Source organism: Halomonas jincaotanensis, assembly GCF_018448785.1.
GTDB lineage: Bacteria > Pseudomonadota > Gammaproteobacteria > Pseudomonadales > Halomonadaceae > Halomonas > Halomonas jincaotanensis.
Genome location: NZ_JAHCLU010000022.1, coordinates 1 through 55,830 on the forward strand (window position 1 = coordinate 1; position 55,830 = coordinate 55,830).

At 61.0% G+C, this 55,830-nt stretch carries 52 protein-coding genes and 6 tRNA genes; 37 read left to right on the top strand and 21 right to left on the bottom strand.

Features of this window, described 5'->3' with window-relative positions; translation table 11 throughout:
- The first annotated feature begins 230 nt into the window (after window positions 1-230).
- Both trmA and KG088_RS16475 read left to right on the top strand, forming a co-directional pair.
- Window positions 231-1,337, top strand: a complete 1,107-nt coding sequence (gene trmA, locus KG088_RS16470) for a tRNA (uridine(54)-C5)-methyltransferase TrmA (protein ID WP_213827247.1) — start codon at window positions 231-233, stop codon at window positions 1,335-1,337.
- Between the two features lie 196 nt (window positions 1,338-1,533).
- Window positions 1,534-6,378 carry an NAD-glutamate dehydrogenase gene (locus tag KG088_RS16475; RefSeq protein WP_213827249.1) on the top strand — a complete coding sequence of 1,615 codons (4,845 nt, stop codon included), beginning with the start codon at window positions 1,534-1,536 and terminating at the stop codon, window positions 6,376-6,378.
- A 99-nt stretch (window positions 6,379-6,477) separates the two neighbouring features.
- On the opposite strand, the gene mgtE is transcribed toward KG088_RS16475, so the two are convergent.
- Complete coding sequence (mgtE, locus tag KG088_RS16480) at window positions 6,478-7,830, bottom strand: magnesium transporter (RefSeq protein WP_213827251.1); 1,353 nt, start codon at window positions 7,828-7,830, stop codon at window positions 6,478-6,480.
- A gap of 258 nt (window positions 7,831-8,088) precedes the next feature.
- Between mgtE and KG088_RS16485 the strand changes: the two genes are divergently transcribed.
- Entirely contained in the window at window positions 8,089-9,144 is a 1,056-nt protein-coding gene (locus tag KG088_RS16485; RefSeq protein ID WP_213827253.1) for a quinone-dependent dihydroorotate dehydrogenase, read from the top strand.
- A 75-nt stretch (window positions 9,145-9,219) separates the two neighbouring features.
- Here the strand turns inward: KG088_RS16485 and rmf are convergent, their stop codons facing one another.
- Window positions 9,220-9,426, bottom strand: coding sequence for a ribosome modulation factor (rmf, locus tag KG088_RS16490; RefSeq protein WP_213827255.1), 207 nt, complete (start codon window positions 9,424-9,426; stop codon window positions 9,220-9,222).
- 282 nt (window positions 9,427-9,708) lie between these two features.
- Here rmf and rlmKL point away from each other — a divergent pair, with 282 nt between their 5' ends.
- Both rlmKL and KG088_RS16500 read left to right on the top strand, forming a co-directional pair.
- Window positions 9,709-11,928 (top strand): bifunctional 23S rRNA (guanine(2069)-N(7))-methyltransferase RlmK/23S rRNA (guanine(2445)-N(2))-methyltransferase RlmL, encoded by a 2,220-nt coding sequence (gene rlmKL / locus KG088_RS16495; protein ID WP_213827257.1) that lies wholly within the window; start codon window positions 9,709-9,711, stop codon window positions 11,926-11,928.
- On the top strand, window positions 11,925-12,269 hold the full coding sequence (locus tag KG088_RS16500) for a glutaredoxin family protein (protein WP_213827259.1): 345 nt from the start codon (window positions 11,925-11,927) through the stop codon (window positions 12,267-12,269). Before rlmKL ends, KG088_RS16500 begins: the two co-directional genes overlap by 4 nt.
- 16 nt (window positions 12,270-12,285) lie before the next feature.
- Here KG088_RS16500 and KG088_RS16505 read toward each other — a convergent pair whose 3' ends face one another.
- The gene (locus KG088_RS16505) at window positions 12,286-12,567 is read right to left on the bottom strand and encodes a hypothetical protein (protein ID WP_213827261.1); all 282 of its coding nucleotides are present in this window, start codon (window positions 12,565-12,567) and stop codon (window positions 12,286-12,288) included.
- 134 nt (window positions 12,568-12,701) lie between these two features.
- On the opposite strand from KG088_RS16505, the gene pdxB reads away from it, so the two are divergent.
- The gene (pdxB, locus tag KG088_RS16510; RefSeq protein WP_213827263.1) at window positions 12,702-13,883 is read left to right on the top strand and encodes a 4-phosphoerythronate dehydrogenase PdxB; all 1,182 of its coding nucleotides are present in this window, start codon (window positions 12,702-12,704) and stop codon (window positions 13,881-13,883) included.
- A 63-nt stretch (window positions 13,884-13,946) separates the two neighbouring features.
- Here the strand turns inward: pdxB and htpX are convergent, their stop codons facing one another.
- The 4 genes from htpX to msrB all read right to left on the bottom strand — a co-directional run bounded on the left by htpX (window position 13,947) and on the right by msrB (window position 17,709).
- A complete protein-coding gene (gene htpX / locus KG088_RS16515) occupies window positions 13,947-14,846 on the bottom strand; it encodes a protease HtpX (protein WP_213827265.1) in 900 nt (299 codons plus the stop codon).
- Window positions 14,847-14,967: 121 nt separating this feature from the next.
- Window positions 14,968-16,197 carry a pyridoxal phosphate-dependent aminotransferase gene (locus tag KG088_RS16520; protein WP_213827267.1) on the bottom strand — a complete coding sequence of 410 codons (1,230 nt, stop codon included), beginning with the start codon at window positions 16,195-16,197 and terminating at the stop codon, window positions 14,968-14,970.
- A 60-nt stretch (window positions 16,198-16,257) separates the two neighbouring features.
- Window positions 16,258-17,220 carry a ribosome biogenesis GTPase YlqF gene (ylqF, locus tag KG088_RS16525; RefSeq protein ID WP_213827269.1) on the bottom strand — a complete coding sequence of 321 codons (963 nt, stop codon included), beginning with the start codon at window positions 17,218-17,220 and terminating at the stop codon, window positions 16,258-16,260.
- Between the two features lie 87 nt (window positions 17,221-17,307).
- The gene (gene msrB, locus KG088_RS16530) at window positions 17,308-17,709 is read right to left on the bottom strand and encodes a peptide-methionine (R)-S-oxide reductase MsrB (protein WP_213827271.1); all 402 of its coding nucleotides are present in this window, start codon (window positions 17,707-17,709) and stop codon (window positions 17,308-17,310) included.
- A gap of 187 nt (window positions 17,710-17,896) precedes the next feature.
- On the opposite strand from msrB, the gene KG088_RS16535 reads away from it, so the two are divergent.
- From KG088_RS16535 to KG088_RS16580, 10 genes are all read left to right on the top strand, one after another.
- Window positions 17,897-17,972, top strand: a tRNA-Glu gene (locus KG088_RS16535).
- A 34-nt stretch (window positions 17,973-18,006) separates the two neighbouring features.
- Window positions 18,007-18,081, top strand: a tRNA-Gly gene (locus KG088_RS16540).
- 19 nt (window positions 18,082-18,100) lie between these two features.
- A tRNA-Glu gene (locus KG088_RS16545) sits at window positions 18,101-18,176 on the top strand.
- 29 nt (window positions 18,177-18,205) lie between these two features.
- Window positions 18,206-18,280, top strand: a tRNA-Gly gene (locus tag KG088_RS16550).
- A 19-nt stretch (window positions 18,281-18,299) separates the two neighbouring features.
- A tRNA-Glu gene (locus KG088_RS16555) sits at window positions 18,300-18,375 on the top strand.
- Between the two features lie 235 nt (window positions 18,376-18,610).
- Window positions 18,611-19,573, top strand: coding sequence for an ABC transporter ATP-binding protein (locus KG088_RS16560; protein WP_213827273.1), 963 nt, complete (start codon window positions 18,611-18,613; stop codon window positions 19,571-19,573).
- Window positions 19,570-20,343, top strand: coding sequence for an ABC transporter permease (locus KG088_RS16565; RefSeq protein ID WP_213827275.1), 774 nt, complete (start codon window positions 19,570-19,572; stop codon window positions 20,341-20,343). The genes KG088_RS16560 and KG088_RS16565 overlap by 4 nt, the downstream gene beginning before the upstream one ends.
- A 5-nt stretch (window positions 20,344-20,348) precedes the next feature.
- On the top strand, window positions 20,349-21,179 hold the full coding sequence (gene queF / locus KG088_RS16570; protein WP_213827277.1) for an NADPH-dependent 7-cyano-7-deazaguanine reductase QueF: 831 nt from the start codon (window positions 20,349-20,351) through the stop codon (window positions 21,177-21,179).
- Between the two features lie 77 nt (window positions 21,180-21,256).
- On the top strand, window positions 21,257-21,817 hold the full coding sequence (locus KG088_RS16575) for a nitroreductase family protein (protein ID WP_213827279.1): 561 nt from the start codon (window positions 21,257-21,259) through the stop codon (window positions 21,815-21,817).
- Between the two features lie 152 nt (window positions 21,818-21,969).
- Window positions 21,970-22,185, top strand: coding sequence for a hypothetical protein (locus KG088_RS16580; protein ID WP_213827281.1), 216 nt, complete (start codon window positions 21,970-21,972; stop codon window positions 22,183-22,185).
- A gap of 80 nt (window positions 22,186-22,265) precedes the next feature.
- Here KG088_RS16580 and KG088_RS16585 read toward each other — a convergent pair whose 3' ends face one another.
- On the bottom strand, window positions 22,266-22,724 hold the full coding sequence (locus KG088_RS16585; RefSeq protein WP_213827283.1) for an MgtC/SapB family protein: 459 nt from the start codon (window positions 22,722-22,724) through the stop codon (window positions 22,266-22,268).
- A gap of 60 nt (window positions 22,725-22,784) precedes the next feature.
- A complete protein-coding gene (locus KG088_RS16590) occupies window positions 22,785-23,309 on the bottom strand; it encodes a YqaA family protein (RefSeq protein ID WP_250148323.1) in 525 nt (174 codons plus the stop codon).
- Between the two features lie 395 nt (window positions 23,310-23,704).
- On the opposite strand from KG088_RS16590, the gene KG088_RS16595 reads away from it, so the two are divergent.
- The gene (locus KG088_RS16595) at window positions 23,705-24,478 is read left to right on the top strand and encodes a glutaredoxin family protein (RefSeq protein WP_213827285.1); all 774 of its coding nucleotides are present in this window, start codon (window positions 23,705-23,707) and stop codon (window positions 24,476-24,478) included.
- Between the two features lie 67 nt (window positions 24,479-24,545).
- Entirely contained in the window at window positions 24,546-25,004 is a 459-nt protein-coding gene (locus KG088_RS16600; protein ID WP_213827287.1) for an ATPase, read from the top strand.
- Window positions 25,005-25,113: 109 nt separating this feature from the next.
- Here the strand turns inward: KG088_RS16600 and KG088_RS16605 are convergent, their stop codons facing one another.
- Both KG088_RS16605 and KG088_RS16610 read right to left on the bottom strand, forming a co-directional pair.
- Entirely contained in the window at window positions 25,114-25,899 is a 786-nt protein-coding gene (locus tag KG088_RS16605) for a M48 family metallopeptidase (RefSeq protein WP_213827289.1), read from the bottom strand.
- A gap of 72 nt (window positions 25,900-25,971) precedes the next feature.
- Window positions 25,972-26,196 carry an amphi-Trp domain-containing protein gene (locus tag KG088_RS16610; RefSeq protein WP_213827291.1) on the bottom strand — a complete coding sequence of 75 codons (225 nt, stop codon included), beginning with the start codon at window positions 26,194-26,196 and terminating at the stop codon, window positions 25,972-25,974.
- Between the two features lie 437 nt (window positions 26,197-26,633).
- Between KG088_RS16610 and KG088_RS16615 the strand changes: the two genes are divergently transcribed.
- The gene (locus KG088_RS16615) at window positions 26,634-26,810 is read left to right on the top strand and encodes a hypothetical protein (protein WP_213827293.1); all 177 of its coding nucleotides are present in this window, start codon (window positions 26,634-26,636) and stop codon (window positions 26,808-26,810) included.
- 17 nt (window positions 26,811-26,827) lie between these two features.
- Here the strand turns inward: KG088_RS16615 and KG088_RS16620 are convergent, their stop codons facing one another.
- Window positions 26,828-28,588, bottom strand: coding sequence for a DCC1-like thiol-disulfide oxidoreductase family protein (locus tag KG088_RS16620; RefSeq protein ID WP_213827295.1), 1,761 nt, complete (start codon window positions 28,586-28,588; stop codon window positions 26,828-26,830).
- A gap of 321 nt (window positions 28,589-28,909) precedes the next feature.
- Window positions 28,910-28,997, bottom strand: a tRNA-Ser gene (locus KG088_RS16625).
- A 309-nt stretch (window positions 28,998-29,306) separates the two neighbouring features.
- Between KG088_RS16625 and KG088_RS16630 the strand changes: the two genes are divergently transcribed.
- The 3 genes from KG088_RS16630 to KG088_RS16640 all read left to right on the top strand — a co-directional run bounded on the left by KG088_RS16630 (window position 29,307) and on the right by KG088_RS16640 (window position 32,177).
- The gene (locus KG088_RS16630; RefSeq protein WP_213827296.1) at window positions 29,307-30,425 is read left to right on the top strand and encodes an alkene reductase; all 1,119 of its coding nucleotides are present in this window, start codon (window positions 29,307-29,309) and stop codon (window positions 30,423-30,425) included.
- A 209-nt stretch (window positions 30,426-30,634) separates the two neighbouring features.
- Complete coding sequence (locus KG088_RS16635) at window positions 30,635-31,303, top strand: GntR family transcriptional regulator (protein WP_213827298.1); 669 nt, start codon at window positions 30,635-30,637, stop codon at window positions 31,301-31,303.
- A gap of 445 nt (window positions 31,304-31,748) precedes the next feature.
- Entirely contained in the window at window positions 31,749-32,177 is a 429-nt protein-coding gene (locus tag KG088_RS16640) for a DUF3617 domain-containing protein (RefSeq protein WP_213827300.1), read from the top strand.
- Window positions 32,178-32,315: 138 nt separating this feature from the next.
- On the opposite strand, the gene KG088_RS16645 is transcribed toward KG088_RS16640, so the two are convergent.
- Both KG088_RS16645 and KG088_RS16650 read right to left on the bottom strand, forming a co-directional pair.
- Window positions 32,316-35,429, bottom strand: a complete 3,114-nt coding sequence (locus KG088_RS16645; RefSeq protein ID WP_213827302.1) for an efflux RND transporter permease subunit — start codon at window positions 35,427-35,429, stop codon at window positions 32,316-32,318.
- Window positions 35,429-36,577, bottom strand: coding sequence for an efflux RND transporter periplasmic adaptor subunit (locus KG088_RS16650; RefSeq protein ID WP_213827304.1), 1,149 nt, complete (start codon window positions 36,575-36,577; stop codon window positions 35,429-35,431). Before KG088_RS16650 ends, KG088_RS16645 begins: the two co-directional genes overlap by 1 nt.
- Window positions 36,578-37,088: 511 nt before the next feature.
- Between KG088_RS16650 and KG088_RS16655 the strand changes: the two genes are divergently transcribed.
- The 13 genes from KG088_RS16655 (at window position 37,089) to KG088_RS16715 (ending at window position 49,626) form a co-directional block, all read left to right on the top strand.
- Window positions 37,089-37,292 carry a Flp family type IVb pilin gene (locus tag KG088_RS16655; RefSeq protein WP_213827306.1) on the top strand — a complete coding sequence of 68 codons (204 nt, stop codon included), beginning with the start codon at window positions 37,089-37,091 and terminating at the stop codon, window positions 37,290-37,292.
- A gap of 87 nt (window positions 37,293-37,379) precedes the next feature.
- Window positions 37,380-37,940: an A24 family peptidase gene (locus KG088_RS16660; protein ID WP_213827308.1), complete on the top strand. Its 561-nt coding sequence runs from the start codon at window positions 37,380-37,382 to the stop codon at window positions 37,938-37,940.
- Window positions 37,937-39,283, top strand: a complete 1,347-nt coding sequence (locus KG088_RS16665; RefSeq protein WP_213827310.1) for a P-loop NTPase family protein — start codon at window positions 37,937-37,939, stop codon at window positions 39,281-39,283. Before KG088_RS16660 ends, KG088_RS16665 begins: the two co-directional genes overlap by 4 nt.
- Window positions 39,280-40,101 (top strand): Flp pilus assembly protein CpaB, encoded by an 822-nt coding sequence (cpaB, locus tag KG088_RS16670; RefSeq protein WP_213827312.1) that lies wholly within the window; start codon window positions 39,280-39,282, stop codon window positions 40,099-40,101. The genes KG088_RS16665 and cpaB overlap by 4 nt, the downstream gene beginning before the upstream one ends.
- A 122-nt stretch (window positions 40,102-40,223) precedes the next feature.
- A complete protein-coding gene (locus tag KG088_RS16675; RefSeq protein ID WP_250148324.1) occupies window positions 40,224-41,747 on the top strand; it encodes a type II and III secretion system protein family protein in 1,524 nt (507 codons plus the stop codon).
- A gap of 25 nt (window positions 41,748-41,772) precedes the next feature.
- Window positions 41,773-42,090: a hypothetical protein gene (locus KG088_RS16680; RefSeq protein WP_213827314.1), complete on the top strand. Its 318-nt coding sequence runs from the start codon at window positions 41,773-41,775 to the stop codon at window positions 42,088-42,090.
- A gap of 100 nt (window positions 42,091-42,190) precedes the next feature.
- Window positions 42,191-43,384: an AAA family ATPase gene (locus tag KG088_RS16685; protein ID WP_213827316.1), complete on the top strand. Its 1,194-nt coding sequence runs from the start codon at window positions 42,191-42,193 to the stop codon at window positions 43,382-43,384.
- Window positions 43,385-43,489: 105 nt separating this feature from the next.
- Window positions 43,490-44,869 (top strand): CpaF family protein, encoded by a 1,380-nt coding sequence (locus KG088_RS16690; protein WP_250148325.1) that lies wholly within the window; start codon window positions 43,490-43,492, stop codon window positions 44,867-44,869.
- Complete coding sequence (locus tag KG088_RS16695) at window positions 44,860-45,855, top strand: type II secretion system F family protein (RefSeq protein ID WP_213827318.1); 996 nt, start codon at window positions 44,860-44,862, stop codon at window positions 45,853-45,855. Before KG088_RS16690 ends, KG088_RS16695 begins: the two co-directional genes overlap by 10 nt.
- Before the next feature lie 12 nt (window positions 45,856-45,867).
- Window positions 45,868-46,863, top strand: coding sequence for a type II secretion system F family protein (locus tag KG088_RS16700; protein WP_250148326.1), 996 nt, complete (start codon window positions 45,868-45,870; stop codon window positions 46,861-46,863).
- A gap of 48 nt (window positions 46,864-46,911) precedes the next feature.
- The gene (locus tag KG088_RS16705) at window positions 46,912-47,856 is read left to right on the top strand and encodes a tetratricopeptide repeat protein (protein WP_213827320.1); all 945 of its coding nucleotides are present in this window, start codon (window positions 46,912-46,914) and stop codon (window positions 47,854-47,856) included.
- A 25-nt stretch (window positions 47,857-47,881) separates the two neighbouring features.
- Window positions 47,882-48,337: a TadE family protein gene (locus KG088_RS16710; RefSeq protein ID WP_213827322.1), complete on the top strand. Its 456-nt coding sequence runs from the start codon at window positions 47,882-47,884 to the stop codon at window positions 48,335-48,337.
- On the top strand, window positions 48,334-49,626 hold the full coding sequence (locus KG088_RS16715) for a pilus assembly protein TadG-related protein (RefSeq protein ID WP_213827324.1): 1,293 nt from the start codon (window positions 48,334-48,336) through the stop codon (window positions 49,624-49,626). The genes KG088_RS16710 and KG088_RS16715 overlap by 4 nt, the downstream gene beginning before the upstream one ends.
- A 26-nt stretch (window positions 49,627-49,652) precedes the next feature.
- On the opposite strand, the gene KG088_RS16720 is transcribed toward KG088_RS16715, so the two are convergent.
- Window positions 49,653-50,495 carry a helix-turn-helix domain-containing protein gene (locus KG088_RS16720; RefSeq protein ID WP_213827326.1) on the bottom strand — a complete coding sequence of 281 codons (843 nt, stop codon included), beginning with the start codon at window positions 50,493-50,495 and terminating at the stop codon, window positions 49,653-49,655.
- 414 nt (window positions 50,496-50,909) lie between these two features.
- On the opposite strand from KG088_RS16720, the gene KG088_RS16725 reads away from it, so the two are divergent.
- Together KG088_RS16725 and KG088_RS16730 are read left to right on the top strand one after the other, a co-directional pair.
- Window positions 50,910-52,091 carry a BaiN/RdsA family NAD(P)/FAD-dependent oxidoreductase gene (locus tag KG088_RS16725; protein ID WP_213827328.1) on the top strand — a complete coding sequence of 394 codons (1,182 nt, stop codon included), beginning with the start codon at window positions 50,910-50,912 and terminating at the stop codon, window positions 52,089-52,091.
- A 259-nt stretch (window positions 52,092-52,350) separates the two neighbouring features.
- The gene (locus KG088_RS16730; protein ID WP_213827330.1) at window positions 52,351-52,887 is read left to right on the top strand and encodes a phasin family protein; all 537 of its coding nucleotides are present in this window, start codon (window positions 52,351-52,353) and stop codon (window positions 52,885-52,887) included.
- Between the two features lie 162 nt (window positions 52,888-53,049).
- Here the strand turns inward: KG088_RS16730 and KG088_RS16735 are convergent, their stop codons facing one another.
- The 5 genes from KG088_RS16735 to KG088_RS16755 form a co-directional block, all read right to left on the bottom strand.
- Entirely contained in the window at window positions 53,050-53,505 is a 456-nt protein-coding gene (locus KG088_RS16735; RefSeq protein ID WP_213827332.1) for a CopD family protein, read from the bottom strand.
- 68 nt (window positions 53,506-53,573) lie between these two features.
- The gene (locus KG088_RS16740) at window positions 53,574-53,906 is read right to left on the bottom strand and encodes a YqjK family protein (protein ID WP_319941465.1); all 333 of its coding nucleotides are present in this window, start codon (window positions 53,904-53,906) and stop codon (window positions 53,574-53,576) included.
- Window positions 53,896-54,288, bottom strand: a complete 393-nt coding sequence (locus KG088_RS16745) for a phage holin family protein (RefSeq protein WP_213827334.1) — start codon at window positions 54,286-54,288, stop codon at window positions 53,896-53,898. Before KG088_RS16745 ends, KG088_RS16740 begins: the two co-directional genes overlap by 11 nt.
- Window positions 54,288-54,620 (bottom strand): DUF883 family protein, encoded by a 333-nt coding sequence (locus tag KG088_RS16750; protein ID WP_213827336.1) that lies wholly within the window; start codon window positions 54,618-54,620, stop codon window positions 54,288-54,290. Before KG088_RS16750 ends, KG088_RS16745 begins: the two co-directional genes overlap by 1 nt.
- Before the next feature lie 87 nt (window positions 54,621-54,707).
- Complete coding sequence (locus tag KG088_RS16755; protein ID WP_213827338.1) at window positions 54,708-55,778, bottom strand: phospholipase A; 1,071 nt, start codon at window positions 55,776-55,778, stop codon at window positions 54,708-54,710.
- Window positions 55,779-55,830 lie beyond the last annotated feature (52 nt).

The window sequence follows — 55,830 nt, forward strand, 5'->3', positions numbered from 1 at the left end:
CGACATCAATGCAGCCAGGAATATCCGAACCGCCGGGCTGGCGGGGTTAGCCTGTGGAGCGACTGGAGCGGGGGCAGCGGCCTAGCTGTTGTCTAGTGAAAGCGTGTCGAAGCAGGAAGGTTCTGGGGGTGACCTTAGAACCCTCGCCCAACGCGCGAAGCGCGGCGGGCGAGGAGTGTCAGATTTGTCGTTCTTTTCATCCTTCATCGCCTCATCACCCAGGAGACTCAGTGGCCATACCCGTCGTCGACCCTGACCGCTATGAGCAGCAGCTTGCGGCCAAGCGTCAGTACATCGAGCAAGCGTTCGCGCGCTTTTCGCCGCCCACACTGGAGGTCTTTGCCTCGCCACCGAGTCACTTCAGGCAACGCTGTGAGTTTCGCATCTGGCATGAAGGCGATGATCTCTTCTATGCGATGTTCGAGAGAGACGACGAGACGCCCGACAAGAAGCGCGTGGTGCGTCTCGATGAGTATCCTGTCGCCAGCCAGCGAATCAACGCGCTGATGTCACGCCTACTGGACGCCATTCGCGAAAATCCCCACTTGCGACACAAGCTCTTCCAGGTGGAGTTCCTCACCACCCTGTCGGGCGAGGCGCTAATCACGCTGATCTACCATCGCCCGCTCGACGAGGCCTGGGAGGCCGAGGCGTACCGTCTGCAAGACAGCCTGAGCGTGATGATCATCGGGCGAGCGCGCAAGCAGCGGCGGGTCCTCGCGCGGGACCATGTCTGGGAGCGCCTCGAGTTGGAAGGCCGCGCGTTTCTCTATCAGCAGGTCGAGAACAGCTTCACCCAGCCCAATGCCGAGGTCTGTCGTTCGATGCTGCGCTGGGCAAGGGAGGCGACGCGCCACAGCCAATCGGGAGATCTCGTCGAGCTCTACTGCGGGAATGGCAACTTCACCGTAGCACTCGCCGAGAACTTTCGACGCGTGCTGGCCACGGAGATATCCCGGACCGCTGTCGCGAGTGCGCAGCGCAATCTCGAGGCCAACGGCATCGAGAATGCCGTCATCGGCCGAATGTCGGCTGAAGAATTCTCTTCGGCCCTGAATGGCGAGAAGGGCGGGCGGCGAGTCACGGCGTGGGCATTGGATGACTACGACTTCACCACCGTGCTGGTCGACCCGCCTCGGGCGGGTCTGGACGAGGCGAGCTGCCGTCAGCTCAGCGACTATCCGAAAATCGTCTATATTTCATGCAACCCAGAAACATTGGCGGATAATCTGGCGCGACTGACCGAGACGCACGACGTGACACGTTTTGCACTCTTCGACCAGTTTCCCTGGACTGACCACTGTGAATGCGGTGTCGTGCTGGATCGACGATATTGACAAAGATGAATAAGAGCTGGTCAGACCTCGAACCCTTGTCAAGCGTCGATGCGTATCTAACATGTTCCATGTGCAAGTCGGCAATCCGCTAGGGTCGAGCGAGACACACGCGTAAGCTGAAGCCACTACGGCTTATTTAGCCGTTGTATCGAATTCTCCCGGTCGCCATTGCGACCGCCGGTAGCCGAGGTGATGGATGCAGCCTGTTGCGAACGAAGACGCCAGAAAGGATTTTCTCAAGCAGCTTGCCGAGCGGTTGGCCAGTCGGCTCGACAAGGCCAAGGCCAAGGAAGTGGATGCTTTCGCCCGCTATTTTTATTCTAACGTCCCCCTCGACGACCTGGCGGATCGGCGGCTAGACGACATCTATGGTGCCACGCTTTCCGTCTGGCATTTCATTCAGCAGTTTGATCCTGCCGAACCCAAGGTGCGTGTCTTCAATCCCGATTTCGAGGAGCATGGCTGGCAGTCGACGCATACCTTCGTCGCGTTACTCCATGAGGATATGCCATTTCTGGTCGACTCGGTACGCATTGAGCTCAACCGGCGCGGCATCACCGTTCATGCCATTCATAATGCGGTACTGGAAACCAAGCGTGATGCTCGGCACCGCCTCGAACTGGTGGCCCCACCCGGCGAGACGGCATCGGCAAAGGCAAACGAGTCACTGATCGCTATCGAGATCGATCGTCACTCGGATCCCGCGGTACTCGAGGACATTCAGCGGAGCCTGCTGGAGGTTCTGGTCGAAGTCAGCACCGCCGTGGCGGATTTCGGCCCGATGCGCCAACGCGTCGACCAGGCCTTGGCGGAGGTCAGAGCCAACTGTCCGCCGCAGATCGATCCCGAGGATCATCAAGAAGCGTTGGCCTTCCTTGAATGGCTGCTCCACGATAATTTTACCTTCCTCGGCTACGACGCCTATGAGGTGTCTGAAGGTGAACAAAATGCCCGTCTTGAGCTGGCCGAGGGCAGCGAGCTGGGCGTCTTTCGTCTTGACCTGCCGCGTTATCGTGAGCGTATCCGTACTGATCTGGGCGTCGACGGTGATCACTACGTATTGGTGCCGCAGCTGCTGTCGTTCGCCAAGAGCGCCCACCACGCCCGGGTACATCGGCCGACATACCCGGATTATATCTCCATCGATCGTTACGATGAACAGGGGCGCGTGATCGGCGAACACCGTTTTCTGGGCCTGTTTACCGCGACGGTCTATAACGAGTCGCCGCGCAATATTCCGATTCTGCGCCGCAAGCTCACGTCCGTCATGGAGATCGCCGGTTTCGATCCGAAGGGACATAACGGCAAGCAATTGCTGCAGATCCTTGAGGTCTACCCACGCGACGACCTCTTCCAGATCGATATCGAAGAATTGACCCAAACGGCATTAGGCATTCTCGACATTCGCGAGCGCCGTCGCGTGCGGCTGTTCATTCGCGAGGATCGTTTCGGTCGCTTTTATTCCTGCCTGGTCTATGTACCGCGAGACGTGTTTTCGACCGACCTGCGCCTGCGTATCCAGGAACTGCTCTGCGAGGAGCTCGACGCCACCTTCGGCGACTTCAATACCTACCTGTCGGAATCGGTGTTGGCGCGGATCCAGTTCATTATGCGCTTCAAGGACGGCCAGCCGGGCAACTACGATATCAAGCGACTGGAAGCCAAGATCTCACAACTGGCCCGCAACTGGCGCGATGACCTGCAGGCCGCCGGCATCGAGGGATTCGGCGAGGAACAGGCCAATCTCCTGATGGATCGCTTTCGTGACGGCTTTCCTGTCAGCTATCGCGACGACTTTAGTGCGCGTACCGCGGTTTACGACCTGCAGCACATCAGTGAACTGGATCAAGGCGCACCACTGGCGCTGTCCCTGTATCGGCTGGTCGAGGAAGAGGGAAGTGGGGTCAATCTCAAGCTCTTCCATCAGGATTATCCCATCCCGCTATCCGACGTGCTGCCGATGATGGAAAACCTGGGGTTGAGGGTCATCGGGGAGCGGCCGTATGAAATCCAGGCCACGGATGCCAACTATTGGATTCATGACTTCGACCTGGAGCATCACACCAGTACCGAGGTCAATCTTCAGGAGATGCGCGAGAGCTTTGTCGAGGCCTTTCAGCGCATCTGGATCGGGGAAGCCGAGAACGATGCGTTCAACCGATTGATCATCGGGGCCAATCTCGATTGGCGGGAAGTGGCCATGCTGCGCGCCTATGCCCGCTACCTTAAGCAGATCCGTTTCGGTGTGTCCCAGGAGTACATGGCGGCCACGCTGACCAATCATCCCGAGATCACCCGTGAGCTGGTGGCCCTGTTCGAGTTGCGTTTTCATCCCGACCAGCGACCCGGGGACACCCAGATCGACGCATGCCTGGGCCGTATCAACGGCCTTCTCGATGCAGTGGCCAGTCTCAATGACGACCAGTTGCTGCGTCGCTACGTCGAGCTTATTCAGGCCACGCTGCGTACGAACTACTACCAGCTCAGCGAGGAGGGACGCCACAAGGATTACATTGCCCTCAAGCTAGATCCGTCGCACGTCACCGGCATGCCCAGGCCTCGGCCCATGTTCGAGATCTTCGTCTGCTCACCCCGTGTAGAGGGGGTGCACCTGCGTGGCGGTAAGGTGGCCCGTGGCGGGCTGCGCTGGTCGGATCGCCAGGAGGATTTCCGCACCGAGGTGCTGGGGCTGGTCAAGGCGCAGCAGGTCAAGAATGCGGTCATCGTGCCGGTAGGTGCCAAGGGCGGCTTCATCTGCAAGCGCATGCCGGAGGGCGCCGATCGTGAAACGATGCAGCGCGAAGGTATCGCCTGCTACAAGACCTTCATTCGTGCCCTGCTGGACGTGACCGACAATCTCAAGGGTGGTGACGTGGTGCCACCGCAAAGCGTGGTACGCCACGATGACGATGATACCTATCTCGTGGTGGCGGCCGACAAGGGCACTGCCACCTTCTCGGATATCGCCAACGAGATTTCCCTCGAGTACGGGCACTGGCTGGGCGACGCCTTCGCTTCCGGTGGCGCAAACGGCTATGACCACAAGAAGATGGGGATCACCGCCAAGGGAGCGTGGGAGTCGGTCAAGCGCCACTTCCTCGGCCTGGAGCTCAATACCCAGGTGGATGAGTTCAGCGTGGTCGGTATCGGCGACATGGCGGGCGATGTGTTCGGCAACGGGATGCTGCTCTCAGAAACGATCTGTCTCGTCGGTGCCTTCAACCACCTGCATATCTTTGTCGATCCCACACCGGATGCGGCGTCGAGCTTCGCCGAACGCAGTCGATTGTTTGCGATGCCGCGCTCGAGCTGGGAGGACTACGATACCGGCCTGATCTCGGAAGGTGGCGGTATCTTCAAGCGCAGTGCCAAATCGATTCCGATCTCGAAAGCGATGAAGCAGGTCTTCGCCATCAAGGAGGACAAGCTGTCTCCCAATGAGCTGATCCGCGCCATGCTCAAGGCCAACGTGGATCTGCTCTGGAACGGCGGCATCGGCACCTACGTCAAGAGCAGTGAAGAGTCCGACGCCGAGGTCGGCGACAAGGCCAACGATGCCTTGCGCATCGATGGGCGCGACCTGAACTGCCGCGTGATCGGCGAGGGTGGCAACCTTGGGCTGACCCAGCGCGGGCGCATGGAGGCGGCCACCAAGGGCGTGCGCGTTTATACCGACTTCATCGACAACGCCGGTGGGGTCAACTGCTCGGATCATGAGGTCAATATCAAGATCCTGCTCGATGAAGTGGTCGAGAGCGGCGACATGACGGGCAAGCAGCGCAACCAGTTGCTTGCCGAGATGACCGAAGAAGTCGCCGACCTGGTGATTCTCGACAATTATCGTCAGACCCAGGCGCTGGATCTTGCCGAGCAGCTGTCGCGTCAGGGTATCGGCCCCTTCCGTCGCTTCATCAGCGAGCTCGAGGCGGCGGGGCAGATCGATCGCGAACTGGAATTCCTGCCCTCGGACGAGACGCTGCTCGAGCGTGTCGCCAACGAACAGGGCATGCTGCTGCCCGAGCTTTCGGTTCTGATCTCCTATGCCAAGAGCACGCTCAAGGGTGACCTTATTGTCTCTGATGTGCCCGATGATCCGGTCATCACCCGTTATGTCGAGCGCATATTCCCCGATGCCCTGGTGGAACGCTTCCATGACCGGATGTATGCGCATCGTCTGAAGCGCGAGATCGTCGCCACCCAGGTAGCCAATGACCTGGTCGACCACATGGGGATCGTGTTCACGCGGCGGCTGATGGACTCCACGGGCGCCGGTCGGGCCGACATCGCCAGGGCTTATGTTGTCGCGCGAGAAAGCTACCAGTTGGCGAGTCTCTGGGAACAGATTGAGGCGCTGGACAACCAGGTTCCCAGCAGGGTGCAGTCGACCATGATGCTGGATCTGATGCGCATGATCCGCCGGGTCACTCGCTGGTTTCTCCGCCATCGCACCGGCATGAGCACTGAGGATGCTATCGCCTATTTCGCACCGCGTCTGGTTCAGCTGCAGGAAAATATTGGCAAACGGCTGCGCGGTGAAGAGTATGAAACCTGGCGTGCGCGGTACGATAACTTCATCGCGGCAGGGGTGCCCGAGACGTTGGCTACCACGGTAGCGGCTTCCGCCAGCCTCTACGCCGGCCTGGGCATCATCCAGGCGGCCCGCCAGACCGACCAGAAGCCGCAGAAGGTCGCCGAGGTCTTCTACGAAATCGGTGATCGCCTCGAGCTGCCCTGGATGATTCAGCAGGTCACCGACCTCAAGGTGCGTGACAGCTGGCAGGCTCAAGCCCGGGAAAGCTTTCGCGACGACATCGATCGTCAGCAACTGGCGCTGACGGTGAGCGTGCTGAAGATGGAAGGCGCGCCTAGCGAGGCGGTTGAGCGAGTGGACCAATGGCTACAGTTGCATGCCGCCATGCATGAGCGCTGGTGCCGGCTGATCGCCGAGGTGGGAAGAACCGGCAGCCAGGGTGGCTTCCCGCTGTTCGCCGTGGCCGTGCGCGAGCTGGTCGACCTGGCGGAAAGTAGCCAGGAGAACTGAGATATTCCTCCTCGCTGGGAGATGGTGCTTGCCTTAATCTTGAACCCCGCCAATCGGCGGGGTTCAAGGTTTTTCAGTGGGTAAGTCGCGCCAAGGCGTCTAGAGCAGGAAGAGGGTAGCCAGACCGAGAAACGCCATGAAGCCCACCACGTCGGTGACGGTGGTCAGCACCACGGATCCGGACAAGGCGGGGTCGATGCCCATGCGCTTGAGCAGCAACGGGATCGCGATGCCCGCTATCCCCGCAGCCAGCATGTTGATCACCAGGGCAATGGCGATGATGACCCCGATGCCGATGCTCTTGAACCACAGGACGGACAGCAGGGCGACCACCAGTGCCCAACCGACGCCATTGAGGGCGGCGATACCGATTTCCTTGCGCATCAGCCACTGGCTATTGGTGCGGCTGATCTGACCCAGCGCCATGCCGCGTATGGCCAGGGTGAGCGTCTGGCTACCGGCAATACCGCCCATGCTCGCCACGATGGGCATTAGCACGGCAAGGGCAACGATCTGATCCAGGGCGGCCTCGAAGCGGCCGATCACCCCCGCGGCCAGGAAGGCGGTGATCAAGTTGATGCCGAGCCAAACCGCCCGTCGCCGGGCGCTGGGCAGCACCGGAGCGAACAGGTCCTCCTCCTCGTCGAGGCCGGCCATGTTCATAAGCGCCTGTTCGGAATTGTCGCGAATGACGTCAACGATATCCTCGATGACGATGCGCCCCAGCAGCCTGCCCTCGTCGTCGACCACCGGGGCTGAGGCGAGATCGTGGGTCTGGAAGAGCGTCGCCACGTCGCGCGACTTCATGTCCATGGAGATGAAGTCCACTTCGGTCTGCATGAGGTCCGCCACAGCCTTTTCGGGATCGTGTGAGACCAGGCGTGCCAGGGGCAGGGTGCCAACCAGCAGTCCATTACGATCTACGACCATCAGCGCATCGGTATTGTCGGGTACCGTTTCCTTCCAGCGCAAAAAGCGGTTCACCGTCTCCAGGCTGACGTCGGCACGCACCCCGATGGAGTCGGTGCGCATCAAGCGCCCCGCACTGTCTTCCTCGAAGGCGAGGGTTTCCTGCAGGCGCTGGCGCTGCTGCTCATCCATGGAACGCAGCATGTCCTCGGCGACCAGCTGTGGCAGGTCCTCGAAGAGTTCGGCCAGATCAGTAGTGTCCAGGCCGGTCGCCGCGGCGACGATCTCGGCATGATCCATGTCATCGAGCAGGGTGCTGCGCACCTCGTCATGGACATGCAACAGAACTTCGCCATCGACTTCTGCCGGTACCCGTTCCCACAGGCGGATGCGATCGGCGGGCGGCAGTGATTCGAGCAGTAGCGCAATCTCGGCCGGCTCGAGGTCGGCGACGACCTCATCGACCTGCTCGGTCTGATCCTTGACCAAGGCGGCATGAATACCGGAAAGGCGATGTTCCAGCGTCTCGGTGGTGTCGTTCATATCGCCTCCATGGCGCTGAAAAATAGGTGGGTAAACATCACGCTGACATTAGGGTGGTGAAATATGACCCAGGAATATGACGCTTGAATAAAGGGCAGTCGTGAAAAGCTCAGCCTGTGTTGTCGACAAGTAGAGCATAAAAACCGTGTAGGGCAGCACATGCAATGATCACGATGCGTGATGGCATGGCGGCCGCGCTGCTATACTCCGGCCTCGCCGTCTGCTGTCGCCGTTCGTTTCCGCGTCTCGGGAGATATCATGTATTCGCTCGTCCGCTCCTTCCTGTTTCGCCTCGATGCCGAGACGGCGCATGGCCTGACGCTATCGACACTCGACATGGTGGAACGACTGGGGCTCTCACGACGGCTCGCCGGCACGGCGGTCGAAGACCCGGCGACGCTGATGGGGCTACGGTTCCCCAACCGGGTTGGTCTAGCGGCCGGACTCGACAAGAATGCCGATCATCTGGACGCGCTGGGTGCCCTGGGCTTCGGTTTTGTTGAAGTCGGCACCGTGACGCCCCGACCTCAGGGGGGCAGCCCGCGGCCACGGTTATTCCGATTGCCCGAGCAGGGGGCCATCATCAATCGCATGGGCTTCAACAATGCCGGTGTCGACCACCTGGTGGCGCGAGTGAAGGCCAGCCGTTTCACGGGCGTGGTTGGCATCAACATCGGCAAGAATCTCACCACTCCGGTCGAGCAGGCTGTCGACGACTACCTGATCTGTCTGCGCAAGGTACACGCCAGCGCCGACTACATCGCCGTGAATATCTCGTCACCCAACACGCCTGGCCTTCGCAACCTGCAGTTCGGCGAGCACTTGGATGTGCTTCTCGGAACGCTGCGCAGTGAGGCTGATCGACTCGACCGTGACGCCGGTCGCCGGGTGCCGCTGGCAGTGAAGATCGCCCCGGATATGACCGGTGATGAGGCCGCCATGGTCGCTCGCTCGCTACACCAGCACGGCATCGATGCGGTGATCGCCACCAACACGACCGTAACACGGCACTCGGTGGCAAGCCTGCCCCATGCCGAGGAGACCGGGGGGCTGTCGGGCCGACCCCTGCTCGAGATGTCTAACATCATGATCCGCGAGCTGCGCCGCCTGCTCCCCGACATGCCGATCATCGGAGTGGGAGGGGTCGACAGCGGCGAGGCCGCCGTCGACAAGCTCACTGCCGGCGCCGATCTGGTGCAGCTCTATACGGGTCTCATCTATCGCGGACCGGGCCTGGTAAATGAATGTGCCCACGCCTTGGCGGATACCGTTGCCGTTCGCGTGGATCGCAATGAGGCACAAAAAAGCCCGTGAAGGTTCACGGGCTCTATAGCTTGGCGGTCGCAATTCTCGCCATTGTTGCGGTAAAACGGGACAGACTAAAAAGAGTTATATCACCATGGGGTTCTTGTGGATGCCCGAGACTCCCGTCATCCCGGACCATTGGTCTCCACGACCTTCACGCCAACCGCTCATCCAGTATTCGCGAAGATTGATTTCCTGACTGGGGCAGTCATCCCTGGAGCGGCCGGAGACGCCCGCCTTGTAGCCGTGAACATAGGCACGCTGGAAGCGATCACGTTTCTGTCGTTTCATTGGACTACCTCTTGATAAGGTACCGAACCGGGAAACTCGCCATGCCATGCCGCCATGACAAAGAATCCACTTCAAGCTCGGGCTTTTCGACTATCCGTTGCCGAGACTCGATTGCCATGCTGAGGAAAAACCCGATGGCAAGAAACGCATGCGTTTTTCATTTGCTAGCACATTAGTGATAGCCCATCACGCTCGGCTTTGTCGACTGATGTTTTGTAACACTCCGTTCACCCGGTCGTCTTTAAGTCGACTTAATTGATCACCCTGTCGATGGTCCCATTCATGAATGAAGTACAACCGCCTGACATGCAGGAATTTGTTGCCACTTGCCCTAAAGGGATCGAGTTACTGTTAGCGGAGGAACTCGCGACGCTGGGAGGAGAGCCCGGCAAGACGACAGTGGCCGGCGTGCATGTGCGGGCCAGCCTCGAGACCGCTTATCGGTTTTGTCTGTGGTCACGGCTGGCCAATCGCATCGTGCTGTGCCTAGGGCGCGAGGAGGGAATCGAGACCGCCGACCAACTGCATGTGGCTACCGCCGCCATCGATTGGCGAAGCCACTTGAATCCCGGTGACACGCTGGCAGTGGATTTCCATGGGCGCAGCGAATCGATCCGCCATACGCGCTTCGCGGCCCAGACGGTCAAGGATGGGGTGGTCGAGCGACTGGTGGCGGAGGGACGCGAGCGACCCGATGTCGATCTTCAGCGTCCCGATCTGCGCCTCTATGCCAATCTGCATCGCGGTCGCCTGACCCTGGGGGTGGATTTCAGCGGGGACAGCCTGCATCGGCGTGGCTATCGACGCGACGTCGGCCATGCACCGCTCAAGGAAAACCTGGCGGCGGCGCTGCTGGTACGTGCCGGATGGCCGGCCCTGGCGAAACGGGGGACCCCGCTGGTGGATCCCTTGTGCGGCGCTGGCACCCTGTTGATCGAAGCGGCGATGATGGCGGCGGACATGGCGCCCAATCTGGCGCGTCAGCGCTTCGGTTTCCACGGTTGGGCCGGTCACCGTGATGCGGTGTGGCAAGAGGTCAGGCGCGAGGCCGAGGCGCGGGCGAGCATCGGACGCAAGCGCTGCAAGGCCCGGTTGTTCGGTTTCGACGAGAGCCCCCCGGCGCTTGCCGCGGCGCGTGCCAATGCCATGCGGGCGGGGATTCCGGCGTTGATCGAACTTCGCGGCGCCGGGTTGGGGGAGCTCGTCGATCCCCAAGACAAGCCGCAGGACTTGCCCGAAACGCCCCGTGGGCTGCTGATCACCAACCCGCCCTATGGCGAACGGCTTGGTGAGCTGCCGGCGCTGGTGCGACTCTACGGGCAGCTGGGAGATCGGGTGAAAGCAGCCTTTCCGGGCTGGCAACTGGCTGTATTCACCGCCAACCCGGACCTGGGGCATCGTATCGGATTACGCGCCCATAAATACTATTCGCTGAAAAACGGCCCGCTGGATGCCCGGCTGCTGCTGATGGAGGTTCCCGCGCATGAGGGTATGGAAGCGGTGGCAGAGACTGCGCCGGTTCGCTCGGAGGGCGCGCAGATGTTTGCCAATCGTCTGATCAAGAACCGCAAGCGGTTACGCAAGTGGCTCAAACAGTCCGGCGAGCGCTGCTACCGGCTCTATGATGCCGACATGCCCGAGTATGCATTGGCCATCGATGTCTACGGTGACCGGGTGCATGTGCAGGAATATGCGCCGCCGAAAACCATCGAGCCTGCCCAGGCCCAGAAGCGGCTGTTCGATGCCCTGTCGGTGATCCCCGAGGTACTCGATATCGCGCCGGACAACCTGGTGGTCAAGCGGCGCGAGCGCCAGAGTGGCAAGGCGCAATACCGCAAACATGCCGCTAGTGGCGAGCGTTTCGAAGTCAGAGAGGGGCGGGCCCGGCTCTGGGTCAATCTACGCGACTATCTCGACACTGGCCTGTTCCTCGATCATCGTCCGGTGCGTCGTATGCTCGGTGACATGGCCGCGGGCAAGCGTTTTTTGAACCTGTTCTGTTATACCGGCGCCGCGACCGTACATGCCGCCCTGGGGCCAGAGCCGCGCGATGGCAGTGACCTGCAGGGCGCGCACGAGAGCGTCAGCGTCGACCTGTCCAACACCTATCTGGACTGGGCGCGCGATAACTTCGCACTCAACGGGCTCGACCCGAGTCGTCACCGCGTGGTGCGTGACGACTGCCTGCGCTGGCTGGAAACCGCCGGGACCGAGTTCGACTTGATCTTCCTCGACCCTCCGACGTTCTCCAATTCCAAGAAGATGGCGGATACCCTTGATGTGCAGCGCGATCACGGTCGCCTGGTGCACCTGGCCATGGCACGCCTCGCACCGGGCGGAACGCTGGTATTCTCCAACAATCAACGGCGCTTCCAGCTGGACCCCGAGCTGACGGGGCACTACGACGTGGAAGATATCTCGGCGAAGACCTTCGATCCGGATTTTCAGCGCCGTCCGGGCCTGCATCACTGCTTCTTGATCCGCCACCGGGTGCCAACATGATCCGTCTCAGGCTCTACACTACGCTTGGCTGCTATCTCTGCGAGCAGCTCGAGGCGTTTTTGATAACCTTGGCGGCCGGCGAGATTGAGCTGGAACGCGTGGAAATCAGCACCGATGATGCCCTGATCGAGCGCTACGGCGTGCGTATTCCGGTGCTGGCCGATGACGCTGGGGAAGAGCTGGATCGCGGCTTCGAGGCCGAGCGACTGGCGGCCTGGCTGGCTGAGCGGGGTTGGCTGTGCGAGGCGAGCTGGTCGCGCTTTCAGCGTGATGCCGAGCCAGACCCGCCAGCCCCCAGAGTGGCCTTTATGCGTAGTGGGCGACGTTATCTTGGCGGCTAGCGGGGCCGACTTGCGATTACAACGCGTCGAGCAATGAAAGCTGGCTGACAGCGTCGCGCCCCTGCGCACTGTCGTCATCGGTCTCGAGGACCTTGCGAAAGCCACGGGACGTCAGAATGGTGGTTTCATCGGCCAGCCACAACAAGGCGTGGTCCCGGTCGTCGGCGAGTCGGTGCTGGAGGCCGCCGTACTGAGTGCCGATCTGCCCCCAGGCACGACTGAATATCCAGTCGCCGAACATGTCCTGATGGACATGCACCAGCACGTAGTCATGGTCGGTTTCCCAGCGGACGATCACGGTAGCTCCCGGCGGTAGAGGGCGCCGCTATCTCGCGGTGCCAGGGTGGTCAAGGCGGTGTGGTTAATAGCGGTATTGTAAGGGCTTGGGCACACTGAACAAGCGAGATGATACCGAAGGTCAGGAGTTTGATCATGAGAATCGTCGTCGATGCCAACGTGCCGGCTGCCGAAGCCTGTTTCGGGGCATTAGGTGAGGTAGTGCGGCTGCCGGGACGCGAAATCGACGCGGCGGCGTTGCGTGAAGCCGATGCGCTGGTGGTGCGCTCCATCACCCGCGTTGACAACGCGATGATCGATGCGGCGCTACAGGGCGGGTCACGTCTGAGTTTCGTCGGTAGCTGCACCATCGGCACCGATCATATTGATCTTCAGGCCTTGTCTGACCATGGCATCGCCTTTGTCAGCGCCCCGGGCTGCAATGCCGAGGCAGTGGTCGATTACGTGCTTGGCAGCCTGTTGACCCTGGCCGAGCGACAGGGCTGGCAGCTGGCCAGCCGGCGCGTGGGGATCGTCGGCGTCGGAAATGTCGGGGGTCGCCTGCTCGGTCGGCTCACCGCCATGGGCATCGACTGTTTAGCCTGCGATCCGCCACGCGTGGAAAGGCAGAGCGACGAGAGCGACGAGCAGGAAAGCACGGCCGGCTTCGTGGACCTCGATACCCTGATCGACGCCTGCGATGTGCTTTGCCTACATACCCCACTGGTGCGCCGCGGGCCTCACGCTACCTATCGTCTGCTCGACGCACAACGCATTGCGGCGCTGGCGCCGGGCACGGTGCTGCTCAATGCCGGGCGGGGAGACTGTGTCGACGCGGCGGCCCTGCGTCAGCGGCTCACCGGCCAAGCCGATCTCACCGCGGTGCTGGATGTCTGGGAGACGGAACCCGCGATCGATGCGGCACTGGCGGATCTCGCCGCCATCGCCACCCCGCATGTAGCGGGCTATAGCCTGGACGGCAAGCTTCGGGGCACCCATCAGGTCTACCACTCGCTTTGCCGTCATCTCGGCCTGCCGAAGCGTCTGGCCCTTGAGGACCTGCTTCCCCCGGCGCCCGTGGCGCGCTTGACGCTCAACGATGGGCTCGCGGCAGAGGAGGCCCTGAGGCTTTGCCTGCGCACGGTTTACGACGTGCGCCGCGATCATGACAGCCTGCGGCGTGCGTCACGGCGACAGGGCATGTCACAGGGCTTCGACGCTTGTCGGGCCGGCTATCCGCTGCGTCGCGAGGCCGCCACCCTGGATGTCGAACTTGGCGCCCAAGCGGGCCACCTGGCACCGCTGTTGCGCGGTGCCGGCTTTCGTGTGGTGAATTAGGTTTCTGTCGTGTGAAATGCCAAGGGCCCGCCATTGGCGGGCCCTTGCATGGCGTAGAGCGGCTTATTGCCGATACGCGGCCTCCTTGAGTGCCCGGATACGGTCATCCAGCGGCGGGTGGCTGGCGAAGACACGCTCCATAATCTTGCGGGTCTGGCCGGTGGTAATGGCGAAGGCCGTCAGGGTGTCCGGCATCTGGTCGGGCATCTGGGTTTCGGCCTTGAGGCGTGCCAGGGCGTTGATCATGGCGCCCGAACCGGCAAGCTGTGCCCCCGCGCTGTCCGCACGGTATTCGCGGAAGCGCGAGAACCAGGCAACGATCATCGAGGCGATCAGCCCGAACACGATCTCGGCAACGATGACCACCGCGAAATACCCCATGAAACCAAGCCCGCCCCCGTCGTCACGACGCAGGAAGCTGTCGACGAGCTGGGCCACTATCCTGGCGAAGAACATCACGAAGGTATTGAGAACGCCCTGGATTAGCGCCAGGGTCACCATGTCGCCGTTGGCGACGTGGCCGATCTCGTGCGCCAGCACCGCGCGCACTTCTTCGGGGCGCATGCGGTTGAGCAGGCCGGCCGATACCGCTACCAGCGCATCGTCCTTGTTCCAGCCGGTGGCGAAGGCGTTGGACTGCTGGGCAGGGAAAATGCCCACCTCGGGGGTCTTGATGCCGGCCTCGCGAGCGAGTTCGGCGACGGTGTCCACCAGCCACTTCTCGGTGGCATTGCTGGGTTGTTCGATCACTACGGTGCCGGTACTGCGCTTGGCCATCCACTTGGAAATAAACAGCGACACCATCGAGCCGGCCATGCCGAAGATGAAGCAGAAGATCAGCAACCCGGTCATGTTCATGCCGTTGGCTTCGAGGTAGGACTCCACCCCCAGCAGGCGTAGGGTAATGCTGGCAACGATGATTACGGCCAGGTTGGTGCCCAGGAAGAGCAGGATTCTCATCATGCGGCGATATCTCCATCAAGCGATTGGCAGAGCCGACCCTCGCGGCTCGTCGGCATACAAGTCGTGGCTTAGATACGGCCGGCGCGCTCAGGTTTCAAGTGGCTGTTGGTATTATTGCGTGCTACTGACGATAGCGCGAAAGGAAGCGCGCGAAGCGCTCCAGCGCATCGTCCAACTGGTCGGCCCAGGGGAGCGTCACGATGCGCACGTGGTCGGGCTCCGGCCAGTTGAAGGCCGTGCCCTGCACCAGCAGGATCTTTTCCTGCAGGAGCAGATCGAGCACCAGTTGCTGGTCGTCATGGATGTTGAACACTTTCGGGTCGAGCCGCGGGAAGGCGTAGAGCGCCCCCTTGGGTTTGACGCAGCTGACGCCGGGAATGGCGTTGAGCTTTTCGTAGGTAATGTCGCGCTGGGCGAGCAGCCGCCCGCCGGGCAGGATCAGGTCATTGACCGACTGATAACCGCCCAGCGCGGTCTGGATGGCGTGCTGGGCCGGTACGTTGGCACACAAGCGCATCGAGGCCAGCATATTGATGCCCTGGATGAAATCGCTTGCCCGCTGCTTGGCCAGGTGCCCCGACAGGATCATCCAGCCGGAGCGAAAGCCGGCACAGCGGTAACTCTTCGATAGCCCGTTCATGGTCACCACCAACTGGTCCTCGCCGGCCAGCGCGCCGGTGGAGACATGCCTGACTCCATCGTAGAGAATCTTGTCGTAGATCTCGTCGGAGAACACCACCAGGTCATGCGCATGGGCGATTTCGAGCAGTTCGCGAACCACGGTCGGTGGATAAACGGCCCCGGTAGGATTGTTGGGGTTGATGATGACGATGGCCCGGGTGTGACTGGTGATCTTGGCGCGAATATCGGCCATGTCCGGCGCCCAGTCGGCCTGCTCGTCACAGAGGTAATGAACGGGACGCCCACCCGAGAGGTTGGCGGCGGCCGTCCAGAGTGGATAGTCCGGGGCGGGGATCAGCACCTCGTCACCGTCATTGAGCAGTGCCTGCATGGCCATCACGATCAGCTCCGAGACGCCGTTGCCGATATAGATGTCCTCGATGCCGACGCCGGGAATCTCCTTGCGCTGACATTCCTGCATTACGGCCTTGCGCGCCGAATAGAGCCCCTTGGAATCGCAGTAGCCCTGAGCGGTGGGCAGATTGCGCATCACGTCCTGCAGGATCTCTTCCGGGGCCTCGAAGCCGAAGGGGGCGGGGTTGCCGATGTTCAGCTTGAGAATACGCTGCCCCTCTTCTTCCAGGCGCTTGGCATGGTCGAGCACCGGCCCGCGGATGTCATAGCAGACGTTATGCAGCTTGTGAGATTTTCGGATCGGGTGGGTGTCCATGGGCTTCCAGTCTTCAGTGGTCGTGCGGGCTTGGTCGCGGGCAAGCCGGGGGTTCGGTGATTATGCGGAGTCGCTGGGAGCGGCGCCATCCTCGGCTTCAAACGCCGTTTCGGGTTCGGGGATGTCGGCCGGCGTTTCCAGGGTTATCCGGCCGAGCTTGCCGTCGCGAAGCTCATGCAGCAGCACTTCGGCGCCACGGTGAAAGTCGATCGTACCACCAGCGCGCAGGCCGCCACGTTTGCTGGCGATCTCGCCGAGAATGGCGTGGCCGTCGAAGCCGGCAATCGCCAACAGGTCGAGTGGCTGAGGGCCGTCGGCCTCGACGCGTTCGGCCTCAGGGTGAGGCGCGTAGGCCGGCAGTGTCTCGAGCCTGTAGCGTGCCTTGAGGGCCTCGGGATAACGCCGGGCGAGTTCGGCCGCCGTGACCAGCGCGACCTCGACGTAATCGATAGCGGTGTCACGAATGGCGCCACTGGCCGCCAGGCGGAAGGCACTGGCCTGGTCTTCGATCTTTGGCCACAGCACCCCAGGGGTATCCGTCAGCGCCACGCGGCCCCCGATGCGCACCTGTTGCTGGCGCTTGGTGACCGCGGGCTCGTTGCCGGTCTTGGCGATACTGCGGCCGGCCAGGCCATTGATCAGTGTCGACTTGCCCACATTGGGGATGCCCATGACCATGACACGTACGTCGCGATCAGCACGTATCTGGCCCGCCAGCGCGTGACAAAGCTTGGGGATGCGCTTGAGCTCCCTGGCCTGGGTGGTCGTCACAGCCAGGGCCCGGGTGTCGGGCTGGGCATCGAAGTGGGCGGTCCACTCGCGGGTCCGCTCGGAGTCGGCTAGGTCGGCCCGCGAGAGGATCTTCAGCACCGGCTTGTGGCGGGTCAGCTCGGCGAGCATGGGGTTGGCGCTGGAGTAGGGCAGGCGGGCGTCGAGAACCTCGATCACCACGTCGATTTCCGGCAGCGCTTCCAGGATCTGGCGGCGTGCCTTGTTCATGTGTCCCGGGAACCAGCCGAGCATTGTCGCCTCTCCTGAAGCCTTGAATAAAACGGCCGTCATCATAGCAGAATGACGGCCGAAACAGGCTGGCGAAAGCGGGCAGGGCGGCTACTCCCCGGCGTGGAACTGCACGGCCACCGAGTTGATGCAGTAGCGCAGCCCTGTGGTCTCCGGCGGACCGTCGGGGAACACATGGCCCAGGTGGGCGTCGCAGCGCGCACAGGTCACCTCGGTGCGCTGCATGCCGTGACTGGTGTCGGTATGCTCCGCTACGCAACCCGCCGTGAACGGCCGGTCAAAGCTGGGCCAACCGCAGCCGGCATCGAACTTGTGCTCGTTCTCGAAAAGGGGGGCGCTGCAGCAGACGCAGTGGTAGATGCCGTGCTCGTCGGTGACCTGGTAATCGCCCGTGAAGGGGCGTTCGGTGCCCTTCTCGCGGGCCACCCGATATTGCTCGGGGGTCAGTTTTTCGCGCCATTCGGCGTCGCTCTTCTCGATCTTGCTGCGCATGGCGAGTCTCCTGTTCAGTGGCGGCATCGGCGGCCTAGCCGATAGGCCCATTGTGGCACCATCCGGCGCCTCTTTTCGCGGTGGATTTCGCACCGCGGTCACGAGGGCTCAACGAGGCCGGAACCCGGCTTGACAGCCCCGGGAGGGCTCGGTAATATTCGCGCCACCTCGATGGATCGAGACATGCGTCCCATTCGTCTAGTGGTCCAGGACACCGCCCTTTCACGGCGGTAACAGGGGTTCGAACCCCCTATGGGACGCCACTCGACTCGTCAGGTGCCGGAAAACAGGAATAGTGCGGGAATAGCTCAGTGGTAGAGCATCGCCTTGCCAAGGCGAGGGTCGGGAGTTCGAATCTCCTTTCCCGCTCCAGGTTCGAAAGAGTGTATACGTCCCATTCGTCTAGTGGTCCAGGACACCGCCCTTTCACGGCGGTAACAGGGGTTCGAACCCCCTATGGGACGCCATCTTCCTGTTATCAGCCAGTGCGAGACTTGCGGGAATAGCTCAGTGGTAGAGCATCGCCTTGCCAAGGCGAGGGTCGGGAGTTCGAATCTCCTTTCCCGCTCCAGATTCTAAATATCTTATGTGTCCCATTCGTCTAGTGGCCCAGGACACCGCCCTTTCACGGCGGTAACAGGGGTTCGAACCCCCTATGGGACGCCACTTCGCTAGCCCTAGGGTTTATATAAGCGGATTAGCTTCGCTGTAAGCATCGTCTGTCGCGATTACCTTCCCTTCCTGTTCGCTTTTTGCTTATCCATGTCCTTTCCATGCCCTTCGTCGGCCGACTTCTGCTCTTGCCGGAGCGGGCGTACCTGCGTTGCCGTCTTGAAGTATGGATGGCCTACCCCAATGTCATGAGCCTGCTTTTGTTCTTTCCTTCACGACGGGTTTGTTTATGGCCGAACCGGCACTCTCCATCCGTGGCTTGACCAAGATCTACGGCAACGGCTTCGAAGCCCTGAAAGGCATCGATCTCGATGTCGCCGACGGTGACTTCTACGCGCTGCTCGGTCCCAACGGGGCAGGGAAGTCGACCACGCTGGGGGTGGTCTGCTCGCTGGTGCAGAAGACAGCCGGCAAGGTGACGATTTTCGGCATCGATATCGACCGGGATTTTGCCAAGGCCAAGTACCATCTCGGCGTCGTGCCCCAGGAATTCAACTTCAACCAGTTCGAGAAGGTCCTCGATATCGTGTTGGCCCAGGCCGGCTACTACGGCATGTCGCGTCGTAAGGCGCTTCCCCGTGCTGAGCAGCTACTCACCGACCTCGGCCTCTGGGACAAGCGCAACGGCAGCGCACGCATGCTGTCCGGTGGCATGAAGCGTCGTCTGATGATCGCCCGCGCCTTGATGCACCGGCCGAAGATGCTGATTCTCGACGAGCCCACCGCCGGCGTGGACATTGAACTGCGCCGCAGCATGTGGGAGTACATGCGCCGCATCAATCGTGAGGAGGGCACCACCATCATCCTCACCACGCATTATCTCGAGGAGGCAGAGAGCCTGTGTCGCAATGTCGGCATTATCAATAACGGCGAGATCGTTCGCGACACCAGCGTGCGTGACCTGCTCGCCGAGCTGAATACCGAAACCTTCCTGCTCGACCTGGCGCATGCGGTGGACGAGGCGCCGGCGATCGACGGTTTCGAGGTCAGGCTCGTCGACACTGCCCAGCTGGCCGTAGTGGTGCATCGTGGTCAGCGGCTCAATGATGTCTTTGCGTCCCTGGGCGAGCAGGGCATCCAGGTGGTCTCCATGCGCAACCGCGCCAATCGGCTCGAGGAGATGTTCGTCTCCATGGTCGAGCAGGGCAACGAGCGACAGGCCGCGGCCCGGGCAGCGGAGACCAGTGCATGAATCCGATGCAGACCGCCATCGCCCTCTGGACCCTGGTACACAAGGAAATCAAGCGCTTCACGCGCATCTGGCCACAGACGCTGCTGCCGCCATCGATCACCATGACCATGTATTTCATTATCTTCGGCAACCTGATCGGGTCGCGGATCGGCCAGATGGATGGCTACAGCTACATGGATTTCATCGTTCCCGGCCTGATCATGATGGCGGTGATCACCAACAGTTATTCCAATGTGGCCTCGTCGTTCTTTTCCAACAAGTTCCAGCGCTCCATCGAGGAGATGATGGTGTCGCCGATGCCCAACTGGGTGATACTCGCCGGCTTCGTGCTGGGGGGCATGGCGCGAGGCCTGGGGGTGGGCGTCATCGTCACCGTCGTATCACTGTTCTTCACCCGGATTGAGGTAGCGCATCCGCTATTGACGGTTTTCGTGGTGGTGCTGACGGCCGCGCTGTTTGCCATCGGGGGGTTCATCAACGCCTTGCTGGGCAAGAAGTTCGACGATATTTCCATCGTCCCGACCTTCATTCTCACCCCCTTGACCTACCTGGGCGGGGTCTTCTATTCGATCTCGCTGTTGCCGTCTTTCTGGCAGGGCGTGTCGATGCTCAACCCCATTCTCTACATGGTTAACGTCTTTCGTTACGGTTTCCTGGGCGTTTCCGACATCCCGGTGGGCTGGGCGTTGACGGCCGTGCTGGCCTTCATTGTGGTGCTGTTCGGTCTGGCGTTGTGGATGCTGGAACGGGGCAAGGGGATCAGGAGTTGAGTGCCATGGATCGTCCCGACTCGCTCGGCGAGGCGCCGTTGGGCCGCGACTCAGCCTACCCGGATGCCTACGATGCCGGATTGCTCTTCGCCATTCCGCGCGCGGTCAATCGGGCACCGCTGGGGATCGAAGCGAGTTCGTTACCTTTTGTCGGCGAGGACGAGTGGCACGCCTTCGAAGTCTCCTGGCTCAACGCCCGCGGCAAGCCCATCGTCGCCGTGGCGCGCTTCCGGCTGCCGGCGGCGTCGCCTCACCTGATCGAATCCAAGTCCTGGAAGCTCTATCTCAATGGATTCAATCAGACCCGGTTCGAGAGCCGCGAGCGTGTAGTCGACATCATGAAGCGGGACCTGGCCGCCGCTGCAGAGGCGCCGGTTTCGGTCGAGTTGTTCGATCTTGACGACGACGCCCTTAGGCCTCGTCCGATGCCCGGGCAGTGCCTGGACGAGCTGGATATCGCCATTAATCGCTATTCTCCGAGCGTAGAGCCTCTGCATGTCAGGGACCAGGTCGTCGAGGAAACGTTGCATTCACACCTGCTCAAGTCCAATTGCCCCGTCACCGGCCAGCCCGATTGGGGCAGCGTGCTGATTCGCTATCGAGGCCAGAAACTCGACCGCGAAGGGCTACTGCGGTATCTGATCGGCTACCGCCAGCACCAGGATTTTCACGAACACTGCGTGGAGCATATCTTCATCGATCTCATGACTCGTGCCCGTCCCGAGCGACTGCTGGTCCTGGCACGCTACGTGCGTCGCGGAGGGCTCGATATCAGCCCCTGGCGCGGCACGCCTGGTGAGTGTCCACCGCAGCCATTGCGTTTGGCACGCCAATGACACGATGAGCTCGCGGGAGGGTGTTGATAAAGTAGCGAGAACTTTTCTCGTTTAATCTTCGATTTGGGAGAGCCGACATGGATGCAATGACGCTGCTGCACGAACGCAGCTCTATGGGCAAGTTGACGGGCCCTGCACCGACCCCAGAACAGCTCGATGCGATCTATCGGGCGGCATTGCGTGCCCCCGACCACAAGGAGCTTCGTCCCTGGCGGTTCGTCGAGTTTTCCGGCGAGGGGCTGTCCAGGCTCGGGGAGTTGTTCGCCGAGGCCGAGTACCGCGAGGATCCCCACGCCGGAGATGCAGCGCTCGATGCAGCTCGCAAGAAACCGCTTCGTGCCCCGATGATCATCGCTGTGATTGCCAAGGTGACCCCTGATGTCGTCGATGTGCCCAAGATCGAACAGGTGATCTCCGCTGGCTGCGCGGCTCACGGTGTCCTGCTCGCCGCGCATGCGCAGGGCCTGGGCGCCATGTGGCGCAGCGGCAAGTACGCTTTCGACACCACGGTGCGCAAGGGGCTCGGACTGGACGACGATGACGAGGTCGTCGCCTTTGTCTACCTCGGCCAGCTTGCCGGACGACACAAGCCTGTTGCCGACCATGACATCAGCGCCTTCGTGGAGCGCTGGAACTGAATCGACGCACGAAACCTGCCGGCGAGATTAAATAATGCTTGAGTGTAACTGTGTGTGTACTATCGTTACTGATAGGACGTCGCACTCCTGCCCGTGTAGAGCGGTGTCCGTATCTCGAGTAGTTGCCTCTCTCGCTGGACAGGAGATCTTCAATGAACACTCAGAATGTCACCGACATCTGCCCATTTATCCCCGAGATCGGTGCGGCCTGTGGGGTAGAACACAAGATCGCTGCCTCGCGGCGTCAGCCTGATGATGGCCCGATGACCATCGAGCAGACCGTAAATGCGCGTCGAGAAGCCGAGTACGTTGCCCGACGCAACGGCATCAAGGAGCCACTACTGCAGTTATGGCAAATCAGGCGGTAAGCGCCGCACATGCTTTCTTCCAGACATTCGTGGTATCACCCAGATGCAACGGAATGCTGGCCATGGGGACAGGCGAGGCGTTATTTCTTGCGCTTATTGATCAGCTCCCGCTCGAAGGAGCCAAGCACCACGATGATCACCAGGGCGAGGGCGGTTACCATCCCGGCAAGGGGGAAGTTATTTAAGCCGGCGGCCACCCCGACGGCGCCGGCCAACCAGATTGAAGCGCCTGTGGTAAGACCGCTGATGCTGCCTCCACTTCGAATGATACTGCCAGCGCCGAGAAAGCCGATCCCACCGATGATGCCTTCTATGACTCGGGTGGGATCGATCCGTGCCGAAGGGTCTCCCACCGCTGTCTCGTACATGATGCTCATGCCGAGAATGGTGAAGGTGGCGGCCCCCAGCGATACCAGCATGTGCGACCGTAACCCCGCCGGTTTACCCCGAAGCTCGCGCTCGAGACCCAACAGTAGCGCCAGTCCCACGGCAACGGCAAGCCGAGTCAGCATGTCCAGAATTGGAATCTCATATTCCATAAGCGCGCTCGATCCATGAGGTAATGCACCATGTACAGGACGTTCTTGAGGTAGCCATACTCAGACCATCATTGTGAACCATAGCCACACGCCAAACAGCACCAAGCCAACAAGGCCGAGCTGTGTTGAATGTTTCCTCCAGAAACTCAGCGCTGCCTCGCCGGTTATCTTGACGAGTATTGCCAGGCCGAAATATCGCGCTCCGCGGGCCAGCATGGCCGCCAGCAAGAAGAGCAGAAAGGGGTAACCGCTCGCCCCCGCGGCCAACATGGCGAGCTGAAATGGAACAGGCGAGAGGCCAACCGTCAGGATGGCCAGGAAACCGTCTTGCTGGATTCGACTGATGGCGTTTTCGTAGGCCGCATCACTGCCAAAAAAAAGAATCAATGTATCGCCCCACTGCGCCATGGCGCTCACACCGAGATAATAGCCCAGGGTGGCGGCAGTGAGGTTGCCCATCAGCGCCACACTCGCCATCGTCCATTTTCGGTGAGGGTGGCATAGCATCCACGGAATCAGGATCAGCTCGATGGGGATAGGGAGAAGCAGCGTTTCCATCATCGACAAGCCGAACAGCATCACCATTGCGTGGCGAGATCTGTCCAGGCGATCAAGCCAGACTTGTGCAGAAAAAGAAGATGATCGTGACATGGCTATCCCCAGCATCCTTGCCCTGAGCCGATAAGGCTCAAGACAAAACTGCTGTATAGCTTTCTTGCGTGTATTTTTAATTAAGTCATAAAAGCTGAAATGCGACGTCGAACTTTACCACGCCGTCCCGAGGTTTTCATTCAGGCTGTCAGCGCGATATTCGCGCGTGATCTGCTGACTTTTCCTTCAAAGTCTCAACAAGTTTACCCCACATGATCCGGTCATCTCGTGGGGGACTGTCGATACGCGACGCTTGACTTTTGGGTTGCCCACAGGTTCTAGATTGAAGATCAAGTTATATTTTTTTCAATGCAAGGAGACTGATGCCCATGAACCCCGCTGCTGCGACACCTTCTTCACAGCATGTGACGGCCCGCGTCTATCGGATGAAGACGGAAGAGCATCTCTGCCCGTTTGGCCTGAAGACCGTGGACCTGCTTAAGCGCAAGGGCTATGCCGTAGAGGATCATACCCTCACATCTCGCAAGGCGATTGAGGCGTTCAAGGAAGACGCTGGTGTCGACACCACCCCGCAGGTCTATATCGGCGATAAACAAGTGGGGGGCTATGAGGAGGTTCGTGCTTACCTGGGGTTGAGCGTGCCCGGCGACAAGGAGACCACCTATCAGCCGGTCATCGCCATTTTTGCCACATCCCTGCTGATCGGTCTGGCGGTGAGCTGGGTGGCCAATGGCACTCTCGTATCATCGCGCATGCCCGAGTACGCCATTGCCACCGCTATGACATTGTTAGGGCTCCAGAAGCTGCAGGACGTGGAAAGCTTCAGCACCATGTTTCTCAACTATGACCTTCTGGCTCAGCGCCATGTTCGCTACGGTTATTTTTATCCCTTCGCCGAAACCTTGGCGGGTATCTTGATGCTGGCGGGAGCATTGATATGGATCGCTGCGCCGTTGGCATTGTTTATTGGTACAGTGGGTGCAATCTCCGTCTTCAAAGCAGTTTATATCGACGAGCGTGAACTGAAGTGCGCTTGCGTGGGAGGTAATAGCAATGTCCCGTTGGGATTTGTATCGTTAACCGAAAATCTTGTCATGATGGGCATGGGGATTTGGATGCCGCTGAAAATGCTCATTTTTTAAAGACAAGCCGAGTCGTCTGACGACAACGATTACACGTATTCTCATTGACCCGCCAAGGAGATGGCAGATGGATATCAAGACCTTCGGTGACCTGATCGACTGGACACGCCAGCTACATGAACACCTGGCGCGGTGTCTCGCTCACTGCGCCGGCCAGCACGAGGAGGAGCGGGCCAGGATGCTGCTCGACTACCTGGCGGACCACGAGGCCGAATTGGAACGCGTCGTGGCCGAGTACGAGCGGCGAGCCGATCCCAAGGCCCTTAAAACTTACGTGTACGATTACCTTGAGCATCGGCCGATCCGCACGCATCGCACCTGTGATGGCCACTACGCGTCTCTGGACTCTGAGGGCATCTGCAGGGAAATATTCGATTTCCATGATCAGGTGATCGACCTATACCGCAGCCTGGTCGGAAAGGCAGCAATTCCCGAGGCGAAACAGCTCCTTGAGTCGCTGCTGGAGTTGGAAGAGCACGAAGCGATGCGCCTGGCTCGACAAACGGGAAGAATGAAAGATGTCTGACAAATACTTTCATTATGCTTCTGGCAGGACTGAAGGTCGGGGGAGGCCGGATGACGCTAATACCGGATGAGCCTCACCTGAGATGACTGAAGACTGTGATGACTGAAGATTAAGAGGAGCAGCCTGCCGGGTGGGCAGCCCCAAAGATCTCCAGTGCTTCGCCCATGTTCTGTTGCAGCTTTTCAATGCGGCTGTCGTGAGCCGGATGAGTGGACAGAAATTCCGGTGGCTGGTCGCCACCGGCATCAGCCATGTTGCGCCACAGGACCACGCTCTGCCTCGGGTCGAATCCCGCTTTCGCCATGATTGCGAGGCCCATTCGGTCAGCCTCGTCCTCATGGGCTCGGCTGAACGGCAAGGCGATACCGAGGTGGGCACCAATGCCCAGGGCCTGCAGCAACTGCGCCTGCCGCAGCTCTCCCTCGCTGAACAGGCCGACCAACAGCAGCGCAGCCTCGATTCCGAGCTCCTGGGTGAGCCGCTCGTTGCCATGGTCGGCCAGGACGTGACCCACTTCGTGGCCGATGACGGCGGCCAGCTGGGCCGGTGTCTTCGCCACACGCAGCAAGCCTGCATGCACACCGATGCGTCCCCCCGGCAGGGCGAAAGCATTGGGAGAGGGATCGTCGAAGACGACTACCTGCCAGGTTTCGGGCATATCGGCCGTCGGATATCGTGCCTTGGCAGCTACAATGACCTCCTCAGCCACGCACTGCACCAATTGGTTGACGGCGGTGTCCTGCTCGATGGGACGCTGTTGGCGCATCTGGTCGAAAGCATCCCCACCAATCTCGGCCATGTAGGTGTCGGGCACTAGTGCCAATTGGACACGCCCGGTGGGCGTCTTCTCGCAACCGATCAGGACCAGAAGTACCAGCAGCAGGACAAAACGCATGATACAAGCTCTCCACTATGAGAGTGACCAGCCGGGCTGGATCAAGGGGAGCGAGCCGGTAATGTCGCTGATCTAGTCGCTTTTCCATTTGATCTGAAACTCTATTTCTTCCTCATCAACTGACCGCTCGTGTTCGATGGTAAATTCGGCTCGTACTGGAACATAAATGCGCTCGCCCGCAATCTGAATATCGAAACGTTCCCCGTTCTCGATGGCATCTGCCAGACGCCGCAGCTTGGCCACAAAGTCGGCCTTCGGGTAGCCTTTTTCTACGTCCCTCTCTTCTTTGGATCCCATGTTTCTCTCCTAAGTGACGTTGTTGCCGCCAGCGCCTGTGGCGCAAGCAGGTTCGTACCCAGTCTAGCAGGTCAATCACACCTTCCACCCGGCGACCGCAGTGATGGCCTGCTGGCATCTGCGAGCAGGGTCGAGACCATAGTAAATTCGCCAACGTCAATCGGGCACGCGGCTACCGGAATACCTGATTGGTAGTCCCGTGGGGCGCATGCTTGATCAGGTCTAATCCACATGAAACGTCGAAGAACCAAATTCGAATCAATGAGTTAGCGGGTCTAATGTATACAGAGGCGGGATTCGTTTCTGTATGGCAGCAGCGTGATCAAAGCCCTGGATTGACTCTACCGAGTTTCCCGGCGGCTCCAAACCTTGGTGAGGAATGAGTCATTAACACGTCGAAGCGACAGGCCCGTGTGTTACGTCAGCGGACGGTACAAATGTTCATTGACTACGAGGCCCACCTCCTCCCCAGTGGGCATCTGGCCATTGTCCTGAAGCGGCTGTACTACCAAATCCTGCGTCGCGGTAAGCGCCACGATCTGAATTCCATCGCGATGATCTACCTGATCGGCAGCTTCGTGGGACGCCTGCTCGATCAGGCCAAATCAACATGAAGTGGCGAAGAACCCGTTTAACCCGCAGGCGGTTGCCAGGGCGGCGACAAATCGCAGGTAATTTTCTCAGAATCTCTCACCCAACGAAAATGAAAGTATTTGCGAAATGTCGGTGAATGAAGAAGCTGTTCTGCTTCTTCCCTGACGTCGGCAAAGGTCATGTCATCATAGTCAACTCCACCACGGATGTAACTCACGGTTGCCTCCGGATGGCGTTCCATGCGATTCAGCAGGTCATAGTATACGATCAGACTGTCATCGCGCTGCATAAAAAATCCTAAGCCGAATTCGGGATCAGCATGACGCACTTCCGCTAGATCATCTAGGTAGCCGAACAGGCTGAGTGGTTCTCGGATCAAGAGATGGTTGGAAACACCCCCCTCCAGCCGCAAATTGGCGAACATGTTCAACGTCTGCGCCGTCTTCAGCCCAAGATAGGGCATGGCACCATTCAGTAAGAACGCCAGCGATACAATGTTGAGCCAATGCCAGCGCGACCAGAGTATTGACTGATGCTGCTTTCCGCGACCGTGGACCACAATGCACAATAATAGCGGAGCCGCAACCACTAACCATAGAAAGCTGACATGCACAAAGTCCCGGTTCACGGCAGAGAAAACCATCAGTATGAACAGGGCCAGCAGTAGGAAAATGAAGATCGGCTTTCTAAGAGTCCGATCGATAAACTGCCAAAGAGTGCTTCTCACAACCTGAAGGGCCCCATCAGGCGACAAGAACAGCAGGTGAAAGAAAATTGTCAAGGTCGTGAACGGCGCATACATAGCGTAGCCACTGAGTGCCAGCAGGCCGTGAAAGCCGATACCAGCCACGATGCCGAGGTGGCGGGTGCGAGGGATCAACAATGCCAGGACGATGGCCGCTTCGATGACCAGGGTGCCGTAGATGGCCAGGTAGCGAAACCAGGTAGCGTCCAGCCAGGTCAGGAAAGGCGGCATGCTGTGCCAAAGTTCAACGGCACAGGAAACTTCGGGATCGAGAAAGCCGGTGTTGATCTTGTGAAAAACACCGTAGAAGTACATGACCACCAACAGCGCCTGGCCCACCGGGCGAACACGTTGGAAAAACGTCTCGAAACTGACCCCGCGAAGCCAGGCATAGCTGCCACCCAACAGCAGAGCCAGCAGCCAGAAATTCTTGAGGATGGTGTGATTGGAAGCCAGCGGCGCCTGAAGCCAGGCATCGATCGCCAGGACAAGCACCAATAGCACCCACGCGCGTACGGACGCCGGTGAAAGGAATAAATAGAGGCCGAATAAAAAAACGAGAGGAGAAGTCGGCAATCCCTCGAGAGGGGTATAACGAAAAAGATAGATGATGACATGCAGAATGCTAAAGAGGCCGAAGAAACGCCCTGCCACCTGCAGCAATGCCAGTTCATCCTCGTTCCTCTGTTTGAGGGGTTGACGGCCCATTATCAAGAGTGTTGCGTTCCTGACGGCACGCATCAGAGGATAGAGTAGCGTTGCCAGCCAGTGTCGAGAAAGAATGGCGGCGGTGATGCGATTGAATAACCCAACTCGAGTTGTCATCAACGCCAAACGATGGATGGCCTCTCTGCCGTGGTAGAGGCGGCCGCTCTGCTCCACCACCATGCCCTGGTCAAGATCGAGGCCTTTGGCCTCAAACCTTCGATAGGCTTCCGGTGCCTCACGCAGCGAGATCAGGCGCACCTCCCCTGCTGCCTCGCGAAGTCTCAACAAGTCCACATAGCGGCGGCAGAAGGGGCAGTCGCCGTCATAGTAGATATTGGTTGTCATTCCCTTAGTCTCGACCGGCTCTCAACACGGTAATCTGTATCACAAAAACCAATGGCCAGCATCTATGCCAACCGTTGGTTGTTTCAGGCTAGGTCGAAAATGGTTCAGCGCAATTCGGCGTGAAATCGGTGGGAATTTCGCGTAGGCCGGATAAGCCGAAGGCGCATCCGGCGTGATGATGGTGCCCTCTTCACGCCCGATGCGCTGGCGCTTACCGGGCCTACAGGGTCGGATGACCAGCCGGTGTCGTGCGGTTAACTATCACGCCAGTCAGTGAAGAAGCAAAAAAGCCGCTGAAATCAGCGGCTTAATCGATATTCGTGGCGGAGGGGGAGGGATTCGAACCCTCGAAGCCTTTCAGCTTACGCACTTTCCAGGCGCGCTCCTTCGACCACTCGGACACCCCTCCACGATGTGGCCTCATGCGTGGCCCTTGGCCGTTTCGCATCAGAACGGCGCACACATTAACGGCTTAAGTCCTCGATAGCAAGACGTCTTTTCCTTGGCATCCGGCCGACAGCGCTGCCTCCAAGGTGTCTTTACTACCCTCGGCGCCTGCCGAATCGCTGCCCAGATTGTCCGCACAAACCTACCAATAAGTCGTGAAGGTATCGGACTGGTTAACCGATACCATTTTATAGTAAACTGGTCTAATAAGTTAACGGTCAGGTCGCTAAAGATATGCGGTGTAATCACACTCGAGAAAAGGAATTGCCGAATGGCACATGAAACTCTGTTGAAGCCGACGAAGCTGGGTAGTTTGAATCTGCCCAACCGTATCCTGATGGCGCCGCTGACGCGCGCCCGCACACCTGACAGCGTGCCTGGCAAGCTTCAGGAGATTTACTACGGCCAGCGAGCCGGTGCGGGCATGATCATCAGTGAAGCCACCAATATCTCGCCGACGGCGCGTGGGTACGTGTATACCCCCGGTATCTGGACGGACGAGCACGAATCCGGCTGGAAGCGTGTCGTCGAGGCCGTGCATGCCAAGGGCGGGCGCATGGCGCTGCAGTTGTGGCACGTTGGTCGGGTGTCGCACGAAATGGTGCAGCCGGAGGGCCAGCAGCCCGTGGCGCCGAGCGCGTTGAAGGGAGAGGGCGCCCAGTGCTTCGTCGAATTCGAGGACGGAAGTGTCGGTAACCACCCGACCAGCACGCCGCGAGCGCTGGAAACCGACGAGATCCCCGCAATTGTCGAGGATTACCGTCAAGCGGCGATTCGCGCCAAGCGTGCCGGCTTTGACATGATCGAGGTCCACGCGGCCAACGCGTACCTGCTCAATCAGTTCCTGGCGACAGGCACCAACCTGCGCACCGACCAGTATGGCGGCTCAATCGAGAATCGTGCTCGCTTTCCTCTGGCGGTGATGGATGCGGTCGCCGAGGTGTTCGGGCCGGATCGTACCGGCATCCGCATGACGCCGTTCATCGAGCTGTTCGGCCTTACCGATGACGAGCCGGAGGCCATGGCGTTCTACATGGCGGAGCAGCTCTCCAAGCGGGGTATCGCCTTCCTGCACGTCAATGAGCCGGACTGGGCCGGGGGCGACATTGCCTTTACCGATGACTTTCGCCGTGCGCTGCGCGAGCGCTTCAAGGGCAGCTTGATGTTCTGCGGGCATTACGATGCCGAACGGGCCGAGCGCCTCATCGAGGCCGGTATTGCCGATGCAATAGTGATCGGGCGCTCCTATATCGCCAATCCCGACCTGGTCGAACGGTTTCGGGTCGGCGCCGAGTTGAACGAGTCAGACCCGACGACCTACTACGGTGGTGGTGCGGAGGGGTATACCGACTATCCGTTCCTGAATAATGGATACGATCGGCTGGGATGACCCCCCGCTGTTCCGCACCGCCGCCGATGATACGCCACCTAATCTATCCCCTCAGCCGAGGGGGTTTTGCATTCTGGCTGCATGAGTCGCATGCGTAACGTTTTAACCGGAAAATCGATCATCTTGTTGTAAACTCAAATGAGGCGCCGGCCGCTTCACGCCGGCTTGTCGAGGGATCGATGACGACCCCGGGTTCGAAGGAGTTTCGGATGGATAGCCTCGTACGTCAGTCCAGCAGCACGCATGCCAGTCGTGTGTATGAAGTATTGCGCCAGGACATTCTCCATGGCCGTTTTCAAGCCGGTGAGAAGATCGCCATCAATACCTTGAAGGAGCGCTACGGGGTCGGTCTCAGCCCGTTGCGCGAGGCGCTCAATAAGCTGTCGGCTTATGGCTTGTTGACACAGGAAAACCAGCGTGGCTTCCGGATTCCCGGCCTTAGCCGCGCTGAGCTCGACGATATTGCCGATATGCGTCGCAAGCTCGAGTGCATGGCGCTCGAGCAGGCCTTGCAGTTCGGCGATGCCGAATGGGAGTCGGAGCTTCTGGCCGTGGCGCATCGGTTGAAGCGCGCTGAAAGCGACCACGCCAACATGGAGCATTGGGAGCAGTTGCATGGTCGCTTCCACCGTACCTTAGTGGCGCCATGTGGCTCTGCCTGGCTGCTGCGGTTCATTTCCCAGCTGCACGACCAGTTCGACCGCTATCGCCGTCTGGCCCCCGAGAACGCGTCGATCCGCCAGGTACTGGATGCCCAGCATCACGAACTCGTCGACCTTGCCCTGGCGCGTGATACCAAGGCGGCCGTGCGACTCATCGATCATCATGTCGTGCTGTCCTACGAGGTGGCGCTGGGCGCTGTCGCCACAGATTCATGATCATGAGCCCCGCGGCACCGGCATTGCCGGGAGTGACCACGTCTGCCCGATAATAGGATTTGCGCCTGCCTATCGGGGCCGGTCAGCAAGCCGGCCTGAAAACCGCTGCCATTCAACGCCTTGGTGACACTATCTCACCGTTCTCTCTATCGCGTGACAAAAAGCTACGCAGTTTTATGCTGCACTGCAGCAGAGAAGGGGTTATGTTGGTGGTGTAGTTTTTCTTGGAGATGAAATATGAATATGTCAAAAGTTTCATATACTTCAGTCGATAGCGAAGTACTGGAATTCTGGAATCAGCGGGCCCTGAAACAACGTGCGGCCTTCGAGGCGATCGCCGGCTACCTCGGCTAACAGTCAGGTGATTGGGGGTAAGTCACGATTGCGGTAAGCTGATCGCCGTGTCGATGTAAAGGCATACCCCCACTGACCCGGAGACTTACCCATGCTGTTACGACCCTTGTTGGCCAGTGCATTACTGGTTCTACCGCTGGCGGCCGTTGCCGAGAGCCCCAACATCGAACCGGGACAGTGGAGTTTCACCAGTACCACCTCGGTCGAGGCCGATATGCCGATTCCCGATCAGACCGAGACTTATGATGAGTGCATCGCCCAGAGCGACCTCGATGATGGCTCGTTCGACTTCGTGGAAGAGGAAGAGGGCTGTGAGCTGCTGGAGCATAACGTCTCGGCTGATGGGGTCGACTATCAGATGATCTGCCGCGAAGAAGGCGGTGAAGCGACGATCGAAGGCAACATGGCCTTCCTGGGCGACCGGACTGAGGGTAATGTCGATATCCTGGTCGAATCGCAGCAGATGGGTCAGATGCAGATGCAGACGGTCATCGAGGGTGAACGTACCGGCGACTGCTGACGACTAGGCAAGACAATTCGGGCAAGACGAAAACGCAAAGGCCACCTTGATAGGTGGTCTTTTTTGCTAGGTGGTCTCTTTTAATAGCTGGCCTCTTTTCGAGCTTTTTGTCGGCAAGCGAATCATCGCCGAGCGACCTCAACGGCCGGCCGGGGTGTCGCCCATCTCACGATCCAGTTGCCGCGCCACATCACCGGGTGAGCCAGTTCGACGGGCCAGCAGGTCATAGGCCACCGGCACCACGAACAGCGTGAACAATGTGGCCACGGCCAGGCCACACAGGATGACCGTGCCGATCACCAGCCGCGTCTCGGCGCCCGCGCCACTGGAGACGATCAGCGGCACGGCGCCGGCCATGGTGGTGACCGCGGTCATCAGGATAGGGCGCAGGCGGGTCACGGCGGCGTCGACCAGGGCGTCGTGGAATGCGACGCCCTGATCGCGAAGCTGGTTGGCGAATTCCACGATCAGGATGCCGTTCTTGGCCGCCAGCCCCACCAGCATCACCAGGCCCACCTGACTGTAGATGTTCAATGACTGCCCGGTGAGGTACAGGCCCAGCAGTGCGCCACTGATCGCCAACGGCACAGTGAGCATGATCACGAACGGGTGCACGAAACTCTCGAACTGACCCGCCAGCACCAGGAAGACGACCAGGATACCCAGCCCCAGCAGGAAGCCGGTGGCCCCGCTGGCCTCGAGATAGTCGCGCGACGCGCCCTTGACGTCGGTCTGGGCCTCCGCCGGCAACACATCGTTCACCGCGTTTTCAAGATACGCCAGAGCCTCACCCAGTGGGTAGCCGCTTTCCAGATCGGCCTGAAGCGTGATAGCGCGGATACGATTGAAGCGGTTGAGGGTGCTGGGCCCGGCGAAATCGCTCAGAGAGACCAGGCTCGCCAACGGAATCAGCTCACCGGAACGCGCCGACCTGACACGGATATTCTCCAGTGAACCTGGGCTGGGACGGGCGCCGGTAGCGCCCTCGAGGATGACATCATATTCCTGGCCGTCATCGACGTAGCGGGTCACGGTACGACCGCCCAGCAGGGTTTCCAGGGTCCGGCCGATCTCGGTGACTGTCACGCCGAGCGCGGCGGCCCGGCCATAGTCGATGTCCACGCGCAGCTGCGGCTGGTTTTCCTCGTAGTCGCTGTCGATCCCGGTCAGGCGCGGATTATCCTCGCGGATGTGCTCGACCAGGGTATCGCGCCATTCTGCCAGCTGCTCGTAGGTCCCGCCGCCGAGCACGAACTGTACGGGCTTCTCGACGCGCTGGCCGAAGCCCTGACGCATCACCGGGAAAGCCCGAATGCCGGGGAGGTCGGCGAGTTCCGTACGAATCTCGTCCATGATCGCCCAGGCCGAGCGCCGTTGTGACCAGTCCGCCAGATTGACGATCACGAAGCCGCTATTGAAGGTCTCGATGTTGCCCCAGCCCATGGGGGCTCGCACGACGATTCGTTCAACCTCGCCGGTGTCGGTCATGGGCATCAGCCGCGTCTCGATCTCATCCATGTAGTCGAGCATGTAGTCGTACGTTGCACCGGGGGGACCGCTGACCAGCACCCAGAAATTGCCGCGGTCCTCCTGCGGCGTGTACTCGTTGGGTAACTGCGCGTTGAGCCATACCATACCGCCGAGCACGCCCAGGAACAGCGCGACGACCAGCAGACGCAGCTTCAGGACGCGCTCGAGCAGGGCGCGATAGAGGCGCCGCGAATGCTCGAGCACCCATTGCACCGCGGTCGAGAGGCGCCCCTCGTGCATGTCCGACTTGAGGATCTTGGAGGCCATCATCGGCGTCAACGTCAGCGCCAGCAGGGTAGAGATCGCCACGGCGGCGGCCAGCGTCAAGGCGAACTCCGAAAACAGCCGCCCGATGTCGCCCTGCAGCAGGCTCAGCGGCACGAAGACCGCAATCAGCACCAGGGTGGTGGCGATGACCGCGAACGCGATCTGGCGGGTGCCGCGATAGGCGGCGACCAGCGGGGTTTCGCCCAGTTCCTGCATGCGCCGATTGATGTTCTCCAGCACCACGATGGCGTCGTCGACGATCAGGCCGATGGCCAACACCAGCGCCAGCAGGGTCAGCAGGTTGATGGTGAAGCCCATCACCGCCAGCGCCGAAAAGGTCCCGATCAGCGCGATGGGCACGGTCACCGCGGGTATCAACGTGGTGCGTACGTTGCCGAGGAACAGGAAGATCGCCACCACGACCAGCCCCATGGCGACGAACAGCGTCAGCACCACCTGGGAAATCGCCCCCGAGACGAACACCGACGCGTCGAAGTTGAGCGACAGCGACATGCCGTCCGGCAGGGTGCCCTGCAGGCGGGCCATCTCGGCTTTCGCGCCCTTTGAGATCTCCAGCACGTTGGCGGTGGACTGCTTCATCATGCCCAGGCCAACCATCGGCACGCCGTTGCCGCGAAAGATGGTGCGCTCCTCCACGGCGCCGATCTCGACCTCGGCCACGTCGCCCAGGCGCACCAGGTAGCCATCGCTGCCCTCGTCGAGCACCAGTGAACGGAAGTCGGTGGGTGTCGCGAAGTTGCGCGGCAGGCGCACGATAAACTGGCGCTCACTCGACTCGATGGCCCCGCCGGGCAGTTCGACGTTCTCTTCGCGCAGGGCGTCCTCCACATCGCCCGCAGTCAGCCCACGGGCGGCCAGCGCATCGGCGTCCAGCCACACGCGCATGGCATACTCGCGCCCGCCGCCGACCCTGACCTGAGACACGCCAGGCAGCACCGAGAAACGATCCACCAGGTAGCGATTGGCATAGTCGGTGAGCTCGGCCATGTCGTAGCCATCGCCCGTCAGGCTCAGCCAGACCACCACATCCGAGCTGGAATCGGCCTTCTGCACCTCGGGCGGGTCGGCCTCCTGGGGCAGGTTGTCCAGCGAGCCCGAGATGCGGTCGCGTATATCGTTGGCCGCGGCGTCGATGTCCATGTCGAGGCCGAACTCGACGTTGATGCTGGAGCGGCCATCCTCGCTGGAGGACGAGATGACCTCGATACCCGCCACGCCGGAGATACGATCCTCCAGCACCTGGGTAATACGCGTTTCCACCACGCTGGCCGACGCCCCGGGATAGCGGGTGTCGATCCCCACCACCGGCGGGTCGATGGAGGGGTATTCCTGTAGCGGCAGCCGCTCCAGCGCCAGCAGGCCGAATGCCACGATCAACGCGGCGAGCACCGTGGCCAGCACCGGCCGCTGGATGGAAATGTCCGAAAGGCGCATCAGCTGTCCGCCTCGGCGGTGTCGCGCTGGCGGCTGATGATATCCGCCACCGTCGTGGCATCATCCATGATGCCCAGCAAACGCGCCTGCTGGCCGTCGCGCACGCGGTCGGTGCCGTGGGCGACCACCAGGTCGCCGCTCGCAAGCCCCTCGACGATCTCGACCTCGCCCTCGCGGCGCGCCCCGATCGTTACCTGGCGGCGCTCGACGCGGTACGCCTCGTCTTCGTGAAGCACCAGCACGTACTGTCGCTGCCCTTCGGGAATCAATACCGATTCGGGCAGCACCAGCGTCTCGCGCGGCGGACGTCGCACCACCACGAGCATCAACATGCCGGGGCGCAGGCGCAGCTCGGGGTTATCGAGCTCGGCGCGCACCGTCACGCTGCGGCTGACCGGGTCGACGCGGGTGCCGATGCTCGCCACCTTGCCCTCGAACACCTCTTCGGGATAGGCGGCGCTTTGCGCGGTCAGCGTCAGGCCGGGTTCCAGCAGCCCCAGGCTCACCTCGGGGAGGGTGAAGTCGAGCTTCATCACGTCGAGCTTGTCCAGCGTCACCAGGTCCATGCCCGGCGTGACCAGGGCGCCGACGCTGACGTTGCGAAAGCCCACCCGGCCGTCGAACGGCGCGCGCAACTGGTAGTTGGCCAGGCGTGCCTCGAGCGCCTGGATCTCGGCCTCGACCTGGCGCAGGCGGGCGCGGCTGTCTTCCACCTCGGCGCGCGGCGCGAGGTTGCGCTCCTGCAGCTGCGCCAGGCGGTTAACGGTGTTGCGGCGCTCGTCTCTTAGTGCCTGGGCGGCGCGCAGGTCGGCCTGTTCCTCGTCATCCGCCAATCGCACCAGCAGGCGGCCGGCCTCGACGGTATCGCCATCCTGAAAGTTCAGTTCGCGGATGATCTCGGTGACGGTGGTGGAGAGCGTCACGCTTTCATCGGCGCTCAGCGTGCCCAACCCCTCGATCGGGTCGGACCACGGCTCGAGCGACGCGCGGGCGCCGATCACGGCGGTGGGTTCCTGGGCGGCCAGCGGCGTCGCCAGCAGGCCGAGCACGATCAGCAGGGCGGCCGCCAGGACGCCGGAGGCCGGGGCGAGAGCGCCAGAGAAAGGAAAGCGCGCAGGGTGACGCACGAGGGGCGATATCGGGGGCATGGTGTCTCGTCGTGGCGAATCGGGTGGAAGCGGTATCCAGGCTGGCGAGGTGGTCTACCCATAATCTGGCAGAAAAATGTGGCAAAAAAAGGCAACCGAAAATTAACTGTACAGGGGTTATACATTGAGGGGAAGTGCTCGTGGTGTCTTCTCCGCCATTCAAGTTTACTTAGCTTTTAAAGAGTGGTCCGCCCCTCCTTGTAACCCCTCTCAAACCGCGATGCCCCCTGACAAAACCCGCCCAAAGCCCCCACTCCTCGGCAAAATATTACAGACTGTAACAAATTGTACATTCATTCACGAAAAGCTCATCCCGCATGGAATCTGGCGTGGCGGGGTTTTTGCGCACTGCAAGATAGTTCTATACCGTTGCAAGATTCTCCAAGCGTAACTGGTTTGTAACAGCGATTCTGTGTCCGTGAGCCGAGTCAGGGGAAGGCAAAACTGCCCAACCCGGCCGGCTCCGACCAGAAGCGGTTAACCAACTCGAGTCGTAAGGGAGAAACAAGACATGAACAAACTGATGCAGGGTATCGAGCGTTTTGTACGCGAAGAAGAGGGCACCGAGGTCGTGGAGTGGGCGCTGGTAGGTGGCCTGATCGTGGCCGTCGGGGCGACGATCTTCGTCGCGATCGGTGGTGAGGTTAGCGAGAAGCTGGGCTTGCTTCAGACGGCGCTTGAAAATGACCAAGCTGGTACTGTGGACGGAACTTAATTAGAAGTATAGCCACTACTTTAGCTGGCGCCGATAGGGATATCGGCGCTTCTTTCCTAAAAAACAAGAAGTAATAGGGGATTAACCATGCGCAGCGAAGTCTTGCTGATACCCGGTCTTGTCCTGCTGCTGATCTGGAGCGCGGCGGCCTGGGATCTGCGGTCACGGCGCATCCCCAACGTTCTCGTTATGGCCGGGGCCGCGACAGGAATACTGCTGCACGGAGTGCTGGCGGGTTTCGGCGGTGTCCTGGCCGCCCTTTCCGGCCTGGCAGTCGGGCTTTTGATCCTGCTGCCGGGCTATTTATTCGGGTCCACTGGCGCCGGCGACGTCAAGTTGATGGCGGCGGTGGGCAGTTTTCTGGGTGTCAACGGCGTGTTTCTCGCCGGGCTGGCAAGCATCGCTGCGGGCGGGCTGATCGCTCTGGGATTTGCGGGCAGCGCGCTGTTTTCAAGCGCGTCGATCTCACCCTGGGCGCGTTACGGGCTGATGTTTAAAACCTTGGTTACCACCGGCCGGCCGATCTATATCGCGCCGGTTAAGGGCGAGGTGATGGGCCGGAAGTTTCCGTTTGCGGTATCGATCGCGCTCGGCACCACCGGGATTCTTTTCTGGCAAGCGAGCACCGTTGCAGGAGTCACGTCATGACATTCGATCTCGTTCAGTCAACGGCGGCGCTGACCGGAGACGCGGCCGGTGCCAAGGCGCCAGCGCGGCCCGGGTCGGTGGCGGAGACGGGGCTCGAGCTTCTTTACCTGGCCGATCTGCTCTCCAAGCAGCTTTTCGAACACGGGGTGCTGGACCTGCATCGGCTGAGCCGCGGCAGCGCGCTGTCGGGCGCGATCATCGAGGAGGTCTGCCACTTCCTGCGCGACGAGGGGCGCGTCGAGGTGCGCGGCGTCGGGGAACATGGCGCGCTGCGTTTCGGGCTGACCGACCGGGGGCGGGCAGGTGCGCTCGAGGCCTTTTCTCGTGACGGCTATGCGGGCATGGCCCCGGTGCCGCTGGAGGATTATGTCCGCCAGGTCAATGCCCAGGCGATGAGTGCGGTGGGTATCGGCCGCCGCGAGGTTCACGCGGCCTTCGCCGATACCGTGATCGCCCCCGAAAGGCTCGACCAGCTGGGCCCGGCGCTGCACTCCGGGCGCGCCATGTTCATCCACGGCGAGGCGGGTACCGGCAAGAGCTTTATCGCCAAGCGGCTGTCGCGGCTGCTGCCCGGCAGCGTGCTGGTGCCCCACGCCATTCTAGTAGCCGGCAAGGCACTGCGCTGCTTCGACCCCGCCGTGCACGAGCCGCTCGCGACGAGTGACGACTCGCCCATGGCGCGGCTCTACCTCGAGGACGGCCACGACCCGCGCTATATCCGTTGCCGCCGGCCATGCGTGATTACCGGGGGCGAGCTGACACTCGACATGCTCGACGTCCAGTACGACCCGGCCACGCGCGTCCATCACGCCCCCGTCCAGTTGCGCGCCAACAACGGCATGCTGGTGATCGACGACCTTGGGCGTCAGCGCATGGAGCCTATGGAGCTGTTCAACCGCTGGATCGTGCCGCTGGAAGAGGGCCACGACTACCTGACCCTGAGCAACGGCCAGCATTTCCAGGTGCCCTTCGACGTGGCGCTGGTGCTGTCCACCAACCTCGACCCCTTGGCACTGGCCGATCCGGCCTTCCTGCGCCGTATCGGCTACAAGATTCGCTTCACCCCGCTCGCCCGCGCCGAGTATCTCGGCATCTGGCAGCAGGAATGCGAGAAGCAGGCGCTGGGCTTCGATGCGGCGCTGGCAGGCGTTCTGGTCGACGACTGGCACCGGCGCGCTGGCGTGCCGCTGCTGCCTTGCCACCCGCGTGACCTGATCGGCCTGGCACAGGACTACCTGCGCTACCGGGAGTGTGAGCGCGAACAACTGACCCACGAGGCCCTGAGCTGGGCCTGGCATAACTACTTTGGTGAACTCGGCAACCCCGAGGGGGAGGCATCATGAAAAAGAAAGGCATCGTGTTGATGTTGGGCGTCTCGGTGATGATGGCCACCGGTGCGGCCATGCTGGCCAAGAGCTGGATGCAGGACAGGACCGGCGAGCGCGACGCCATGAACGACATGGCGCAGGTGGTGGTGGCGACCCTGCAGATTCCCTTCGGGGAAACGGTGCAGGCCTCCGATCTGCGCATGATCGAACTGCCCCCCGATGCCGTGCCCGCGGGCAGCTTCACGGATGTCGACAGCGTGATCGGCCGGGTCAGCAACCAGGTCATCTACCCCGGCGAGATCGTGCTCGAAGGGCGGGTCGCCGAGCATATGGGCGGCAGTGCCCTGGCCTCCTTGCTCGAGAAGGGCATGCGGGCGATGAGCGTGCGTGTCGATGACGTGGTCGGGGTGGCCGGCTTCCTGTTGCCGGGCAACCGGGTGGATGTGGTCTCGACCCGGCGCAACGGCGGTAACCGCAACCTCGAGTCGAAGACCATCCTGCGCAACATCAAGGTGCTCGCGGTCGACCAGACGGCCTCTCAGGAACGCGACGGGCCGATGATCGTGCGGGCGGTGACCGTCGAGGTGTCGCCGGACCAGGCCGAGACGCTCGTCGAGGCGACCCAGGAGGGCAAGGTCCAGCTGACGCTGCGCAACCCCTTTGAAAAGGAAGACGACGACGATGATTTCCTGGCGGCCCAGCGCAGCAGCCTGGGCGTGGCCGAACCCGCCCCGGTGGCGAAACCCAAGCCACGCGTGGTGCGGGCGCCCGTGCAGCGGCGGGTACAGGTGATCCGCGGCACCCAGCAGAGCTCGGTCAACGTCCGCAACTGACGGACCGGCATCGATAGCCACGATAAACACGATTCTCACGATAACCACAACGCAACACGTCTTGGCGGGGAAATGACATGCACAGGCAACGGATAACAAGCAAAGGGTGGTCGGTCGTCATCATGCTGTGGCTGGCCATCGGCGGGTCGTCACTGGCGATGGCACAGACCAGTGAGCGACGCGTGGCCATGCCGTACGAGGGGCGCCAGGTGGCGGTCGCGGTCGGCATCAACAAGTCGCAGGTCCTGGAGTTTCCTCGCTCGGTGCGCGTGGTATCGGTGGGCAACCCCGAGATCGCCGACATCGTGGTGATGGACTCACGGCAGATCTACGTATTGGGCAAGTCACTGGGGACCACCAATGTGGTGCTGTGGGACGAGCAAGAGCGGGTGCAGGGCGTGCTCAACGTCGCGGTGACCCACGATCTCGATGCCCTCAAGCGGCAGCTGCACGACATGCTGCCCGACGAGAACATCCAGGTGCAGTCGGCGCAGGGCAGCATCGTGCTCAGCGGTGAGGTGTCGAGCCCCGAGCGCATGGAGACCGCGCTGCGCCTGGCGAGCCGCTTCGCCGTTCCCGGCGAGGGAGAGGGCGAGACCGTGCTAAATCTGATGGAGGTCGGTGGCGCCCAGCAGGTCATGCTCGACGTCAAGGTCGCCGAGGTCTCGCGCTCGCTGGTCAAGCGGCTAGAAGCCAACTTCAACGTCTTCAACGTCGGCTCCTCGGCGCTGCGTCTCGGTGGCGCGGTGGGCGGTGCGAGTTTCCCGGATGCCGAATTCGCAGGCATCGGTGGTGGCGAGCGGATTCCGGTGTTTGGCGGGGGAACGCCCGTCGGGCCGGTCGTCAGCGAGTTTTCGCCCAGCATGGGCTCCATCGAGGACACCGGGATCTTCGCCAGTTACCAGCGTGGCGACTATCTGCTCAACCTGGTGCTCGATGCCGCCAACCGCGAAGGCATCGCCAAGATACTCGCCGAGCCCAACCTGACGACCCTGACCGGCCAGCAGGCGCAATTCCTGGCGGGGGGCGAGTTCCCGATCCCGGTTCCCCAGGGCGACGGGCAGATCACCATCGACCACAAGGAATTCGGCGTCGGCCTGCGCTTCCTGCCGGTGGTGCTGAATTCCGGCGCCATCAATCTAAAAGTCGATGTCTCGGTCTCCGACCTGGTGGCGGCCAATAGCCTGCAGATCGGCGTCGGTAGCCAGTCAAATGCCCAGTTCCTGGTGCCGGCACTCTCCACGCGCAGCGCCAGTTCGACCGTGGAGCTCGCCAGCGGCCAGACCATCGCCATCGCCGGCATGCTCAACGAGAGCCTGCGCGAGAACGTCTCGAAGTTCCCCGGACTCGGCGACCTGCCGGTGCTGGGGGCGATGTTCCGCAGCCAGGAGTTCGTCAAGGAACAGACCGAGCTGGTGATCTTCGTCACGCCCCGCCTGGCACGCGCCTACGACAGCGAGCAGGTACGGCTGCCAACCGGCTCGTTCGTGGCGCCCAGCGATGTCGAGTTCTACCTGCTCGGGCGCTCGACTGGCCAGGGCACCGATGGCTCGCCGGCGCCGCGCCGCGCCTCCGGTGTCGAACTGGAACTGATGTCCAGCCGGGACGACGGCGGTACGGAAGGCCGCTTCGGCCATGACCTCTAATGCTGACGCTTCGGGAGATCACCCCATGATTCGCTTTTCTGATGTTTTGCGCGCCTCGCAACGCGCCTCTCAACACACTTCTGCACCCACCGGGCTACGCGCATCGATACGGCTGAGCGTGCTGGCGGCATGTGGCGCCGCGTTGATGGGCTGCGCGGCGCAGCCTGGCGCCGACCTGCCGCCCTACGGCGACAGCGTGCGCCACATGAAAGAGCTTCAGGTTTACCAACCCGGCGATGAAGTGACACCGCTGAGCGGCGAAAAGGCGGCCGAGGCCATGCGCGCCTATCGCCAGCCGGCGAGCGGCACCCAGCGCGGCAGCATGAGCCCCGTCTTGCCATGACGCTCATCTCATGACGATCGACTGGCCAGACACGATAAGTGGCGATCCTTGCGCCTTCCAATTGGCGGTAGCCCGGCAACATACAGGTAGGAAAAACGGCATGCGTTATCGACTCAACATACTGCTGGCGGGACGCGCCCGCGACGAGCTTGGCTTCCTGGAGACGCTGTTGCGTAGCCAGGGCGATATCGACGTCACCACCAAGGTGATCGTCAATGGCCATGCCGACCCCTTGCATGACGTGACGCCGCTGCCCGACGCCCTGGTGTTGCTGGTCAGCGATCATTGGGAGGCCGAGCTGACGGCCCTCTGCGAGCGGGCGGCCAGCGAGCGGCCGACGCTGCTGGTGGTGGGGCCCAAGGGCAATGTCGAGCTGATTCGCCTGGCGATGCGCGCCGGAGCTCGCGATTTCTTCTCGCCGCCCATCGACGATGGCGAGATCACCCAGTTCATCCGTCAGCTGACCCGCGACCGGATCGTCGACCCCCAGCGCAAGTCGGCGCGCCTGACGGCGGTGATCAATGCCAAGGGGGGCTCGGGGGCCAGCGTGGTGGCTGCCAATCTGGCGCATATCCTCGCCTGCCGCGATCGGCGCACGATGCTGATCGACCTGGATGTGCAGTTCGGCTCGCTGCCGCTGTATCTCAACCTGACCCCCGAAAACGGCCTGGTGCGGGCCCTGGAAGCCGCCGACAGCCTGGATGAGGTGGCGCTGGAAGGCTATGTGCAGAGCCACGAGAGCGGGCTGGACCTGCTGGCGTCGTCTCCCGAGGACATGGTGACCATCGCCGAGGTGCCCGAGACGCGCATCGATCAATTGATCCAGGTACTCGGCCGGGCCTACGACGATGTCGTCGTTGACCTGCCGCGCTGGATCAGCGGGCCCACGGCCACGGTGCTCGAACGCTCCGATCACGTCCTGATGGTGATGGAGCAGAGTGTCGCGCACCTTCGCGATGCGCGTCGCCTGCGCGACATCCTGCGCCACGAACTGAGGCTGACGGCCACGCGGCTGACCATCGTCGTCAATCGTTACGACAAGCGTAATGCGGTGGGTCTCTCGGATATCCGCGAGACGATTCCGGGCGTGCCGGTGCTGACGCTGCCCAACGATTTTCGCCGGGTCACCCACAGCATCAACGTGGGAAGTCCGCTGCGTGAACAGTCGCGCAAGGCGCCGGTGACCCGCCAGCTTGGGGCGCTGGCCAGCTCGCTGGATAGCGACAGCCACTCGTCAACCACGCCCGAGCGCACCAAGAAAAAATGGCCGCTGCTGCGCTGGGCGCGGCATTAGTACCCGCATTAGTAGCGGCATGAATGGCGGCATTGATAACTCACTTAATAACTCACCAGGTAATCCTGGTTGAACCGAACAATGGCAGTATAGGGAGACAGGGCGATGAGCTTACGCGAAAGACTGGGCGGTGAAGGCAGTGCGGAAATGCCCCGCGCTTCCTGGGGACTCAAGGCCTCACGCAGTAGCGGTGAAGCGCTCACGCGCACCGAGCAGGAGTGCAAGCAGGCGCTGTTCCGCAAGCTGGTCAAGGTGCTGGATCTGTCGTTGCTGGGCAGTCTCGATGAGCGGGAGGCGCGGCTGCAGATCCAGCAGGTCTGCGAATCGCTCATGGGCGAAGAGGCGCTGCCGTTCAATGCCGCCGTGCGCCAGCGCATCGTCACCGAGCTGCAGGATGAGGTGCTGGGCCTGGGGCCGCTGGAAGCCCTGCTGGCCGACAAGACGGTCTCGGACATCCTGGTCAACGGCACGACGCCGATCTTCGTCGAGCGCAACGGCAAGCTCGAACAGACCACCTTGCGCTTCGACAGCGACCGTCACCTGATGACCATCATCGACCGCATCGTCTCGGGGGTAGGGCGGCGCATCGATGAATCCTCGCCGATGGTCGATGCACGACTCAAGGACGGCTCGCGCGTCAACGCCATAGTGCCGCCACTGGCCATCGACGGCCCCATGCTGTCGATCCGGCGCTTTGCGGTCGAGCGCCTGACCGTCGATAACCTCATCGAGACCGGTTCGCTGAATGCCGAAATCGCCCAGCTGCTGGAGGCGGTGGTCAAGTCACGGCTCAACGTGCTGGTGTCGGGGGGAACCGGCGCCGGCAAGACGACGATGCTGAATATCCTCTCGGGTTTCATTCCGCACCGCGAGCGCATCGTCACCATCGAGGACTCGGCCGAGCTGCAGCTGCAGCAGCCCCACGTGGTGCGTCTGGAAACCCGGCCGCCGAATATCGAGTCGCGGGGGGAGGTGACTCAGCGGGATCTGGTCCGCAACAGCCTGCGCATGCGCCCGGATCGCATCATCATCGGTGAGGTGCGTGGCAGCGAAGCCTTCGACATGCTGCAGGCGATGAACACCGGCCACGACGGCTCGTTGACCACCATCCACGCCAATACGCCGCGGGATGCATTGACGCGGATCGAGAGCATGGTGGCCATGAGCGGCTTCCAGTTGCCCGCCAAGGCGCTGCGCGCCCAGATCGCCTCGGCCATCAATGTCGTGTTGCAGGTCGAGCGCCTGGAGGATGGCAAGCGCCGGCTGGTCAGCGTGCAGGAAATCAATGGCCAGGAAGGCGACATCATCACCATGTCGGAGATCTTCCGCTTCGAGCGCAGCGGGGTCGACGAGGAAGGCAACGTCATCGGCGAGTATACCGCGACCGGCGTGGTGCCGGGCTTCTACGATCACCTGAAGCGCCGCGGCATGGCGCCGGGCCTCGAGGTGTTCCAGATCGGTGGGGGCCGGCGGTCATGGAGCTGAGCCGCTTCATTCCCGAGCTCTCCGACGGGGCGATCTTCATCGGCATGGTGTTCATCGCCGCCTTCCTGCTGATGCAGAGCTTCATCGTGCCGGCGTTCGGGGAGAACCGTCAGTCGCGCAAGCGACTCAAGAAGCGCCTGAATGAGATCTCGCGCGAGCAGGGCCCGCAGCAGGTGTCGTTGGTCAGGAAAAAATACCTGCGCGACCTCGGCCCGCTGGAGCGGGCGCTGGAATCGCTACCGGGCATGCAGCGCCTCGAGCGCCTGGTCGAACAGGCGGGCAAGGAAACACCGGCCTACCGCGTCGTGCTGTTTGCCGTCTGCCTGGGGGGCATTGCAGGGGTCACGGGATTTCACCTGCTGCCGAATCCGATGTTCGGGATCCTGCTCGGGCTGGCGGTGTGGGCTTTTCCCTTCATGCGCCTGCTGAGGGCACGCAGCCAGCGCCTGGCCAAGTTCGAGGAGCAGCTCCCCGAAGCGCTGATCGTGATGTCGCGGGCGCTGCGCGCCGGGCACCCGTTCAGCGATGCAATGCGCTTGGTCGCCGACGAGATGGCCGAGCCGGTCGCCGGGGAGTTTCGCACCACCTTCATGGAGATCAACTATGGCGGTGACGTGCGCAGCGCCATGAACGGACTGCTCGACCGTGTCGAGAGCGTCACGGTGATGGTGTTCGTGACCTCGGTGCTGATCCAGAAGGAGACCGGCGGCAATCTGGCCGAGCTGCTCGACGGCCTGGCCGCGGTGATCCGCGATCGGTTCCGCTTCCATCGCAAGCTGCGCACGCTGTCGGCCCAGGGAAAGATGGCCGCCTGGATACTCTCGCTGCTGCCGTTCGCGCTCGCGACGGTGCTGTCGTTGGTCAACCCCGATTTCATTCCCATGCTCACCCAGGACCCCACCGGCCGCCAATTGGTCATGGTGGCATTCGTGCTGATGATCATCGGCATTTTCTGGATGCGCAAGATTGTGCATATCGATGTATGAGGAGCGCCTGACATGGATGCGCTGATGCCCGTGATGACTTGGCTCGACGAACGAATCGCCGACCCGCAGATGGTACAGATGGCCTTTGCCGTGCTGCTGGGCCTGACCATCTTCGCCTTGATGATCGCCCTGCTGTTGCTGGTCGTGGGCCTGTCCGACCCCTTGCGACGGCGGCTGCGGGGGCTGGAAGCCGAAACGGCAGCGGCCTCGGCCGGTGGGGGCGGGGGTGCCTCCAAGCCGACGGGGGCGGTGTTCGGCCAGTGGCTGGGGCCGATGGGCGAACGCCTGGTCCCCACCGAAGAAGACGCCAGGAACCGCATCGCTCAGCGGCTGCGGCGTGCCGGCAAGCGCTCGCCCGGCGCCCTGAACGTCTTCTACGGGACGCGGCTGGCAATGACGGTCGTTCCGCCCTTGTTGATGATGGGAGTGGTGCTGCCCTTCGTGCGGGTGCCTGTCGCGACGAGCATCATCCTGTTGGTGGCGACGGCGCTCGCCGGATACCTGCTCCCGACCTTCTGGCTCGAGCGGGCGCTGAAGCAGCGTACCCGCCTGCTGCGACGCGGCTTGCCGGACGCCCTGGACCTGCTGGTGGTATGCACCGAGGCGGGGCTGGGGCTGGGCGCCGCCATCCAGCGCGTCGCCGGCGACCTGGAAGTCAGCCATCCGGAGCTTGCCGACGAACTGAACATGTTCAGCATGCAGACCCGCGCCGGCATGGATCACAAGGCGGCGCTGCGCGACCTGGAAGAGCGTACCGGGGTCGATGACATTCGCGGCCTGGTGACGACGTTGCTGCAGAGCATGCGCTTCGGCACCAGTATCGCCGCCACCCTGCGCCTCTATGCCGTGGAGCTTCGCGACAAGCGCACCCAGGAGGCCGAGGAATTGGCGGCCAAGGTCAGTACCAAGATGCTGTTCCCGCTGATCTTCTGTGTTTTCCCCAGTTTTTTCGTGGTGGCCATCGGGCCGCCGCTGCTCGGCGCCATGAGGGCATTGGCGGGTAATTGATCACAACAAGAAGCATTCACTTACGCAAGGTACCCGGGAGGGTTCGTCATGTCTCATCTGCATCGCACTACCAAGCTGTTCGCCGTCGTTCTGTGTGTCGTGGTGCTGGGCGGTTGTGCCAGCAACTCGCGAAATGGCGCCGGCAATGATTACGGCGTCCTCGACGATGGCGGCTCCAATGCTGCCTACAGCACGGCCTTTCCTGTCGTCTCGCCTGCCGAGGCCTACCAGAACGGCGAGGCGGCCATTCGTTCCGGCGACGATGACAGGGCACTGTTCGAATACCTGCGCGGCCTGAAACTGGAGAAACGTCCCCAGGCAGAGCCGCTATACCGCATCGGCACCATTCACCATGGTCGCGGGAATCATCAGCTGGCCAGCCTGGCGTATCGCTGGGCGCTGGATCTCGAGTCACGACACAGCGGCGCCGGGACGGGACTTGGCATCGTGCTGCTGCAGCAGCGCAAGCACGACGAGGCCGAGAGGCAGTTGCGGCCCATCGCGGCGCGCGGCGACGCGCCGTGGCAGGCCCACAATGCGCTGGGGGTGATTGCCGATATGCAGGGCAAGCACGACGAGGCATCCGAGCATTTCCGCCGCGCCCTGGCGGTCAGCCCCGGCATGCCACGCGTGCTCAATAACCTCGGCTACTCGCGGTACCTGGCGGGTGATTGGTCGGGAGCCCGCAAGTCGTTGCGCGAGGCGGTCAGTGTCAATCCGCGTTACGAGCTGGCCTGGCGCAACCTGGGATTGGTCTATGCCCGCGAAGGCGATTACGAATTCGCCGTCGAGGCGGTAGGGCGAAATGGCGACCGTGCCAAGGCCTATAACGACATTGGTTATATCTCGATGCTGGAAGGGCGCTTCGAGCAGGCAATGAGCCTTTACCAGGAAGCCATGCGCCTGTCGCCGGCCTATTACGTCACGGCCAGCGAGAATGCCCGCAGCCTGGATAACATGATGCGCCGCCAAGGCGGGCCGGTCGTCAATTAGCCGTGGCGCACAAGGAGATATCACCATGAAGATGGGGCGTTCGTTGCACAGGCAGAAGGGTTCCGAATTGGTGGAGTTCGCCATCTCGGCCACCGTGCTCTTCCTGCTGTTGTTCGGCATCATCGAGTTCAGCGTCGCCCTGTTCGACAAGGCGACACTGACCAATGCCAGCCGCGAGGGGGCGCGGACCGGGATTCTCTATCGTCCCGCAGATCCAGTCCTTGATACTCGCAACCTCCCGGAAGAGGATGCTGCTATCAAACAGGCGGTGCGTAATTACGCTGAAAAATATCTGATCTCGTTGGGGGGGCCGGCCCAGATGGATATCGACATTGATCGTTCAGATCCCGATATGTCGCCTGGTAGTTATGTCACTGTCGTGGTGGATTATCCCTACCAATATCTCGTGTTACCGGGCTTTATCGGTGACCTAGGGGGTGTGCTGAATTTGTCTGCCACCACTGTAATGAGAGCGGAATGAACATGAAACTATCTCTATCCAATACCCGTAGCCGTTTCGGCTCTCCCCGCCGCCAAGGTGGCGTCTCGATGGTGTTGTTGGCGGTCTCGCTGTTTATGTTGCTTGGCTTTACAGCCCTGGCAGTGGATGGCGGAAATCTCTATGTGGCCCGCAACGAGCTGCAGAACGCCGCCGATGCCGGGGCGCTGGCCGGGGCTCGCTTTCTGTATACAAATGATGGCAGTGCTGGAAATCCAGCCTATTACACTTACGCGAAGGAAGCTGTTGAGAAAAATTATAGCCAGAATACGCCCGTCGAAGACCTTGAAATAACACCTGGCCACTGGAGCTTCGGCTTGATGCCTGGTTCTTCGCCTGGTTTTACTCCATATAACGGAGGAATTTGGAGCGCGCCTATTTTAACCGGTGCTTCTACTGAAGAACTGGACAACGACCCTACTTTTATCAATGCCGTGAAAGTGGTCGCCGCTAGGAGCGATATAAAAGTGCAGACATTCTTTGGTAGCACACTCGGCCTTGACCCTTACGAAGCTTCGGCAAATGCAGTGGCCTATATCGGCTTTGCCGGGGCGTTGAGGCCGGAGGATACCGACCAGCCGATCGCCATGTGCAAGCAGGCTCTCATGGATGGCGAGGAATATTCCTGTGACGTGGGGCGTTTTATCCCCGAGGGCGACCAGACCGGTGGTTGGACAAACTTTGAACACGACGATAGCGGGGCGAGTAGCGCTAGCGAACTCAAGGACTTGATCTGCGGCGAAGGCAATCCCGACGAGTTGCGCTTTGGAGAGGACATTGCCACTAACAATGGTCAGGTCCAGGCAGCTTTCAAGGCACTGTACGACTGTTGGGAGCAGGAAACCGACAAGGAACGGCTATGGAGTCTGACGCTACCGGTGGTCGACTGCGAGGATGGCATCGCACCGAGCAACCCACTGGTCGGAGCCGTGGATCTCAATATTGCCTGGATCGTCGATCAGGACAACAAGATTGATGACGATGCGCCTCAGCAGATGGAGCTGCCCCCGGAAGACAGTGATGGCGTATCGCCCGGCACCTGGAGCAATGCCGACGCTGACGGGGTGACGCGTTGGGACGATTTCGTGGCCTCGATGAATATTCGTGATTCCGATGGCAGCCTGGCCGAGTGGAGTAGCGATCCTCAGGAAAGCGGCTGGCGTCAGAAGAGTATCTATTTCCTGCCAAGCTGTTCCTACCATGAGCCCAAGGGCCAGACGGGCGGAGAGAACTTCGGCATCCTGGCGCGTATTCCGGTACTGGTGGACTAGCGAATCGGCCTTCCTGGCCGATTCTCTCAGGAGCGATAGGGGGGAATATCGGGTTCAGGGACCTCGGGGCGTACCACGGATTTTATGTCGTCATCCTTGGGGGTGGGTTTTGGCGGAGTCGAACGCGAAAAAGACGAGTCGGTCATGTTCACCCGGTAGCGCGAGGGTGGCTGACCCACATAGCGCTGAAAGGTGCGGGTAAAATAGGACAGGTCGCTGAAGCCCACCGTAAAGCAGACGTCGGTGATCGACACCTTGGGGTTGGCCAGCAACCGCTTGGCCTCGGTGATGCGGCGGTGTAGCACGTAATCCTGAAAGGTGCTGCCGGTGAGGCGCTTGAACAGGCGACTGAACTGGAAGGTGCTGAGGTTGCAGCTGTCAGCCACCTCCGACTGGGCGATCTTGCGATGCAGGTTCTTGTCGATAAAGGTAAGGGCACGGTCGATATGCGCCTGACCGCTTTCCGGTGGGGGAGAACGCAGGCGCGCTTCATGGGGGATCGCATTCTGGCTATCCAGCGAACTGAACGGCTCAGGGTGCCCATGGGAGGGGGATGGATTTCCCGACAGCCTGGCGTCACGCAGGGATTCCAGCACGGCAAGAAAGCGTGGCATATCGATGGGGTGAACGAAGTAATCCCAGACGCGGCAGCGAAAGGCCCAGACGGCAAGGTGCTCGGAGTGCGCCTGGGTGATCATCAGCAGCGGCACCGAGGCGACACGCTGCTTGGCATGGCGCAAGTCAGTGAGTCCTTGCTGATCCGGGTAGTCGAACTGGAAGCACGCGGCGATAGGCGGGCCTGCCTCCATGATGGGAATGGGATCCTCGCCGGCCGGCACTACCTTAACTCTATAGCCCTGTTTTCGCATGACTTTCACGTAATCATCGTCATTAGCTTGCTGTAGGTTTCTGACGACAATCAAGACATAATCATGGCATTGCATTCGACCTCCCTCACGGTTTCTTGCTTCCGTTATTATTCAACTTATTGTTTTTATTTATATTTACTGGCAGGGTTGGATGGCTTACATGGCATTAAAGTTGCTTAATTTTCTATATATTATAGTAGGCATTCTTGTTATTTTCTGGCAAGGCATATCGCCCTTTGTTTTCTGAAAAATAATTCAAAGGCATGAGGTCTTCCTCCCTTAAGACGTGAGGCGCGTATCACAGTCGCTCATGCAAGCCCGCCAATTAAGGCTGCATCGTCCTCTGATGGTGGCCTCTCGCTATTCTGATAGACTTCCTGCCGCTTTCCTCGACAACCCCGATGGTGACGAAGCATGACCTCCCAACTCGATGTCGTGGTGATCGGCGCTGGTGCGGCCGGCCTGATGTGTGCGCTGACGGCCGGCTATGCGGGCCGGCGCGTGCTGGTGCTGGATCATGCCAACAAGGCCGGCAAGAAGATTCTGATGTCTGGAGGGGGGCGCTGTAATTTCACTAACTTGGCCACCGAGCCGGCGAATTTTTTCTCGGCCAATCCCCATTTCGCAATCTCGGCGCTCAAGCGCTATCGGCCGGAGCATTTCGTCGAACTGGTCGAGCGTCACGGCGTCGACTATGTGGAAAAGGCGCCAGGTCAGCTCTTCTGTGCGGACTCGGCCAAGGCGTTATTGAATGTCTTGCTGACCGAGTGTCAGTGGGCCGGTGTCGACATCCGCCTCAAGACGGTGGTGGAGCGCATCGAGCAAGCGGGCGAAGGCATGCGCCTGGCAACATCGTCGGGACGTATCGATACCGGGGCCGTCGTGGTGGCGACCGGGGGCCTGTCGATTCCTTCCATGGGCGCGAGCGGCTTCGGCTATGACATCGCCCGCCAGTTCGGGTTGGAAGTCAGCGAGACTCGTCCCGCATTGGTGCCCTTTACCCTCACCTCTCAGTGGAAGTCGCGCGTGGCGGATCTGGCGGGTGTCAGTTGCGATGTCAGCGTGAGTTGTCGAAACCGCGACTACCATGAGCCAATGTTGTTTACGCATCGGGGGCTGTCGGGCCCGGCGATGCTGCAGATATCGAGTGTCTGGATGCCTGGCGATGAACTCACCATCGACTTGTTGCCCGGTATCGATGTTTACTCGGCGCTGACAGCGGCGCGTCGCCAAACGCCCAGGCGCCGCCTCTCGGGCTGGCTTGCCGAGCAGTTGCCCAAGCGGCTCGCCCAGGCATTGATCGAGTGGTACGGGGCCGACGGCATGCTGGCCGAGCGCTCCAATCATGAGCTTTTCGCATGGGCCGAGCGGCTGAAGGCCTGGCGTCTCAAACCTGCCGGAACGGAGGGGTGGCGAACCGCCGAAGTCACGATGGGAGGGATCGATACGCGAGCGATCTCATCGCGGAGCTTTGAAGTCGTGTCGCTGCCCCCATTACGTTTCATTGGCGAGGTGCTGGATGTCACCGGCGAACTCGGCGGGCACAACTTCCAATGGGCCTGGGCATCGGGGGTCGCGTGTGGGGAGTCGCTATAATTATTTTTGCCGTTCTACAGCCTTTGGGTGTTCTACCGCACGGAAAATAGGGCGACGATGTCTTATACTTTGGTGGATGTAATAAAAAGTGTCGCCACGACAAGGAAGTACGCGCTGTCATCGTGGGGCTGGCGCTTCTACATCACTGGCGAAAGCAGCATTAAGCCTCTGAGGTGATGTTCGGAGGTAATGTGTGCTAGATAGCGCCTTTACTTGAGTGTAATTCCACTTGAGTTAGTTCATGACAAGGAGATATTAGATGAGCGCTGAAAGGTCCAAGACAGACGTCAATCAGGCTACCGAGCAAGCCACCGAGCAGTTCGACAAATCCGTCGCCGAGCCGGCGCGCGCCTACGGGGCACTGACCACCGATTATTTTGAGCAATTGTTCTCGGCACAGTTCGATGCCGTTCGCGCCTTTGCAGACACCAGTTTGGCGCAATCCCGCTCCTGGCTCGAGGTCAAGGATGCAGACAGTCTTCGCCAGGTGATCGAGGAGCAGCAGAAGGCCGTCCAGGAGATGAGTGAGCGATTGAAGGAAGACGCTGACAAGATCCGGTCGTTGAGCCAGGATTACCTGAAGGAGACTCAGCAGCTGACGATGGAGAGTATGCAGACGGGCCGCAAGCAGCTCGAGGAAAACATGCAGAAGGGCCAGAAGCAGTTTCAGGACAACCTTCAGAAGGGTCAGGATCAAGTAGAAGATAGCCTTCAGAAGGGTAAGGAAGACACTGATAATACTCAGCAGAAAAGCCAGCAGCAGACCGACAAGAGCAAGAAGTCGACCAGCAGCTAGGACAAGTGACTCGTTGACTCGAGCTCGATGCTTGCAGGGCCGCCTTCCCCAGGAAGGCGGCCCTTTTGATGTGTATGTGCCACTAGATGTTTCGGCCTTGATGAGGCAGAGGCGGCAACGTCGAGTCGTGAGAAGATCGCAGTGGGAGCGTCAAAGAGTGAATCAGAGAAAACGCCCGCCGGAGGCGACGGCCACGGTGACGAGACCCAGGCCCAGGTTGAGGCCAATCAGCCGACGTATTTTACCGAGTTGCTTGGCGCCGGCTGCCCAGTCTTCCTCGCTCACGGCGCGCCCCAGACGCGAATAGGGGGCAAACCAGATATGCAGAAAGATCGCCATCATGGCGAGTCCGGTAATCAGCATCAGATGAACATGCCAACCCGCGCCTGCCATACCGCCATAGACTCCGAAGAGTACCCAGAACCCGGTGACGAGCAGGGTGATAACGGCGCCCCATACCCAGGGGAAGAAACGCCGAAATACCCCCAGCCATAGCAATAGCCTGACGGGAGGCTCCAGCAACGTCGCGGCTACCGGTCTAAGGATCAGCCAGGCGAAGAACATTCCGCCGACCCAGATGACAGCGGCGAGCAGGTGCAGGGCGAGAGCGATGGCCATTGCGAGCTCCTATCAACACGACGATGGCGGTGGGTCACGCTGGCTCCGTTCGCGAAACAAGCACGACGTCATCCAAGCATGCGCAGTAGGTGACGTGCTCGATTGAACAGGATTATGCCACCCTCCACGCGGTGGGTGAGGCGGGCCAGCGAGCCGGGTTTACGCGACCCGCGAAGCAGCAGAAACCCGCCGATGGCATAGAGCGGCGTCTTGAAACGCATCAGCCCTCGCCATGCATCGTCAATCGGGCGACTGGCCTCTCGCCAGCGACTCGCTTCCACCAGGATGTCGATGCGTTGCTGTTCAATGCTGGCCTCAAGCCGTGCCTTGCGTTCGGCACGGCTCATGGGCTCGACGTTGGTGACAACAGGGGGACGTTGCGCATTGGCTTTACGTATCACGCCGATACTCCAACAACTCTCGGTCGGTAGCCAGGTGGGTCAATGTGCTGGCCAGCAGGGTGCGGCGACGCGCCAGTCGCATCACCCAAGCGGCTACGCCAATGCCGCTGAGTAGCAGTACCGCGGCACTGGCAGCGATGGCCGTCAGACGGTGGCTTTCCCAGAAGATCACGATGACCAGAGTGGTCAACGCCCCCAAGCCCAGCAACAACAGGATCAAGCTCAGTCCGGACAGCAACAGTAGCGTCACTAGCCGCGCGCGTTCTTCCTCGAGTTCCAGCACCGCGAGACGCAAGCGCGTCTCGCCAGTGGCCAGCAGGCTGATCATCAGGCGCTTGCCGGCAGTGAAAAGGCGAAGCGTCGGCCCCAGGCTTGATGCCATCAGCGCCGCCCGATAAGCATACCGATGAGGACCCCTACGCCGGTACCGATGCCGATGCTGGTCCAAGGGTTCTGGTGCACATAGGTGTCCAGTACATCGGCCTGCTCGGTAACGCTATCGCGTGCTTCACCATAAAGCCGCTCGCCTCGAGCCTCGAGGCGAGCGCGGGTATTCTTGAGATGGGTCTCTGCCCGACTCCGTAACTCCTTGATGTTGCTCCTGGAGTCGTCGGCGGTGGCATTCACGAGTTCTTCAACAGTCTGCGTAAGGTGCTGCAGGTCTTCTCTCAATTGCTTGGTGGATTCACTAGCATGGGGCAGGCGATTAGCCATCTGGGTCTTCCTTTGACGGTGAATGACACACCCAGCATAGCAGCAGCAGGGGTGAGTTCAATGCGCTTTCCCTTGGGTGAGACACATTCAATGATCGAGACCATTACCCGAAAACAATGGGTTGAGGCTAAAGCCGATTCCAAGGCGATCGGTACGATGATCGTAATCGATCAGACTCTCGCCATAGCCTGAATAGTACTGCACATGTCCGCGGACGTTGCCGAAGAGAGGCCAGGAATAGTCGAGCTGGGCTCCCATGTTGCCGTGGCGAGGGCTGCCCCTTACCAGCATGCTGATTTCCTGGTCGGTATTGAAGCGGTGGGCCACCGTGACATCGCCATAGCCCATGTAGTGATGGATATCGGGGTTGTCATCATCCGCCTCGGTCTCGGGTATTCGCCAGTGCGGGGCTACCGTCACCGCCCAGTCATCGTTGAGGAAGGTCGACTGCAGCGTGAGGCGATTCCAGCTGCGCGACTGGTCGACGGAGCGCCCGTTGGACTGGTGATTAAAACCCAGCCGATTATTGATGTTCGTCCAGCCCAGCAGCGACCAACGGGTATCAAAGTCGATGAAGACTTCTGGCTCGTAGTTCGTCTCACGAAAGGGAGAAGAGGCATCGGTATTATAGGCTTGCCACCAGCTGCGCTGGGTGTAAGCGAAGTACAGATCCCCTCCCGCGTCACCGAAGAAGTCATCGACCAGGCCGAACTTGGCACTGAACTGAAACTTGACCTCGGCACGATCGGGATCGCCAGCGCTGAAGCCCTGGTCGTTGGTATTGAGATTATAGGTGAGTGGCAGCAAATAGTTGCGCCGGTGAGTCGTGATCGAGAACGGATTCAGGGCGGATTCCTTCTCGAGCTCGCGGCGTTCCTGGACACTCGCCAACTCCTCCTCTTCGGGGGCTGGCGAGACATCTGGGTCTTGTGAGGCAGGTGCGGCCTGTAATGAATCGGAAGAAGGGGCGGAGTGCCTTTGCCCCTCGCTCAGCTGACGATGCAGCGATTCGAGCTCACTATTGAGGCTTTCGATGCGTGACTGAATCTCGGCACGCTCTGCCTCGGAAAGCGGTTGCGATTGTGCTTGCACCGCCAATGTCTGCAACCCGAGGGTCAGCGAAAGGGCCAGCAGTGCGAGTGAGCGTGTCACATTCATTGTATCGACGACCCCATGAAGCGTGTGAGCGATGTTTCTACCATTCCGTGTC

Excerpts from the sequence above, each read along its gene's own strand:
- KG088_RS16590 (WP_250148323.1), bottom strand. The coding sequence starts at position 23,309 with ATGGTGATGCTGTTCGGCTTGTCGATGATGGAAACGCTGCTTCTCCCT.
- KG088_RS16520 (WP_213827267.1), bottom strand. The coding sequence starts at position 16,197 with ATGGACACCCACCCGATCCGAAAATCTCACAAGCTGCATAACGTCTGC.
- KG088_RS16635 (WP_213827298.1), top strand. The coding sequence starts at position 30,635 with ATGGATAGCCTCGTACGTCAGTCCAGCAGCACGCATGCCAGTCGTGTG.
- KG088_RS16500 (WP_213827259.1), top strand. The coding sequence starts at position 11,925 with ATGATCCGTCTCAGGCTCTACACTACGCTTGGCTGCTATCTCTGCGAG.
- rlmKL (WP_213827257.1), top strand. The coding sequence starts at position 9,709 with ATGAATGAAGTACAACCGCCTGACATGCAGGAATTTGTTGCCACTTGC.
- KG088_RS16620 (WP_213827295.1), bottom strand. The coding sequence starts at position 28,588 with ATGACAACCAATATCTACTATGACGGCGACTGCCCCTTCTGCCGCCGC.
- KG088_RS16605 (WP_213827289.1), bottom strand. The coding sequence starts at position 25,899 with ATGCGTTTTGTCCTGCTGCTGGTACTTCTGGTCCTGATCGGTTGCGAG.
- KG088_RS16485 (WP_213827253.1), top strand. The coding sequence starts at position 8,089 with ATGTATTCGCTCGTCCGCTCCTTCCTGTTTCGCCTCGATGCCGAGACG.
- rmf (WP_213827255.1), bottom strand. The coding sequence starts at position 9,426 with ATGAAACGACAGAAACGTGATCGCTTCCAGCGTGCCTATGTTCACGGC.
- KG088_RS16610 (WP_213827291.1), bottom strand. The coding sequence starts at position 26,196 with ATGGGATCCAAAGAAGAGAGGGACGTAGAAAAAGGCTACCCGAAGGCC.
- KG088_RS16655 (WP_213827306.1), top strand. The coding sequence starts at position 37,089 with ATGAACAAACTGATGCAGGGTATCGAGCGTTTTGTACGCGAAGAAGAG.
- KG088_RS16600 (WP_213827287.1), top strand. The coding sequence starts at position 24,546 with ATGGATATCAAGACCTTCGGTGACCTGATCGACTGGACACGCCAGCTA.
- KG088_RS16705 (WP_213827320.1), top strand. The coding sequence starts at position 46,912 with ATGTCTCATCTGCATCGCACTACCAAGCTGTTCGCCGTCGTTCTGTGT.
- KG088_RS16745 (WP_213827334.1), bottom strand. The coding sequence starts at position 54,288 with ATGGCATCAAGCCTGGGGCCGACGCTTCGCCTTTTCACTGCCGGCAAG.
- ylqF (WP_213827269.1), bottom strand. The coding sequence starts at position 17,220 with ATGCTCGGCTGGTTCCCGGGACACATGAACAAGGCACGCCGCCAGATC.
- KG088_RS16720 (WP_213827326.1), bottom strand. The coding sequence starts at position 50,495 with ATGCGAAAACAGGGCTATAGAGTTAAGGTAGTGCCGGCCGGCGAGGAT.
- KG088_RS16690 (WP_250148325.1), top strand. The coding sequence starts at position 43,490 with ATGAGCTTACGCGAAAGACTGGGCGGTGAAGGCAGTGCGGAAATGCCC.
- KG088_RS16585 (WP_213827283.1), bottom strand. The coding sequence starts at position 22,724 with ATGGAATATGAGATTCCAATTCTGGACATGCTGACTCGGCTTGCCGTT.
- htpX (WP_213827265.1), bottom strand. The coding sequence starts at position 14,846 with ATGATGAGAATCCTGCTCTTCCTGGGCACCAACCTGGCCGTAATCATC.
- KG088_RS16680 (WP_213827314.1), top strand. The coding sequence starts at position 41,773 with ATGATTCGCTTTTCTGATGTTTTGCGCGCCTCGCAACGCGCCTCTCAA.
- KG088_RS16650 (WP_213827304.1), bottom strand. The coding sequence starts at position 36,577 with ATGCCCCCGATATCGCCCCTCGTGCGTCACCCTGCGCGCTTTCCTTTC.
- KG088_RS16475 (WP_213827249.1), top strand. The coding sequence starts at position 1,534 with ATGCAGCCTGTTGCGAACGAAGACGCCAGAAAGGATTTTCTCAAGCAG.
- KG088_RS16665 (WP_213827310.1), top strand. The coding sequence starts at position 37,937 with ATGACATTCGATCTCGTTCAGTCAACGGCGGCGCTGACCGGAGACGCG.
- KG088_RS16560 (WP_213827273.1), top strand. The coding sequence starts at position 18,611 with ATGGCCGAACCGGCACTCTCCATCCGTGGCTTGACCAAGATCTACGGC.
- KG088_RS16595 (WP_213827285.1), top strand. The coding sequence starts at position 23,705 with ATGAACCCCGCTGCTGCGACACCTTCTTCACAGCATGTGACGGCCCGC.
- KG088_RS16730 (WP_213827330.1), top strand. The coding sequence starts at position 52,351 with ATGAGCGCTGAAAGGTCCAAGACAGACGTCAATCAGGCTACCGAGCAA.
- cpaB (WP_213827312.1), top strand. The coding sequence starts at position 39,280 with ATGAAAAAGAAAGGCATCGTGTTGATGTTGGGCGTCTCGGTGATGATG.
- KG088_RS16660 (WP_213827308.1), top strand. The coding sequence starts at position 37,380 with ATGCGCAGCGAAGTCTTGCTGATACCCGGTCTTGTCCTGCTGCTGATC.
- msrB (WP_213827271.1), bottom strand. The coding sequence starts at position 17,709 with ATGCGCAGCAAGATCGAGAAGAGCGACGCCGAATGGCGCGAAAAACTG.
- KG088_RS16715 (WP_213827324.1), top strand. The coding sequence starts at position 48,334 with ATGAACATGAAACTATCTCTATCCAATACCCGTAGCCGTTTCGGCTCT.
- KG088_RS16640 (WP_213827300.1), top strand. The coding sequence starts at position 31,749 with ATGCTGTTACGACCCTTGTTGGCCAGTGCATTACTGGTTCTACCGCTG.
- KG088_RS16710 (WP_213827322.1), top strand. The coding sequence starts at position 47,882 with ATGAAGATGGGGCGTTCGTTGCACAGGCAGAAGGGTTCCGAATTGGTG.
- mgtE (WP_213827251.1), bottom strand. The coding sequence starts at position 7,830 with ATGAACGACACCACCGAGACGCTGGAACATCGCCTTTCCGGTATTCAT.
- queF (WP_213827277.1), top strand. The coding sequence starts at position 20,349 with ATGGATCGTCCCGACTCGCTCGGCGAGGCGCCGTTGGGCCGCGACTCA.
- KG088_RS16725 (WP_213827328.1), top strand. The coding sequence starts at position 50,910 with ATGACCTCCCAACTCGATGTCGTGGTGATCGGCGCTGGTGCGGCCGGC.
- KG088_RS16700 (WP_250148326.1), top strand. The coding sequence starts at position 45,868 with ATGGATGCGCTGATGCCCGTGATGACTTGGCTCGACGAACGAATCGCC.
- KG088_RS16575 (WP_213827279.1), top strand. The coding sequence starts at position 21,257 with ATGGATGCAATGACGCTGCTGCACGAACGCAGCTCTATGGGCAAGTTG.
- KG088_RS16615 (WP_213827293.1), top strand. The coding sequence starts at position 26,634 with ATGTTCATTGACTACGAGGCCCACCTCCTCCCCAGTGGGCATCTGGCC.
- KG088_RS16675 (WP_250148324.1), top strand. The coding sequence starts at position 40,224 with ATGCTGTGGCTGGCCATCGGCGGGTCGTCACTGGCGATGGCACAGACC.
- KG088_RS16630 (WP_213827296.1), top strand. The coding sequence starts at position 29,307 with ATGGCACATGAAACTCTGTTGAAGCCGACGAAGCTGGGTAGTTTGAAT.
- KG088_RS16685 (WP_213827316.1), top strand. The coding sequence starts at position 42,191 with ATGCGTTATCGACTCAACATACTGCTGGCGGGACGCGCCCGCGACGAG.
- KG088_RS16565 (WP_213827275.1), top strand. The coding sequence starts at position 19,570 with ATGAATCCGATGCAGACCGCCATCGCCCTCTGGACCCTGGTACACAAG.
- KG088_RS16735 (WP_213827332.1), bottom strand. The coding sequence starts at position 53,505 with ATGGCCATCGCTCTCGCCCTGCACCTGCTCGCCGCTGTCATCTGGGTC.
- KG088_RS16645 (WP_213827302.1), bottom strand. The coding sequence starts at position 35,429 with ATGCGCCTTTCGGACATTTCCATCCAGCGGCCGGTGCTGGCCACGGTG.
- KG088_RS16750 (WP_213827336.1), bottom strand. The coding sequence starts at position 54,620 with ATGGCTAATCGCCTGCCCCATGCTAGTGAATCCACCAAGCAATTGAGA.
- pdxB (WP_213827263.1), top strand. The coding sequence starts at position 12,702 with ATGAGAATCGTCGTCGATGCCAACGTGCCGGCTGCCGAAGCCTGTTTC.
- KG088_RS16695 (WP_213827318.1), top strand. The coding sequence starts at position 44,860 with ATGGAGCTGAGCCGCTTCATTCCCGAGCTCTCCGACGGGGCGATCTTC.
- KG088_RS16755 (WP_213827338.1), bottom strand. The coding sequence starts at position 55,778 with ATGAATGTGACACGCTCACTCGCACTGCTGGCCCTTTCGCTGACCCTC.
- KG088_RS16580 (WP_213827281.1), top strand. The coding sequence starts at position 21,970 with ATGAACACTCAGAATGTCACCGACATCTGCCCATTTATCCCCGAGATC.